Source organism: Streptomyces sp. ASQP_92 (genome assembly GCF_025399895.1).
Lineage (GTDB): Bacteria > Actinomycetota > Actinomycetes > Streptomycetales > Streptomycetaceae > Streptomyces.
Genome location: NZ_JAODUA010000005.1, coordinates 110,675 through 165,804, shown reverse-complemented (window position 1 = coordinate 165,804; position 55,130 = coordinate 110,675). Strand labels below are relative to the sequence as shown.

Here is a 55,130-nt window from a genome sequence, read left to right as displayed (position 1 = left end):
CGGCCAGTACGACGAGCCCGACATCGCCTCGGTGCCGGGCCGCGCCAAGGCCTACGGTGCCGAGATCGCGCGTCTGGTCGACTGCCGGGCCGCGCTGGTCGAGGAGGGCCTGGCCGCGCTCGCCTGCGGCGCGTTCCACATCCGCTCGGGCGGCCGCGCCTACTTCAACACCACCCCGCTGGGCCGTGCCGTCACCGGCACCCTCCTGGTGCGGGCGATGCTGGAGGACAACGTCCAGATCTGGGGCGACGGCTCGACCTTCAAGGGCAATGACATCGAGCGGTTCTACCGGTACGGCCTGCTCGCCAACCCGCACCTGCGGATCTACAAGCCCTGGCTGGACGCGGACTTCGTGACGGAGCTCGGCGGCCGCAAGGAGATGTCGGAGTGGCTGCTCGCCCACGAGCTGCCCTACCGCGACAGCACGGAGAAGGCGTACTCGACGGACGCCAACATCTGGGGCGCCACCCACGAGGCCAAGACGCTCGAGCACCTGGACACGGGGGTCGAGACGGTCGAGCCGATCATGGGCGTGCGCTTTTGGGACCCGTCCGTGGAGATTCCCACCGAGGACGTCACGATCGGCTTCGCGCAGGGCCGTCCGGTCACGATCAACGGCAAGGAGTTCGCCTCGCCGGTCGACCTGGTCATGGAGGCGAACGCCGTCGGCGGCCGTCACGGCATGGGCATGTCCGACCAGATCGAGAACCGGATCATCGAGGCCAAGAGCCGCGGCATCTACGAGGCGCCCGGCATGGCGCTGCTGCACGCCGCGTACGAGCGTCTCGTGAACGCGATCCACAACGAGGACACCCTCGCCCAGTACTACAACGAGGGCCGGCGCCTTGGCCGGCTGATGTACGAGGGCCGCTGGCTGGACCCGCAGGCGCTGATGGTCCGCGAGTCGCTCCAGCGCTGGGTCGGCTCGGCCGTGACCGGCGAGGTCACCCTGCGGCTGCGGCGCGGCGAGGACTACTCGATCCTCAACACCGCGGGCCCCGCGTTCAGTTACCACCCCGACAAGCTGTCGATGGAGCGTACCGAGGACTCGGCGTTCGGCCCGGTGGACCGGATCGGTCAGCTCACGATGCGCAACCTCGACATCGCCGATTCGCGCGCCCGTCTCGAGCAGTACGCGGGCCTCGGCATCGTCGGCACCGCGCACCCCGAGCTCATCGGCGCCGCGCAGGCGGCGGCCACCAACCTCATCGGTGCGATGCCCGAGGGCGGTGCCGAGGTCATCGCCTCCCGGGGCCAGGCCTCCGGTGACGACGAGCTCCTGGACCGTGCGGCGATGGAGTTCGGCACGGACTAGTAAGCCCGTAGCGAGTCGGTCCGTGGCGAGTCGGCCCGCCCCCCTTCCGTGGGGGCGGGCCGTCGCGCGTTGCAGCCTAGGGAGACGGCGAGGACGAGGACGACGGCGCGGTGGACGGGCGGGGTTCCACCACGGGAATGTTGAACACGTGCCCCGGGCTCACGATCTTGGTGATCGCCTGGCCGAAGAGGGTGCTCGGCTCGCTCTTGTTGTGCAGGATGTCCGTGTTGAGCAGGACCACCAGGGTGGCCTTCGCCTCGGGCAGGTAGATCGTGAGGGACTCGTATCCCGGCAGCGAGCCGTTGTGGCCGATCCAGCCCTGGATGTTGAAGATGCCGAGGCCGTAGCCCGCGCCGGGGATCGTCGACGGGATGGTCTTCAGCCGCTCCGCCTGTGTCCTGGGGGACAGCAGGGTGCCGGTCGCGACCGTGCGGGCCCAGCTCTTGAGGTCCTGGAGATCGGAGATCATCGCTCCGGCGGCCCAGCCCCAGGAGGGATTCCAGTCCGTGGTCACCTCGACCTTCCCGGACAGGGTCTGGTTGGTGTAGCCCTGCGCGTGGGGGCTCGGGAACGCGGCGTCGGTCGGGAAGCTGGTGTGGGTCAGCCCGGCCGGCTTCAGGACCTTCTGGGCGATGTACTCGTTGAGCGGCGTTCCGCTCGCCTTCTCGACGACCAGTCCGAGCAGGACCAGGTTGGTGTTGCAGTACAGGAACTTCTCCCCCGGCTGGAACAGGACCGGGTGCTTGAAGGAGTAGTCGAGCAGTTGCTGCGGTGTGAACGGCTTGCGCGGGTCGGAGAGCATCGCCGTGGCGAAGGCGCTGTCCTCGGAGTAGTTGAACAACCCGCTGCGCATCTCGGCCAGTTGACGCAGGGTGATCCTGTCGCCGTTGGGGACGCCCGAGATGTACTTGCCGATCGGGTCGTCCAGGCCGAGCTTGCCCTGGTCGACCAGTTCGAGCAGCGCGGTGACGGTGAAGGTCTTGGTCTCGCTGCCGATCCGCATGTAGAGGTTCGGCGTCATGGGGGCGCCGGTCGCCTTGTCGGCCACGCCGAAGGACCGGACGTAGCTCCCCTTGCCGGGCGCCGAGAGGCTCACCATCACGCCGGGCACGTTCGCCTCGCGCATGACCTGTTTGACGGCGGTGTCCAGACGCGCGGCCATGGCCGGGTCGAGCTGGGCGAAGCCGGAGTCGCCGGCCACGGACGGCGAGGCGGACGGGGAACTGGACGCCGTGGCGGAGGCGGACGGCGCGGGCGGTGTCGTGACGGCGTACGCGCTCCCGACGGCCGGCGGAAGGCTCAGCAGCGCGGCCGCCGCGATCCCCCCGCACGCTCTGCGCCAGTGAATCTGTGAATGCCTCATGGGCAGGCCTCCTGCCGGACGAGGGCGCCCGGACGAACGACGAGGCCCAGGCGAGGACATCACTCCTTTCTCCACGCTAGGCCCGCCGGTCCGCTCTCGCATGGCGGCACCGGGGTTGCGGGCCCGCCCCTGTTGTGCCGCCCCTCGGAGCGGGGTTCGAGTTCCGGGCGGTCCCGGTTAGGCTCGCCGGCATGAGCACCCCGTGGGACGCGTCCGCCGAAGGTGTTCTGCGCCTGCCGTCGGGGCTCTTGGTACGTGGTCGCGGTCTGCGCAACCCCCTTCCCCCGGGCGCGGTACCCGAGTTCGCGCTCCATCTGCGGGGACGCCGGCCCGCGCCGGTGGCGTGGGAGAGCCAGTGGCTGCGCTGGCCGGACTTCTGGCTGCCGACCGACCGGCCCGGCTTCGGGACGGCGCTGCGCGCCCTGTTGGCCCGGGCCGGCGAGCAGCGCGTGGAGGTGGCCTGCGGGGGCGGCTTCGGACGCACCGGTACGGCCCTGGCCTGTCTCGCCGTCCTGGACGGCATCCCCAACGCCGAGGCGGTCGCCTACGTACGGGCGCACTACGCCCGGCGCGCGGTCGAAACCCCGTGGCAGCGGCGGTTCGTGGCCCACTTCCCCCGGACCTGACCCGAGGCATACCGAAGTCGATACGCACCTGGCGCCCGGCACAAGGCAGTTGGGGCCCGCCGCCGTGCCTACCGGGGCGGCGTACGTCGTCGGCGGCGGCCCGCTCACGCCCGGACCTTGCCCTCACGCGTAATACACATCAAGCTGGTCCAGCCCTTACACCCACTCAGGGAACGGACCTCGCCATGGCCCACCTGCTGCCGGCCCCCGGGCCTCAACGCACGCTCGCGGCATCGAACTTCGTCTACACCGTGGGCAGCGGCCTCTACCTCACCGCCGGAGTCCTGTACTTCTCGCAGGATCGCCGGATACCGGCGGATCAGGTGGGGCTCGGGCTCGGGATCGCCGGGGTCCTCGCCCTCGCGATGGGAATCGGGGTGGGTCACCTCGCGGACCGGCGCGGGGCGCGGGGGGTGTACGGGGTCGCTCTCCTGATGCAGGCGCTGGCGACCGCCGCGTTCCTGATCGCGGACGGGTTCTGGCCGTTCGTGCTCGCAGTGTCCGTGGCGATGGGGGCGAAGGGTGCCGGAAACGCCGCGCGGGGTCCGCTCATCCGGCACCACGGCGGGGATCGGCCGCAGGCCTTTCGCGCCTACCTGCGTGCCGTGACCAATGTCGGCATCTCCCTGGGGGCGGTGCTGGCGGGGTGGGCCGTACAGGTGGGTACGCACAGCGCGTACCAGGTTCTCGTCGCCGGCAACGCGCTCGCGTTCGCGGCGTCCGCGGCCGTCCTGTTCCTGCTCCCCCCGATCGCGCCGGAGCCCGCCGGGACCGGTCCTCGGTGGTCTGCGCGACCTGCTCGACGGGGTCATGGCGATCCAGTTCAAGGTGCTCACCGTCGCGGTCCCGCTCTGGCTGGTCATCGCCACCACCGCCCCGCACTGGCTCATCTCGGTCACGATGCTGCTCAACACCGTCATCGTCATCGCGTTCCAGGTCCGGGCGAGCCGGCACGTCGACACCCCGGCGTCGGGCGCTGTGGCCTACCGCCGCTCGGGGGTCGCCTTCCTCGTGGCGTGCGCGGTCATCTCGCTCTCCGCCGGCCTGCCCGGCTGGGCGGCCGCAACTCTGCTTCTGGCGGCGGTAGTTGTCCATACGGTCGGCGAACTGTGGCATGCCGCGGCCGGGTTCGAGCTGTCTTTCGCGCTCGCTCCCCGGCATGCCACGGGCCAGTACCTCGGCGTATTCGGGCTCGGCGCGGGCCTGGCCGACGCCGCCGGGCCGGCCCTGCTCATCTCCCTGTGCATCACCTGGGGGCGGCCGGGCTGGTATGTCGTCGGGGCCCTGTTCGCCCTGGCGGGACTCGCGGCGCCCGCCATCGTCCGCCGGGCCCTGCGCCGGGGATCTCCGCTCGGGGACGGCGCCATACCGACCACTCGGGACAAAGCGGCACCGATCCCGTCCGAGGTGTGAACCAGGTGACCAACCACCGAGTTACTTAGGTTAGCCTCACCTTTCATGACCCTCGTTCATCTGGCCGCCTCGGCCGGCTACACCACACCCCCGCTCTGGCGAGTCCTCACCAAAACGGGCTATTTCACAGGCTTGTCCGGGGCCATCGGCGCCACCGTCACCTACGCGACGACCGTTCGCCCGGCCCTGCGTACGCCGGGGAACGAGCGCGGCGACGTCGACGTACTGCGTCGCCGGACCGCGCTGTACCTCGCCTGGTCCGGGGTCGCCCTGCTGGTGTCGGGCTACTTCCAGCTCGCCGGGCGCGTGGCGCGGGCCGGAAAGGGCATGCCGTTCGGCGAGGCCCTACTGCCGGGCCGGATCGGGGACGTTCTGACGGCCCCCGCGGCGAAGGGCACATGGGTGGCCCAGGGCGCGATCTACACGGTGCAGAACATCCTCGTCATCCTGGCCTCCGCCACGCTGATCGCGCTCTTCGTTCCCCGGGCGCGCAGACACCTCGACGCGCTCGCCCGCACCGCGCTGCCGCTCGCCCTCGCCGTGACGCTCGTCGGCGCGGTGCCGGCCACCGCGCCCAAGGACGCGGACAAGGTGTTCGACATCCTCTTCGCTCAGACGCACATCATCAGCGGCACGGTCTGGGTCGGCGGTCTGGCCGTCCTCGCCGCGCTCGCCACGAGCCGGGGCCGGCTGAGCGAGAGCGCGGGCGCGCTGTGGGCGGACCTGTGGCGGCGCTTCAGCCTGGTCGCCCTGGTCTGCGTCGGCGCCGTACTCACCTCAGGACTGTGGATGAGCTGGAAGCACGTCGGCGGCATCGGGCAACTGTGGACCACCACCTACGGATTCGTCCTGCTCATCAAGATCGCGCTGGTACTCGCCATGGTCGTGGCGGGCGGGGTCAACCAGTTCTGGCTGATGCCGCGCATCGCACAGGCGCGCCGCACCGACGCCACGGCCTCCCTCCTGCATCTGACGCTGCGTCACTTCCCTAAGGTGGTGTGGGCCGAAGTCGCCCTCGGATGCGCCGTCCTGGCCGTCATCCCCTTCCTGAGCGGCTCCGCCCGTACGGAGGCCGGGGACGCGCGGGCCGTGACGAACGGCGGCATCGTCGCCGTGGGCGCCGCCCTCGTCCTCACGCTCGCGGCGTCCCTCTACATCACGGCACGCGCCTCGGACGCGCTGGGTCGGCGGGGGGACACAAGTGCGGGTGCGGACGTAGAGGCGGATGCGGACGCGGTCACCTTCACGGCCGGGGCCGGGGCCGGGGCCGGAGCTGGGGCCCGAGCCGGGGCCTGACGACCGCGCAGGGGGGCGCCGGCCCGGGATCGTCCCCGTACGACACCTCCTACGCGGCCCCCCTCAAGCTGGCGGCCGCCAAGCGGTCAGGCGTCACACGTTGGCCAGCAGGGCGTCGAGCGGGGCCGGTACGGCGGCGAGGTCGAGGGCCTCCGTCAGGAGACGGCCGTAACGGATCTTGCGGCCCTTCTTCGTGCCGAGGAACCGACGCAGTTGCCGCGAGCGGGGGCGGCCGTGCTGGGCGGGCTGGCGCAGGAAGGTCTGCCAGGCGCGCAGATCGCCCTCGGCCGCCACGATCGCCTCGACCGCGGCCGGGCCCGGCGCACGGATGAGCTCGTCCTCCAGGTCCGCCGCGCACACGAAGAACCCCGGGCGTGGTGCCCGAGCCCGCCGCAGAGCGCGGTCGTAGTAGCTCTGTTCCCGCTCGTCACACAGCCCTGTCAGACGCAGGCCCAGACCGGGCGGGCCGAGGAGGCCGGCGTAGCGGCCCACGCTCATCGCCCCGCCCATCGGCAGGACACACACGCCCTCGGCGCCGAGGTCCCGGCCGCGCCGGGCGGCCAGCGTCTCGACGGCCGCGAGGTCGCTCGGCCCCTCCAGCAACACCGCCGTCCGCAGGCCGAGTTCGGCCGCCAGCTCCGTCGCCCGCCCGCCGGGGCCCCCGGCCGCCCAGCGACCGACCGCCTCCCGGAACGCCCCCATGTCCGCCATGGGACGAGTCTGCGCTCGTGTCGGCCGATACGGCACCGAATATCGCGATGGACCCGGCCGGGCCCGGGCGCCCGCCCACACGGCACCGAGTCGCCCCGGCCGCCGGTCCGGGAGGTGGATGTGGTGGGCGAGACCTCAGAGCAGGCCCAGGTCCCGGAGTTCCTTGTGCAGCTCGGCGCGGCCCGGGTCCGGCGAGGCGGGGGGCGTGCCGCGCCGGTCCAGCGCGGTGGGGGGCGTGGCGCCCGCCACGGGGGCGGAGCCGCGGCCGTCGCGCAGCAGGTAGGCGCCGATCATTCCGCCGACCAGTCCGCCGAGGTGCGCCAGCCAGCTCACCCCGGGGGTGCCGGGGACGGCGACCGTCACCAGGTAGGCGAAGGACGCCGCCATCACCACACCGATGAGCGCGTCGACCAGCCGCCGGTCGAACAGGCCGCGCAGCACCACGTATCCGAAGTAGCCGAAGATCACGCCGCTCGCGCCCACGCTCATGGTGTCCGCGCCCTGGAAGAGCCAGACGGCGAGGCCGCTGGTCATCGCGACGAGGAGGGTGAGCCACACGAACCGCACCACACCCCGGTACGCGGCCAGGAATCCGAAGATGAACAGGGGGCCGGAGTTGGCCTCGATGTGGCTCCAGCCGAAGTGCAGGAACGGCGAGACCAGGATGCCCGGCAGTCGGTCCATGTCACGCGGGATGACGCCGAAGTCCATGTCCAGACGGTAGTCGGACAGCCAGTTGACGACTTGCAGGGCCCAAATGGCCGCCATGAAGCCGAACATGACGAAGAGCGCCTTGCGCGCCTCCGCGATCATTTCGTCGGCGGTCCGCCGGTCCGCCCGTTCCCACCCCTGCGACAACCCGCCCACCGATCCCCCTGCGCACCTGCGGCTGAAATCCTTCGAACGCAATCGTATGGCCGAGGCAGTGCGGCGGGAAACGGACACCGGAGCGCGCCGCGCGGCCACCTCCTCCGCCGCCGCTCTCCGGGCGCGCCCGCCTCCCGCACGCGCGCGCCCCGCGCCCTCAGGGGGCGAGCCTGGCGAGCGCGTTCTTGGTGAGCGGGGTGAAGAAGTTGACGAGATGGCCGTCGGGGTCGCGGAGCAGGAGCGAGCGGTTGCCCCAGGGCATTGTGGTGGGCTGCTGTACGACGTCTTGGACGAGGCCGGAGTCGAGCAGGTCGCGGTATACGCCGTCCACGTCCGCGACATGGAATTCGAGGATGACGCTGCGGTTGTCGGCGGGGTGGGCGGCCCCCGGCGCGAACATCGGGACGGTGCGCGTGCTGCCGATCGCCAGGGTCGCCGAACCGACCCTGAGCTCCGCGAAGTCCTCGGTGGACCAGGTGGCCCGCACCCCCGTGGCCCGCTCGTAGAAGGTGACCAGGCGGGTGATGTCGCCGGTGATGACGCGGATCGAGACGAAGTCCATGAGTTCTCTCCACAGTGGATGGCGTGACGGATGGGAGGGGCTTTGAACCCCCTCCGCTCGCACGCTACGACCGATACCGGACAGAACCCGTCCTATATGCGCGAGAGATCCCCGGCATGGTCCGGCCCCTCGCCCGTGTGCTGACCCTGCTGGAACTCCTGCGGTCCGGCGCGGCCCACCCGCCCGGACTCGGCGGCGGCGGTGGGGGCGACGCCTGATCAGCCGCCCGACCAGCGGAGCCGCCCATGAGCGCGGTGGACGGCACCGGGGCCGCGCCGGCCATCAGGCCTGGCCGGCTTCATCCGCGCGGAAAGCGGATGCGTGCCGCCGAGCGCCCCTGCGAGGCTCCTGCCGACGTCTCCATGCCCGCGCTGGATCACGCCCGGGAGGCGGCGCGAGCCCGTGGCGTCCACGAGCGCCTCACCCTCCACCACGATCAGGCGGAACACTTCGCCGCCGCCCGGGACTTCGACCTGGTCATCAGCGTCGGGGCCGCGCACGCCTTCGGCGGCCTCCTCCCCACCCTCGCGGCGGCCCGCACCCACCTGGCCCCCGGCGGGCGCGTCCTGATCGGCGACGGATTCTGGGCGGACCGCCCCTCGAACGAGGCCGTCGAGATGCTGGGCGACCTCGGCGATCTGCCGGCCGTCCTCGACCTCGTCGCCGCCGACGGCTGGACACCGGTCCAGGCTCACATCAGCACGCGGGAGGAACTGGACGCCTACGAGTGGTCGTGGACCGGTTCCCTCGCGTCCTGGGCCCTGGACCACCCGGGCGATCCGGACGCCGCGCAGGCCCTGGACGCGGCGGACAGGCACCGCACGGAATGGCTGCGCGGATACCGGGACGCCTTCGGCTTCGTCTGTCTGGTTCTGCGCCCGACACCCCACTGAGCCGAACCCCCGCCGCCCCCAACTCCCACTCATTGCCTCCGATTTACCCGCGCGCCCTTCCCAAGCCATGTGACATATGCAATTTTACAGAGCGCACGAGCGAGCCGCGTTCATGCCAATCGATCAGTTCGACCCGTGGGTCATCGGGTCCGCTCCGCCACGCCCCGGACCAGGGACGGCCGCCCTTGGACCGGGGGTGCACCCCGACACCGGGACACACCCCGGGCCGGGGTACGCCCCCCATGCCAGGGGCTCGCCCCCAGGCCGAGGGCGCGCCCCAGCCGGGGCGGTGGCGGAGCGGCCGGATCCCGCGGTACCCCCACCGCCGCGCCCCGGGCGCGGCCTTCACACCGCTGGGAGGCGGCACGTGAACACCACCCGACCAGAGAGACTGAGACGAAGTCTCACCGGCTTCCTGATACTCGCCCTCGCACTCTGCCTGGGCCTCGCCATGCCGGCGCAGGCGAGCCGAGCAGCCGCCGCGAGCCGTACGCCCATCCCCAACTCGCCCGCCGCACCGGCCGGTTCGGGTCACTCGGCGGACAAATCCGTTCCTCAGCCGCTCGGTTCGAAAGCGGACGTGTCCGACCGGTCCGACGCCCGGCACACCCCGCTCAAAGCCACGCAGCTCCCGCCGCAGCAGCCGGTGACCTCACCCGCGCCGCAGAAGGCCGACGGCAAGGCGCCGAACGGCGCCGCCGCGGCGTCCTGCACCCCGGGCGACTTCGGCAGCCGGACGGGATCCGCGCTGGTCACCTTCATCCAGTCGTCGACCACGACCTGCGTGAACACGCTGTTCTCCCTCACCGGAACCGACGCCTACAACGCGTTCCGCGAGGCGCAGATGGTCACCGTCGCCAACGCCCTGCGGGACACCGCGCGCGGCTACCCCGGTGACAACTCGACCAACGTGTGGCAGCTCGTGCTGTTCCTGCGCGCCGGTTACTACGTCCAGTCCAACTACACCTCGGACGTGGGTCCTTACGGCGCGACGCTGGCCGCCGCGAGTGAGGCCGCCCTGGACACGTTCACCGCCTCCCCGCACTTCATGGACGTCAGCGCGGCCAACGGCGACATCATGGGCGAGGTGCTGATCCTGACGGACAGCGCCAACGAGCAGCACCGCTACCTGAACACGTACAAGCAGGTGCTGAACGCCTACAACAGCTCCTACGACGCGTACTGGAGCATGGACAGGGCCGTCAACGACGTGTTCACGCCGCTCTTCCGCGGCCACTGGAACCCGGCGTACATCGCGGCGGTGACCGCCGACCCGAGCATCATCGACACGCTGAGCACGTTCGCCCAGAGCCACCTCGCCAAGCTCAACGACGCGTGGTTCTACCTGGACGCCAACGCGGGCAGCGAGATGGCCCGCTTCCTCGACACGCCCGCGCTCCAGGCCAAGGTGCGGCCGCTCGTCAAGAGCCTGCTGGGTGTCTCCGCCATCACCGGCACGACGGCGCCCCTGTGGGTCGCGGTGGGCGCGATGACGGACGCGTACGACAAGGCCCAGTGCTCCTACTACGGCACCTGCGACTTCATCGGCCAGCTCACCGCCGCCGCACTGCCGATCACCTACAACTGCGACGCCGACCACACCTTCCGCGCGCAGTCGCTGACGGACGCCGCACTCAGCGCGGCCTGCACCAGCGTCAAGGGCCAGGACGCGTACTTCCACAGCATCGTCAAGGACAACGGGCCGGTGGCCGACGACCACAACACCAACATCCAGATCGTGACGTTCGCGAGCCCGAAGGACTACCAGACGTACTCCGGCTGGATCTTCGGCAACAGCACCAACAACGGCGGCGAATACCTGGAGGGCAACCCGTCCGACCCGGCCAACCAGGCCCGCTTCCTGTCGTACGTCAAGAGCGTGGGCGACGGTTTCCCCGGAGACATCTGGAACCTCAACCACGAGTACACGCACTACCTCGACGGCCGTTACGACATGGCCGGCGACTTCAACGCCGGACAGGACGTCCCGGACATCTGGTGGATCGAGGGCTTCGCCGAGTACGTCTCGTACAGCTACCGCGGCATGGCCGACACCGAGGCGATCGCCGACGCCGCCCAGCACACCTACGCGCTGAGCACGCTGTGGCAGAGCTCGTACGCCAACTCCGACCTGAGCCGCACCTACCCGTGGGGCTACCTGGCCACCCGCTACATGGTGGAGAAGCACCCCGCCGACGTCCAGAACATGCTGGCCAAGTTCCGCGCCGGTGACTACAAGGGTGCGTACGCCGTCTACAGCACCGGCATCGGCACCCGCTACGACGCCGACTTCACCACCTGGCTCGACGCGTGCGCGGCCGGCGCCTGCGGCGGTACGAGCAGCGGTCCGACGGCGGCGTTCGACGCTGCCGTCTCGGGTCTGAAGGTGACCCTGACCGACAAGTCCACGGACACCGGCAGCACCATCACCTCGCGCTCCTGGAACTTCGGCGACGGCACCACGTCCACGGCCGCCAGCCCGTCGAAGACCTACAAGGCCGCCGGTACGTACACGATCTCCCTGACCGTCACCGACGCCAAGGGCCTGAGCAACACCACCACCCGGTCCGTCGCGGTGACCGGCGCCCTGCCCGCCTGCACGGACCCGGACGCGCGCCTCATGGGCCAGAACTGCTCCCGCACCGGCCGCACGGCCAAGACGGGCGACCTGGACTACCTGTACCTCTACCTGCCGGCCGGAACGGTGACCCTGAAGGTGACCACGACCGGCGGCACCGGCAACGCCAACCTCTACTACAACACCAAGACGTGGGCGACCAACAAGGCCTACACCGCCCGCTCGACCAAGGCCGGCAACACCGAGAGCATCACCGTCACCAACCGCACGGCCGGATACCGCTTCATCAGCCTGTACGCCCAGAGCGCGTTCAGCGGCGTCACCATCACGACGGCCTACTGACCCCCCACCCGTCCCACCCCCACCACCCCGCCCGGTGCCAACCCGCTCCCCCGAGCCGGCACCGGGCGGCACGCCGTGGGGGTGGGTACGGGGTCCAGAAACGCAGAAAACCCCAGATCAACTGGGGTTTTCGCTGGTGTCCGAGGGGGGACTTGAACCCCCACGCCCGATAAAGGGCACTAGCACCTCAAGCTAGCGCGTCTGCCATTCCGCCACCCGGACAAGGTGTTGTCTTCGCGTCGTGTTCCCCGCGGCGACATAGAGAACTCTACCAGGGGTTCGAGGCGCTGTTCACCCGCATATTGCGTGGTCAGGCGAGCGTCAGGCCCTGTTCGCGGCGATCCAGTCGTCGTTCGCCTGCCAAGCGTACAGAGTGTTTCCCTCCATGTACGCGTAGTGCAGACCGCAGCGCGCCGAAGTGCGCCGTTCGGCGTTCCTGGGGAACCAGGAGGCCTTGATGGCCGGGGGGTTCGGGGTCGCGGCCGCTTGATGCGGCTTGCAGTCGGCGGGCAGGGCCGACGAGGGCAGGGCGGCCTTCAGGAGGCGGTCGCCTCCGGTGGTCTTCATCGCGTACTCGACGCGCTTCGCACCGTCGGGAAGCCAGCGCGGCACCGAGGCGCGGTCGGCCTTCGCCTCCTTGCCCGAGCTGTAGGAGGCGGCCTGGTCGTGGCGGTTCTGGAACCAGTCCTTCGCCGCCGGCACGGCCACCACGGCGGCGAAGCCGAGAGCCACGGCGACCGAGACGACGGTGATCACGACGTTTCGGGTACGGGTCCGGGCGCGGGCGCCGGTATCCGTACCGGTGGGGTGCTGGGAGGTCCGGTCAGTGCTAACGGACATGGCTGGCGCTCCTGGGGGTCGGTCGGCTCGGGCGGGATCTCGGCGGGCGGTGCCGGGCGGCGCGGGCCTCCCTTCCATTGTTCGGGCGCGGATGTACGGCCGCGTACTCCGTGAGGACCAATGTGTGTACGACTGTGGGACCACCCGGTGGCGTGGCGGCATCAGCACTGCGATGCACGCCTAGCCTCGCCGGGTGACCAAGGGCAACGGATATCGGCGGCCGCGTGCGCTCTCGCCGCTGCGGGAGCATCTGCGCGACACCTTCTGGTTCGCGCCGACCGCGGCCATGGTGCTGGTCTTCGCGCTGTGGGCCGGCGCGGCCGAACTGGACGCGGCGCTCGTCGGGGCGCTCCAGGACCACCGGCAGTACGAGGAGGTCACGGAGCTGATCCGTATCGCCGACGACGCCAAGCCCGTGGTCAGCACGGTCAGCTCCGCGATGATGACCTTCATCGGTGTCGTGTTCAGCATTTCCCTGGTCGCGGTCCAGATGGCGAGCGGCCAGTTCACCCCCCGGGTGGTGCGGATCTTCATGCGGTCCCGCATCACCAAGCTGACGTTCGCGGTCTTCCTCGCCACGTTCACGCTGTCGCTGCTCGTCCTCACCTCGTTCGAGAGCGACGCCGACGCGCGCCTGGTGACCACCGTTCCGTTCCTCCAGAGCGTGCTGACCCTGCTCATGGTCGCGCTGAGCCTGTTCCTCTTCATCGCGTACGTGAACTCCACGCTGCGGCTCATGCGGGTCGGGCACGTCATCGACCGGATCACCGGCGAGTCCCTGCGGGTGGTCGACACGATGCCGCGGGGCGACGTCGACCCCCGGGACCTGGGGCCGGAGATCGGGCGGATCGGGTACATCGGGCCGGCCGGGGTGCTGCGGGACGTGAACATCGCCCGGCTGGTGCGCGCCGCCCGGCGTCAGGGCGTGGTGCTGCGGCTGCTCCCCCGCCTCGGGGACTTCGTGGTGCCGGGCACCGAGCTGCTTTCGGTGCACGGTGGCGGGGAGGGCAGGGCGCCGTCGCGGGGCGCGCTGCGCTACACCGTCTCGGTGGGGGTGGAGCGTACGTTCCACCAGGATCTCGGGTTCGGGCTGCGGCAGCTCTGCGACATCGCGCTGCGGGCGCTCTCCGCCGCGATCAACGACCCGACCACCGCCGTGCAGTGTCTCGACCGGATCGTCCAGTTGCTGTCGGCGCTGGCGCACCGGCCGCTCGGCGCGGTTGCCCACCCGGACGGCGACGGGGTGGTCCGGCTCGTGCAGGACGTGCCGGACTGGTCCGATGTCGTCGATCTCGCCTTCTGTGAGATCCGGCTGTGCGCGGTGGGGAGCCCTCAGGTCACCCGCCGCATGATGGCGGGCCTGGACGATCTGCTGCGGCTCGCGCCCGCCTCTCGTCATGAACCGCTTGTGCGGCAAAGGGAGTTGCTCGCGCGGGCGGTGTCGCTCGCTGTGCCGGAGGAGGCCGAGCGGGCCTTCGCGCTGGAACCGGACCGGCAGGGCATCGGGTGACATCGCCGAGCCGGTCCCGGTCCCCATTCCGGTCCCGGTCCCCCGTCGGGCCCTCGGTCACGGCGCGTACGAGGAGTTCGCCGCCCACGAACGCCCCGTGCCACGAGGCACCGAAGCCGCCGAACTGCACCAGTCCGGCCGCACCAGGATCCGCGACATCGAGGCCAACCCCCACCCCATCTGCCGGGAGGTGGTGTGGGCCCCCATCCGCGCGGAGCCGCCCCGGAACTGAGACGGTCCGGGGCGGCTCCGCGCTGCTCGGCTAGGGTGTCGGCCGCACATTCGCGCGACATGCCTGCTGGGGGAACGTATGTCAGTCGTCGATGCCACGACGGTGGAGGCCGAGAGCGCCACCGGGCGCCGGGTCTCCACCCTGGAGCTCTTCTTCGACCTCGTCTTCGTCTTCACGATCACACAGTTGACCGTGCTGCTCACCCATGACCTGTCCTTCACCCAGGCCGGCCGGGTCCTGCTGATCTTCGCCGTCCTGTTCTGGATGTACGGGGCCTACGCCTACCTCACCAACCAGGTCCCGCCCGAGACCAACGCCCGCCGGTTCTCCCTGATCCTCGGCATGTGCGGCTTCCTCACCTGCGCACTGGCGATACCCGGGGTGTTCCGCACCAGTGGCGTCGCGTTCGGCCTCGGCTTCCTCCTGGTCACCGTGGTCCACAGCGCGCTGTACGCCCTGGCGCACGGCCGATACGTGCTGAGCTTCGCGCTCACCAATGTGCTCTCGGCGCTGTGTGTGACGGCGGCCGGCACCGTGCACGGGCGGGCCGGGGAAGGGCTGTGGCTGGCCGCGCTGGCGCTTCAGGCGATCACGCCGGTCCTGTCCAGCCGGGTCACCGCCGACGTGGGCGGCGAGCGGGTGGCGGTGACGGGCCGCGTCGGCACCCTCGACCCGGCACATTTCGTGGAGCGGCACGGGCTGCTGCTCATCATCGCTTTCGGCGAATCGGTCATCGCGATCGGCATCGGCGCGGGTGAACTCGCCCTGACCTGGGGCCTGTTCGGGGGCGCGGCCCTGGCCCTGGCTCTGGCGGCGGCCCTGTGGTGGACGTACTTCATCCGGGACGAGGAGGCCGCCGAGCACGCCCTGCGGGCGGTGTCGGGGCGCGAGCGGTTCCGGGTGACGATGCTCGCGTACTACTACAGCTTCGTGCCGATGCTGCTCGGGGTCGCGGTGCTGGCGGCCGGGGTGAAGAAGTCCATCGGGCATCTGCCGCAGCAGCTCCCCACCGCGCCCGCCGTCGCCCTCGCGGGCGGGGTGGCCCTGTTCCTCGCCGGGAACGTCGCGTTCCGCGCGGCCCTGCGCATCACACCGCTCGGCTACCGGGCGGCCGGCGCACTCGGCGCGCTCGCCGCGGTACCGCTGGGCACTCATGTCTCCTCCCTCACCGAGCTGTTCGCCCTGGTGCTCGTGCTGATCGCGATGCTGCTCGCCGAGGCGCGGTGGGCCCCCTGTGCGCATGAGGAGCGGGCGGGCGCCTGATCCGGGGTGGGTGCGCGCGGGGGCCCGGGGTGCGCACGGGGGCCGGGGCGCGTGCGCGGGCCGGGGCGCGTGCGGGGGCCGCGGCCTGGCGGCGGTCAGGTCCGCTCGGACCGCTCGTGGTAGGTGGTGCGGGTGTGCTCGGTGTGGGCGCGCATGACCTCGGTGGCCCTGCGCTCGTCGCGCGCCGAGATCGCGGCGATGAGATCGCGGTGCTCGATCCAGGACTGCTTGCCGCGTCGGCGCGCCACCGGCGTGTAGTACCAGCGCACCCGCCGGTCGACCTGGGCCGCGAGCTCGGCGAGCACCACGTTTCCGGCGAGCTCCATGACCTTGGCGTGGAAGGCGGCGTTGGTCGCCACCGCCAGGTCCACGTCGTCGTCCGCGACGGCCCGCTCGCCTTCGGCGCACAGGGCCTCCAGCGCGGTGATCCCGGCGGATCCCGAGTTGGCCGCGGCGAGCCGGGCCGCCTCGGCCTCCAGGAGCGTACGTACCGAGAGGAGTTGGTCGGCCTCCTCCTCGGTGGGCTCGTGGACGAAGGCTCCCTGTGCGGGCCTGAGGTCGACCCAGCCCTCGGTGTTGAGCCGCTGGAGCGCCTCGCGCACCGGCTGCCGGGACACCCCGAGCTGCCCGGCGAGTTCGCTCTCCACCAGGTGCTGGCCGGGGCGCAGGGCCCTGGTGGTGATCAGATCCAGGAGGGCCTCGTAGACGCGCTCACGCAGCGGCCCGGGCCGCTCCAGCTTGGGCACGGTTCCCTGCGGCAGTCCTGCGGACACCATTGGTTTCCCCTCCAGCACCACGGGCGACTCCAGCACTACGGGCGACGAGCCGGTTCACGGAAATTGGCTATCGTCTACAGTCTACGAGCGCAATCCCCCTCATCTCCTGTCGTCCGGATTCCGTAGGGCGGCGGCCGGGGTTTGGCCTGGATCCGGCGCGCCCCGGCCGCACCAGGGGGCTCGGCCCGGCCGGCCGGGTTGTCAGTGGCGCGTGCGACAGTGAGCGACATGCTTGCGATCGCAGTGGATACGGAGAGCGGCCGGCGGCACACCCGGGTCACCGCCGGGCAACTGGCCGAGCTGATCCGGCGGATCGGTGACGAGGACGACAGGTTCCTGGTGGTCCAGCGCATCCCCGATCTGCCGGATGTCTTCATCCAGGTGTGGCACGAGGCCGGGGAGGGCTACACGCTGGAGTACCGCGACGGCGGGCCCGAACGGCACTTCCGGGCGCTGCCCGACGAGCCCGGCCCGGTGGTCGCGGCCATGACCGGGTGGGCGCGCGCCGGCGAGGGGTGGGAGGCGGGCCTCGACTGGCAGCGGCTGGAGTTCGAACCCGCCCCGCCGGTACCGGAGTTGGAGCTGTCGCGGGAGGATCTGGGGCTCCTGGAGACCCGGGTGCGCGAGGTGACCGTGGGCGGTTACGCGACCCGCAGGGAGTTGGCGGAGCTGGCCGAGGACTATCTCGTGTCGGGCGATGTCCACCCCGTATCGCCCGCGCAGGCACAGCGGTTGGCGGACCGCATATGGCTGGAGCGCGTGGCGGAACAGGCCGCCTGGGAGGGCGAGACGGACCCCGAGCGGATCACTCGGGCGTTCGCAGCCCTGGAGGCGGCCGGTCTCACCGCCCGGGAGAACTTCACCTGCTGCCGTTCCTGCGGCCAGTCGGAGATCGGCGGGGCCGGCTCGCCGGATGCCCGCGGCTTCGTCTACTTCCACTCCCAGGCGACCGACGCGGCCGCCTCGGGCCACGGGCTCACGCTGATGTACGGCGGGTTCGACGGGTCGCCCGGCACCACGGCGGCCGTGGGCCGGGAGGTGGTGGCCGCGCTGGAGCGGTCTGGTCTGGCGGTGGAGTGGGACGGCGACCCGGGCTCGGCCATCGACATAACCCCGCTCGACTGGCGGCGACGCCTGGTCGGCTGAGCCCCTCCGGGCGGCGTGTCGCGGCTGGGCCACCGGGCGGCGTGTGGCGGCCGGGGCCCAGGGCGGTGTGTCGCGGCCGGGGCCACCGGGCGGCGTGTGGCGCCTGGGGCGGGGAGTGGGCCGCGCTCGCCCTCACGGGCAGCGTACGACCTGGCCCGCGTACGACAGGTTGCCGCCGAAGCCGAAGAGCAGCACCGGGTCGCCGGTGGTGATCTGGCCGCGCTCCACCAGTTTGGACAGGGCCATCGGGATGCTGGCGGCCGAGGTGTTGCCGGATTCGACGACGTCGCGGGCGATGACGGCGTTGACGGCGCCGATCTTGCGCGCGACGGGCTCGATGATCCGCAGATTGGCCTGGTGCAGCACGACCGCGGCGAGGTCCTCGGGGGTGAGCCCGGCGCGCTCGCACACCTGGCGGGCGATGGGCGGTAGCTGGGTGGTGGCCCAGCGGTAGACGGACTGGCCCTCCTGTGCGAACACCGGAGGGGTGCCCTCGATGCGTACCGCGTGCCCCATCTCGGGCACCGAACCCCACAACACCGGGCCGATCAGCGCCTCTTCGCTCGCTTCGACGACGGCAGCTCCGGCGCCGTCGCCGACCAGGACGCAGGTGCTGCGGTCGGTCCAGTCGGTGACCGCCGTCATCTTGTCCGCGCCGATGACCAGCGCCCGCCGGGCGGTGCCGGTGCGCACCAGGCTGTCGGCGGTGGCGAGCGCGTGGGTGAACCCGGCGCAGACCACATTGAGGTCGAGCACCGCGGGCGATGCCATGCCGAGCCGGGCGGCGACGCGGGCCGCCGTGTTGGGCGAGCGGTCGATGGCCGTGGAGGTGGCGACCAGGACCAGGTCGATGTCGGCGGGGGCGAGTCCGGCGGCGGCCAGCGCCTTCGCGCCCGCGTGGGCGGCGAGTTCGTCCACGGGCTCGTCGGCTCCGGCGACATGGCGGGTGCGGATGCCGACGCGGCTGCTGATCCATTCGTCGCTGGTGTCGACCAGCTCGGCGAGGTCGGCGTTGGTGAGCACCTTGGCGGGCTGATAGTGCCCGACTGCGACAAGACGCGAGCCTCGCATGCCGGTCATGGCGGGTCCCCTCGGTACGTGCATTGACTGCTGACATCCGGAGCCATCCAGTCTTCGTGGCTACCGATGGGTACGCGGGCGCGACATCCCACAGGATTCACTGCCGCACCTTTGGAGCCTTGTGTCAGCGTTTCGCCCTCGCGGACCGTGCCGGGCGTCTCGACCGCCCAAAAAGTCATACTGTAGTCAATATTCTGTCGACGAATCTGGGCGGCACGTCCTTTTCCCAGCGGGGACCAGGCGTACGCGGAGCTCGTCGAGCCCTGGACCCTGTCGGCGGCCGAGCGGCCTGACGTGCAGAAAACTGGCGGGCAGCTCGTGCGCCGACGGGCACGGCCACGGGAGGCCCTGGTGCTCCTCCAGGCGGTCGTACGTCATGCCGTAGTGGTCGGGTGAGAGCGCTCTCAGCTCGTTCCAGACTTGCTGCGCGTCGGTGAACTTCCGTTCATGGCCGAGCAGTTGGGCCAGGGCGCACATAATGTCGATGTCCTCGCGGGCCTCGCCCGGCGGCCTCAGCGCGGCCCGCACCCGCTGCACTCGACGTTCTCTGTTGGTCGTCGTGCCTTCGGTCTCGGCCCACTCGGCCGCCGTGGGCAGCACCACGTCCGCCATCTGCGCGGTCCTGGTGAGGTCCACTGCGCCTGACACGCGGGCGGCCGGCGCCTGGGAGGAGGCGGCGCAGTCGGAGACGACCGCGGTGTGCGCCTATTGCGGCGTCGGCTGCAACGTCACGCTCCCTGTGCAGGACAATGAGATCGTCGAGGTCACCTCGCCGCACGACAACCCGGTGACCCACGGCAACCTGTGCATCAAGGGACGCTTCGGCTTCCAGCACGTACAGACACGAGACCGACCGGACCGGCGACATCGATCGAGGGACTGAGGACATGGGACGGGTCACCGAACGGCGCCGCGTCATCCGCATCCGGGACGGGGCGGTCTCGGTGCGCCCGGACACCCTGGTGGCCGAGGAGCCGCTGGAGATCCGGCTCAACGGAAAGCCGCTGGCGATCACGATGCGGACCCCGGGCGACGACTTCGCGCTCGCGGCCGGATTCCTGGTCAGTGAGGGGGTCCTGGGCGCCGCGGCCGAGCTGCGGTCGATCGTGTACTGCGCGGGCGCGACGGCGGAGGGCCAGAACACCTACAACGTGGTCGACGTGAAACTGGCGCCGGACGTCGAGGTGCCCGACATCACCCTTGAACGCAATGTGTACACGACCTCGTCGTGCGGGCTGTGCGGCAAGGCGAGCCTGGACGCCGTGCGTACGCAGGCCCGTTTCCCGATCGCCGACACTCCCCCGGTCCGGGTCGAGCCCGAACTGCTCGCGAGCCTCCCCGACCGGCTGCGCGCGGCGCAGCGGGTCTTCGACCGGACCGGGGGGCTGCACGCGGCGGCCCTGTTCACGCCGGAGGGCGAACTGCTCGACATACGGGAGGACGTGGGCCGCCACAACGCGGTCGACAAGCTGGTGGGCCGCGCTCTCCAGGACGACCGGCTGCCCCTGTCGCGCTGCATCCTGCTGGTGTCGGGCCGGGCCTCCTTCGAACTCGCCCAGAAGGCGGTCATGGCGGGCATCCCGGTCCTCGCGGCGGTCTCCGCCCCGTCCTCGCTCGCCGTCGACCTGGCCGCCGAGACGGGGCTGACCCTGGTCGGGTTCCTGCGCGGCAACTCCATGAACGTGTACGCGGGGGACGAGCGCATCGCCCTGCGCTCGGGCGTCTGACCCCGCCCCGCCCGAGCGTCCCGGCCGGCGAGGCGCGCCCCCTGCCTCGGCGGGCCCTTCCCGTAGGGGCGCTCAGGGCATGAGGGATCGCGTGACCAGCCACCCAGGGCCCGCGCTAGAAGACGGGCTTGAGGGGCGCGAGAAACCGCGCGACCAGCCCCGCACGGCCCTACCGTGCGCGCCTGCGCGCTTCCGACGGGGCCGGGATCATCTGGAGGGCGAGGGTCGCCGGGGGTTCGGCGACGCCGGGGCCGCCCTGTTCGGCCCAGTTGAGGATGTCGTCGGTGGCGTCGTCGTCGAGGACCCAGCCGATCCAGGCCGCGCGGGCGCCGCGCCCCCGGGCCTGGCCGGAGGGCTGGACCACGACCACATTGGCCTGGCCGCAGGGCCCGAGGCAGTCGGTGGTGCGCACGGCGAGGCGGCCGCCGGACTCGGCCGCCGCGGTACGCAGCCGCTCCAGCTGGCGGGCATGGTCGGTGCCGGGGGTCTTGCGGGCGTCCCCGCAGCAGCAGCCGCGGCAGACGACGAGGGTGCAGGGGCGTGAACCGGCCGCCGATATCGAGAACTTGGGCACGCGATCAGCCGAACCGGAGAGCGGAGGCGGTGACGACCCGGCCAAAACGGGGGAAGTTCAGAGCGACCGCTGCACGGTGCTCGTCCTCGGTGAGCGCCGCCATCGCGTCCTCCACGAAGAGCAGCTCATACCCGTGGTCGGCGCCGGCGCGGGCGGTCGACTCGACGCCGAGGTTGGTGGCGATGCCGCCGAACACGAGGGTGGTGATGCCCCGTTCGGCGAGCAGCTCGTGCAGGCCGGTCCGGTGGAAGCCGCCGATGGTGCGCTTGACGACGATCGGATCGCCGTCGGCAGCGAGCCCGGCGACGAGGTCGCTGCCCGGTGGCTGGGCGGCCACGCCGGGTCGTTCGACCCGTACCAGCACGACGGTGGCGCCCGCCGATCGGAAGGACTCCGCCAACTCCCTTGCCGTGGCGAGCACTTCCTCGCCGGAGCGCGGGGCGAGGGGCAGCGCCGTGATGCGGTCCATCAGGTCGACGAGGACGAGCGCGGTGTGCGCGGGGTCGAGAAGGGCGGGCTCGCCTTCGAGTGCGGTCATGGCGGCACGGTACCGGCCCGGATGATCTAGACCGGAAGCAGGGGACGCCTTCAGGCCATGGACCGGCCCGACAGGGCTCGTCGGCGTGTGCGGACCGGCCCGAAGGTGGGGCGCTCTCACGTGGGCCGCTTCCGAGGCCACGGACGATGCGGCTATGCCTCGTGCAGCCGTCCCAGGAGGGCCATGAGGCGGCGCGCTTCGGCGGGGGTCAGGGGTGCGAGGAGCTCGGCGTTGGCCGCTTCGGCAACGGTCGCGCAGCGTTCGAGGAGGTCGCGGCCCGCCGGGGTGGCGGTGACCGCGTTCTTGCGACGGTCGCGCGGGTCGGGTTCGCGCACGGCCAAGCCGTCGGCCTGGAGGTCGTTGAGGACACCGACGAGATCCTTGGGGTCGATGGCGAGTCTGCGACCGAGGTCGGCCTGCGCGATCGGGCCGAGCTCGGACACCGCCGCGAGCACCGCGTGGTGCAGCATTTTCACGCCCTGCCCCGCGAGCGCCTCGGCGACCAGACTCCGCCCGCGCGCGGCGACCCGTCCGAGCAGCCAGCTGGGCAGCGACTGGATGTGCTGGAGGGCGGGCGGCGCGTCGGGGGCGGCGAGCACGGCCGCCTCCGCCGGGCCGGGTGCAGGGGCGGCCAGATCCTGCCTGAGAGCGCTCTCTGCCCTGTGAAGCTCGCGAGTCATGGCATGAATCCTACTCCAAAATCATGGGGCTTCCCAACGACCTGACCCTATGCATATCGTTGGGGCTCCCCATGAATGCCGAGGGGACACCGAGCAACCCTTTGGAGGGTCCATGCGTCGCGTTCGATATGAGGCCAACGGCGGTCCGGACGTGCTGTTCGCCGAGGACGTGCCCGCGCCCGTGCCCGGGCCGGGCGAGTTGTTGATCGACGTTGCGGCGATCGGCGTGACCCTGCCGATGGTCCGCAAGGTCCGTGAGGGCAGCGAGCCGGTGGCCCTCGGCGGCGAGGTGGCCGGCACGGTGATCGCGCTCGGGGACGGCGTCACACAATTCGCGCTGGGCGAGCGGGTGACGGGGCTGTGCTTCTGCCACGGGTATGCCGAACAGGCCGTCCTCCTCCCGGCGATGACCTCCCGCATTCCCGCTCACGCCGACTTCGTCGACGCCATCGCGCTGGTGCGCAGCGGCATGGTGGCGCGCGGCGCGTATGCGGCGGGGCGGCCGGAACCCGGCGAATCGGTCCTGGTGACGGCCGCCGCGAGCGCGATCGGCATGCTGGCCCTGCAGTTCGCGAAGGCAGGAGGCGCACGACGTGTCGTGGCGGCGGTCGGCTCGGCGGACAAGGCGGACTTCGTCAGGGAGGCAGGCGCCGACGAGGTCGTCGTGTACGGGGACAAGTCCTGGGGCGAACCCGTGGACGTGATCGTCGACGCAGTCGGCGGCGAGTTGCTCGGTCCGGCCCTGAGAGCGCTCGCACCGGGCGGGCGCCTTGTCGCGTTCAGCTCGGGTGGCGGCACCATCGAGGCGTACGACCTGCTCGTGGGTGGCAAGTCCGTCATCGGCTTTCAGATGGCGGTCCTCGCCCGCAACAAGCCGGCACTGTACGCGCGTTGGCTCGACGAACTGTGGGAACTGCATGCGGCGGGCAGGCTCCGGACCGCCGTCGCGGCGGCCCTGCCCCTCGAAGCCGCGGCCGAGGCACACACGCTGATCGAGTCCCGCAGCAACCTGGGCAAGGTGGTGCTCGTCACCGGACGAGGATGATCCGGCGGGGTCTCCCGGTCCCGCCGTGCCCGTGCCCGCTCGCCGGATCAAACCGTTTGCCCCGGGCCCTCGCTCCGTATGATCCTCGCCGCATGGATCTCCCGCCGCGGGTCATGGAAGTGGACGACACCCTCACGCTGCGCGCGTTCGCCGGTGAGGCGGACCTGCCGGAGCTGTTCCGGGTCATCGAGGAGTCGCTGGAGCACCTGCGTCCCTGGCTGCCGTGGGCCGGTGAGCACAGCCTGGCCAGGACCACCCGCTTCCTGGCCCGCCGGGCCGAACTCTGGGCGAGCGGCGAGGAGTACACGTACGCGATCGTCGTCGACGGAGCCATCGTCGGCGCGTGCGGACTGTTCCGGCGGGACGAGAACCGGGACGAGGCGCGCGAGATCGGCTACTGGCTGCACCCTTCCGCGACCGGTCGGGGCGTGGCCACCCGGACCGCGCGGGCCCTCGCCGAGCAGGCGTTCCGGCTCCCCGGGGTCGACCTCGTGGAGATCGTGCACGACGCGGCCAACCTGGCCAGCGGCGCCGTCCCGGCACGCCTCGGCTTCATCGCGTACGAACGCCGCGCCTTCGAGCCCGTGGCCCCCATGGAGACCGGCGAGGACCAGGTGTGGCGACTGACCCGCGACCGGAGTACCGCCGATCCCGCCGCCCGAGCGGGCCGCCCCGGACTCGCGGTCGGGAACTAGCGCCCGGCCCTTACGCCGCTGTCCCCTACGCCCTCCCCCTCGACGGGAACCGGCACCGCGCCCGCCCCCGCCCCCTCGACCAGCGGGTCGCGGGCGCGGCGCTTGGCGATGACGGCGCACACCATGAGCTGCATCTGGTGGAACAGCATCAGCGGCAGCACCGCGAGTGAGGCCTGCGCGCCGAACAGGACGCTGGCCATGGGGAGCCCGGCCGCCAGGCTCTTCTTCGACCCCGCGAACTGGATCGCGATCCGGTCGCCCCGACCGAAGCCGAGCCGCCCTGCCCCGTACCAGGTCAGCGCCAGCATCGCGGCCAGCAGTACGGCCTCCACGGCGAGCAGCACGCCGAGCCGGGCCACGCTCACCTGGTGCCAGATGCCGCGCACCATTCCTTCGCTGAACGCGCTGTAGACCACGAGCAGGATCGAGCCCCGGTCCACGTATCCGAGCACCTTCTTGTGACGCACCAGGAACCCGCCGACCCAGCGCCGCAGGAGCTGCCCGGCCAGGAACGGCACAAGGAGTTGCAGCACGATCTTCAGGAGCGAGTCGGCGGAGAAGCCACCCCCGCTGTTGCCGAGGAGGGCCGCCGCGAGCAGCGGGGTGAACACGATTCCGGCGATGCTGGAGAAGGAGCCGGCGCAGATCGCGGCGGGCACATTGCCTCGGGCGATCGAGGTGAACGCGATCGACGACTGGATGGTCGACGGCACCAGGCACAGAAAGAGCAGACCGTGGTAGAGGTCCGGCGTCAGTACGAAAGGAACGAGGCCCCGGGCCGCCAGGCCGAGCAGCGGGAACGCCACGAACGTGCAGGCCAGGACGGTGACATGGAGTCGCCAGTGGCGCACCCCGTCCATCGCCTCACGGGTGGAGAGCCGGGCCCCGTACAGGAAGAAGAGGAGCGCCACGGCCGCGGTCGAGGCTCCGCTCGCGACGGGAGCGGCGGACCCGGACGCGGGAAGCAGCGCCGCGAGGCCCACGGTGCCGAGCAGCGCCAGGATGTACGGGTCGACCGGCAGCCAGGACGGCGGCTTCGGGATGCGGCTCATGTGCTCCACTCACGTGCTCGGGGTGCTGCTTACCTGGTCGGGGGTGCTGCTACCTGGTCTGGTCGGTGTGCGCCGCGTGCCTGCTCGGCGCTGCTGCGCACCTGTGGGGGGTGCTGTGCTCCTGACGACATGCGGCGCCGGGGGCGTCCGACCGTGTCCCGACCGGGCCGGAGTCCGACCGCGAAGCGCGGCCCGCCCGCACCCCGACCGCGGCGCCCGGAACGTGCCACAGCCCCGGAAACCGGAACGCGCTCTCGCCCGCATCAGGAACGGGTCACCGCCGGCGGGCCCGGAACGCGCTCTCTCGATGATCCTCCCCTCCCCCTTGATCGGGAATCCCGCACACCACTCTCACTGTCATCACAATCCGCGATGGGCGGCGGGACCGGCGCTAGCGTGGCAGGCATGTACGACGCGAACCAGCTGCGGACGTTCCTCGCCGTGGCCCAGACCCTGAACTTCACGCAGGCCGCACGGCGTCTCGGGCTGCGGCAGTCAACGGTGAGCCAGCATGTTCGGCGTCTGGAGGACGCGGCCGGGCGCGCCCTGTTCAGCCGGGACACGCACAGCGTGCGCCTGACGGAGGACGGCGAGGCGATGCTCGGTTTCGCGCGGACGATCCTGGCCGCGCACGAACGGGCCGCCCACTACTTCGCCGGGACGCGGCTGCGCGGCCGGCTGCGGTTCGGTGCCTCGGAGGACTTCGTCCTGACCCGGCTCCCGGAGATCCTCCAGTCCTTCCGCCGGGACCACCCGGAGGTCGACCTGGAGCTGACGGTCGAGCTGTCCGGGACCCTGCACCGCAGACTGGAGGCGGGCCGGCTCGATCTGGTTCTCGCCAAGCGGCGTCCCGGCGACAGCCACGGCGAGTTGGTGTGGACCGACGAACTGAGCTGGATCGGGGCGCCCGGGCTGCGGCTCGACGCCGAGCGGCCAATCCCGCTGATCCTGTTCCCGCCGCCCGGCATCACCCGGGCCCGGGCGCTCGAAGTCCTGGAGGAGCACGGGCGTTCCTGGCGCATCGCCTGTACGAGCGGCAGCCTGAGCGGTCTGATCGCGGCCGCCCGGGCCGGGCTCGGCGTGATGGCCCATACCCGGGGTCTGATCCCGCCCGGCCTGGAAGCGCTCTCGGCCCGGGCCGGCCTTCCCGACCTCGGCGGCGTCGACTTCGTCCTGCTGCACAACCGGCGGGGCTCGGCCGCACAGGAGGCGGCCGGCGCCCTGGCGTCGGCGATCCTGGCGAGCGGTGACCGTTTGCATCCGGGACACGGGGCCGGCTGACCGGCGGCGGCCGCGGAACAGGCGCCCCGGCGCGCCCGGGCGCGGCCCCGCCCAAACCCGGCACAGCCGTGAGCCGGGGGTGACTGGAGCGTACAGATTCCGTGGAGATTGCCTTCCGCAGAACTTACCTTAGAGTCAGCAAGCTGCCCGAGCGATCCCCATGTGGGCATGTTTTCGGCCCTGACCTGTGAAGACGTCCCCGGTCTCGACTTACCGAAGACCCATGCCGGGGGAACTGTGTGTGGGGTACGGTCACCGCGCTGTGCGGAGCGCCACCGGGGGTGGCCCCCGGAGGGAGGCAGGTCATTGCGCGAGTTCACGGTCCCACCCATGGCGACGGCGCCTCAGGTCGGCGGGCTGGCGGACGCCGTCTTCGACCATGCCCTGGACGACCCGCGCCGCGTCGCCCTGTGCCGCAAGGACGCGTCGGGCCACTGGCGGGACGTGACCTCTGCCGAGTTCCGGGATCAGGTGCTCGCGCTGGCCAAGGGGCTCATCGCGGACGGGGTGCGGTTCGGCGACCGGGTCGCCATCATGGCGCGCACCCGCTACGAGTGGACGCTGTTCGACTTCGCCCTGTGGACGATCGGCGCGCAGCCGGTACCGATCTACCCGACGTCCTCCGCCGAGCAGGTCTTCTGGATGCTGCACGACTCCGAGGTCACCGCGTGCGTGGTGGAGCACGAGGACCACTCCATGACGATCGGCTCGGTCGTCGACCGCCTCCCCCACCTCAAAAGGCTGTGGCAGTTGGACACCGGGGCGCTGGAAGCGCTCCTGACGCTGGGCGCGACCATCGACGACGAGGTGGTCCACCGCCATCGGCGGGCCGTGACACCGGAGTCGGTGGCGACCGTCATCTACACCTCGGGCACCACCGGCCGTCCCAAAGGGTGTGTGATCACCCACGCCAACTTCATGTTCGAGACGGACATGCTGATCTCCCGCTGGGAGCCGGTGTTCCACTCGCGGCCGGGCGACGAGGCGTCCACGCTGCTGTTCCTGCCGCTGGCCCATGTCTTCGGACGGATGGTGGAGATCGCGGCCATCCGCGGCCGGGTGAAACTGGGCCACCAGCCCGCGCTCTCGGCCTCCGCGCTGCTGCCCGACCTCCAGTCGTTCCGGCCGACCTTCATCCTCGCGGTGCCGTACATCTTCGAGAAGGTGTTCAACGCCGCCCGGCGCAGAGCCGAGGCCGAGGGAAAGACCGGACCGTTCGACAAGGCCGTGGACATCGCTGTCAAGTACGCGGAGGCGGTCGAGCAGAAGGCCTTCGACCAGGGCCCCGGCCCCTCGGCCGCGCTGCGGATGCAGCACCAGTTCTTCGAGAAGACGGTGTACGGGAAGGTCCGCGACGCGATGGGCGGCCGGGTGCGGCACGCCATGTCGGGGGGCTCCAGCATGGGCCGCCGGCTCGGCCTGTTCTTCGAGGGCGCCGGTGTCACGGTCTACGAGGGGTACGGCCTGACCGAGTCGACGGCCGCCGCGACCGCCAATCCGCCCGAGCGCACCCGGTACGGCACGGTCGGGCAGCCCATCCCCGGGACCACGGTGCACATCGCCGACGACGGCGAGGTGTGGGTCCACGGAGGGCAGATCTTCTCGGGCTACCTCAACGAGCCCAAGGCCACCGAGGCCGTTCTCCGGGAGGGCTGGCTGGCGACCGGGGACATCGGGGCCCTCGACGAGGACGGCTATCTCACCATCACCGGGCGCAAGAAGGAGATCCTGGTGACGTCGGGCGGCAAGAGCGTGTCGCCGGTCGCCCTGGAGGAACGCGTACGGGCCCATCCCCTGGTCGCCCAGTGCATCGTCGTCGGCAATGACCGCCCGTACATCGCGGCCCTGGTCACCCTCGACCAGGAGGGCGTGGACCACTGGCTGGCCATGCGCGGCAAGGCTCCGCTCACCCCGTCCGAGCTGGTGCGCGACCCCGATCTGGAGACCGAGGTGCGCCGCGCGGTGGTGGCCGCCAACACCCTGGTCTCCCAGGCGGAGTCGATCCGCACGTTCCGCATACTGGCCCACCAGTTCACCGAGGAACACGGCCTGCTCACCCCGTCCCTGAAGCTCAAGAGGCGGGCGATCGAGGAGGCGTACGAGGTCGAGGTGGACGCGCTCTACCGGTGAGGCGGGGACGCCGTCACGAGTGACGGGGTGTCACAACCCCGTCACCCATGGCGGCTTGATTTCAGCGCGCCCGTTCATTCCGCCAACTCCCTTACGGTACCCAGTAGTTGCCGGACACGACGATCATCGACTGGAGTTGCACACTCGCGCCGTAGTAGATCTTCGGTTCCACCGGGGTGGTGGTCAGCCTGCCCCAGAGTGCGTCGAGCCAGGCCTGCGAGCCGGGGTCGGTGAGCGCGGCCACCGCGAACGGCGCGGTGAAGGCCATGTCCTTGCCGCTGTCGAACGCCGACCCGTTGAGGTGGTATCCGGTGGCGATCTTCGAAGGGTCGCCGCCTGTCTTGCTCTTGATCCAGGCGTTGAGTTTGCGCGCCGAGTCGCGTGACACCGAGTCGCCGCCGGTCACGGCGTCCGCGCCGATCCGCCAGGCGTCACGGCAGGCATTCCAGCCGTAGTCACCGTCATGGGTGGATTCGAGCACCTTGCCCGACGCGGGTTTGGGCGTGCTGTTGGTGGTGACGACGAAGTCGGCCAACAGGCCGGTGCTGGACGCGTACTTGGACTGCTGACTGGCGATCAGCTTCTGATGCACCGTCCGGACGGTGTCCCAACTGGCGTCGCCCGTAGCCGACTTGAACGCCCTGAAGTGGTCGGCCATCCAGTCCGAGGAGCGCGAGATCCAGTAGTGCGACTCACCCGGCGTCGACCAGTCGCCGAGCAGCATCAGATGCGTGGTGGGGTTCACCTCGCTCTTTTTGATGGCATTGATGTGCTTGACGGCCAGGTTCTTGTAGTCGTACGTACCCGAGCTGCCCCACTGCCGGTCGGCGAGCAGCAGCCCGTAGGCGACGTCCAGGTCACCGTCGGTGGCCGAGTCCGAGCCGTCGACGCTCTTGCACGAACTGTCCTGCTCGGCGGCGAGCAGACCCGGATTGTTCGACGAGGGGTGCGCCAGAACGTACTTGACCATGCCGTCGAAGATCTTCTTCGCGTCGGTGTCCGCGCCGGCCATCAGCGCGGTGATCACCATGCCGTAGCCCTGCCCCTCCCCGACATAGGGATGGTCGGCGTCCGGCGAGATCGTTTCGTACCAGCCGTTGCCGCAGTTCTGCCGCACGAACGCGGCCTTCCACTCCCGGTACTTCCCGATCACCTGCTGGTCGATCGCCGACTGGCTGCCGGACGGCCTCAACGTGCCGTCCGCGTAGGGGATTTGGTGGCTGCCGAAGGGCAGAGCGGGAGCCGCCGACGCGGTGAGGGCCTGTGGCTCGGCGGCCGCGTGCGGCGCTACCGCCAGAGCTCCCGCGACGAGACCCGCCGCCGCGACGAGGGCGCCGATCGCTCTTCTGCGCTGCTGAAGCATCATGTCCGCTCCCCCTCAGCCCGCGTACTGCGCGACGAGTTTGGTGAAGGCGTACGGCGACTGGCCGACCCCGCTGCACGAACTTCCGGCATCCCCGCCCGAGCCGCACTGTCGGTCCCGGTTGACCGCCCAGAAGGTGAAGCGCGCGATGTGGTGCTGCTTGGCGTAGCCGAGCATCGTCTGGAAGTCACCGGTGGTGACGGTCTCGTCGGCCTCATCGGTCTTGCCGTTCATGGACGAGACACCAATGTGCCGGTAGGCGGCGTCGTCGCTGTAGCCGTAGGCACTCTTGACCGACGCCTTGAGGCCTTCGAGAGCGCTCACCGTGGCGGAACCCATGGTGCCGCTGTGCCCCTCGAAGTCGAACGGCATGATGGTCCAGCCGTCGTTGGCGAGACCAGCGGCGGCTCCCCGCTTGATGAGGTCCTTGCCGTTGGAGTCGGGCCCGCTCGGCGTGGTCCCCATGGTCACGTAGGTGACGATCCCCGGATTGTTCGTCTTGACGGTCTTGAGAGCGCTCACCACCCGCTGCCGCACGGTGGCGTTGGAGAACTCGGTGTCCTCGATGTCGATGTCGAGCGCCTTGAGGTGGTACGCGTCGATCAGCTTCTGGTACGCCCCGGCGAGCGCGGACGCGCTGGAACACTTCTCGCCGAGCTTGTTGCCGCTCCAGCCGCCGACGGAGATGACCACGTCACCGCCTGCGGCACGGATGGATTTGATCGCGCTCTCATCGGATCCGCCGGTCAGGGGGCGTGGGCCGTCCCACTTCGGGTTGCAGCCGCCGTCGGACAGGACGAAAGCCAGGGTGAACCATTTGACGCCGGTAGCCGCCAACACATCGGTCGGCTTCTGCGGACTGCCCCAGCCGAGGTACTCGTACGGGGCGACCGCCATCGCACCAGAGGCGGCGGCGCCGGACACGGCACCCGGCTGCGGGGCGCCTGACTGCGAGGCGCCGACCGCATGGGCGGCCTGGGGTGCCGCGGCGATCAGGGGCAGAACCAGACAGCCGAGACCGGCGAGGGTCGCGATGAAACGGCGTGGGGGTACGGCAGTGTGCACGGGGGGTCCTTCCGTGGGGGGGGCGGGGAGGTGCCGGGGGGTGCGGGGGTGTGGGGGGTGTGGGGTCCTTGGCAGGGTGGGCGGCCGGCAGAGGTGGGTGCCTGAAAGGTCGCTCGTCGGGCCGCAGAAGGAACGACGTTAGGAAAGCTTCCTAACCACCCCTGCATCGCAGTGCCTGGAGCGGCTGGTGTCAATGCCTCTCGCGAGACCAAATCCCTTGGACAGCACGGGAGTTGCCGCTTGGAGCGCAGGCCGCATCGGGGTGACGGCACGGCCGCCACCCGATCGCCCTTCCGGCGGGGGTGGGCTCGCCGGCCGGTCAGGTCAGTCAGGTCGGGTCAGTCAGGTTTGGTCGGACAGATCAGGTCCGGTCCGGCCAGGGCGTCAACTCCTCGTGGGGGCGGGTCCGTAGGGCGGCAATGAGGCGAGAGCGCTCTCGGCGGTTTCGGGGGGCGTCGCTCCCGCCAGGCCCAGTGACACGTACGCGCTCCCGAGCCAGGTTTCGTCGATTCGTAGCCGCTTGTAGCGGGTGGCGTCCGTGGCTGCGGCGTATGTGCTGGTCACCTCCAGACGGACATGGCCGGCGGAGATGGCCGGGATGTCGATGAAGGCGACCCCTCTGGTGCTCGGCAGGGTGCCGGACGTGAGCGCGTGCAGCTTGCGGGCCTCGTTGACCCAGTAGTCGGCCGTCCAGCCGCCGGCCGTGACGTCGGACTCCCAGGCGGAGCACCTGGTGTGGGCCGGAGCGGTTCGCTCCCCCCAGTGCAGGAAGAGGCCCGAGGTGGAGGCGCGCAGGAAGTCCTGGCGCGGGTTCTGAAGATCTGCGCGGGCGGGAGCCTGGAGCGACAACGCACCCAGCACCAGCGCCACGACGAGCAGGAGCCGCGCGGATCGGCGGGGGCGCCTTCGAGAGAGCGCTCTCACCCGAGTCCGCGTCGGGAGCGCTCTCACGTCGGTCCCTGCCGAGAGCGCTCTCGCGCCCGTGCGCAGGGAGAGCGCTCTTGAGCCAATCCATCCCAGGAGCGCTCTCCCGCCCATCCGCGCCGCAAGCGGTCTCCTCAGGGACACGACACACTCCCAACTCCTCGCCGTGAGCGTGCTGCGCCGCGTCGAGGGCGGGGGGGCGAGGGTAGGCACAGGTGCCTAACACCCCGCGTCCCGGACCGCGACCGAGGCCGTGTCCTCCGATGTTTCCCGTGCGTCCGCCCGTCGGGTCCTTCATGGACGTACCTGCCTTCCTGAGAGGTGGGGTTCAGGAGTGAAGGGTGAATCGAAGGTGGGCGGCACCTTCGTCTGTGATGGCCGAAGAGGGCCGGAAGAAGGCGCCCTGCCAGTGTTCACATGAGTGACCGTCGTTCAGTCATCTGCTATAGCGTCGCGCCTTGTCGGGGCACGGTCAATGGTTCGGACCGAGAAGGTCGGAGCTGTAGGGGCGGCCCGCGCGAGCTTGCGCGGACGCGCTCGCGAAGCCCACGTCGGCACCGCCGTGGAGTCGCAGGTCAGACGCGACCCGAGGGGGCACAGTGGGAATGTGAGACTCCGCTCGTTCGTTGACGGGAGGAGTACCAACCGACGACGTAAGGATCGACCGCTCGTGAGCAAGGTCCCCTCCATCACCCTCAACAACGGCGTCGAGATGCCCCAGCTCGGTTTCGGTGTCTGGCAGGTGCCGGACGACGAGGCCGCGAAGGCGGTGGCCACGGCCATCGAGTCCGGGTACCGGAGCATCGACACCGCCGCGATCTACGAGAACGAGACGGGCACCGGCAAGGCCGTCGCCGCCTCGGGGGTCGCCCGCGAAGAGCTGTTCATCACGACCAAGCTCTGGAACTCGGAACAGGGTTACGACTCGACCCTGCGCGCCTTCGACGCCTCACTCGACAAGCTGGGCCTCGACTACGTGGACCTGTATCTGATCCACTGGCCGGTGCCGGCCAAGGACGCGTACGTCGACACCTACCGCGCGTTCGAGAAGATCTACGCGGACGGCCGCGCCAAGGCGATCGGCGTCTCCAACTTCCAGCCGGAGCACCTGGAGCGGCTGCTCGGTGAGACCTCCGTGGTGCCGGCCGTCAACCAGATCGAGCTGCACCCGCAGCTCGCTCAGGCCGAGTCGCGCGCCCTGCACGCCAAGCACTCCATCGCGACGGAGGCATGGTCGCCGCTGGGCCAGGGCCGCGGGCTGCTGGAGGTTCCGACCGTCGTCGCGATCGCGCGCAAGCACGACCGCACCCCGGCGCAGGTCGTACTGCGGTGGCACCTTCAGCTCGGCAATGTGGTGATCCCGAAGTCCGTTACGCCGTCACGGATCCAGGAGAACATCGACGTGTTCGGGTTCGAGCTCGACGGCGACGACCTGGCCGCGCTCGCGGCGCTCGACGAGGGCAAGCGACTGGGTCCGAACCCGGCGGAGTTCAACCTCGGCGCCTGACCGGCGGCCGAGCACATGGCTCTCCCGGCAGCCCGCAGCCACGTGGGCATCGGCCCAGGGGGCTGACCAGCGCATCCACGAGGGGCGCCGTCCGATTGACTCGGACGGCGCCCCTTTTGTCGTTTTTCGATTTTGGTTGGTCAGCTACCCGCCAAAAATGTTCATTCAAGTGCGTCACTCAGGCAAAGCGTTCGACATCATGCGCTAAACGCTCTTGTCCTGCGCATGACCCTCCGGATGGGATCACGAGGACCGCCCCGCGCGGCTTCACCCCACACAGGGAGCATTCATGCGCATAGCCCTCCCCCGGACCCGTACCGCGGCTGCGACAGTCGGGGCCACCGCCCTTGCCGCCGCCGCGGTGATGGCCACCCCGCTGTCCGGGTCCGCCACCGCCGCACCTGCCGCCCCGCAGGTAAAGCCCGTCCCGGCCGTAGCCGGGCACCAGCTCGCCCACTCGACGAGCGGCCCGCTCACCAGCGAGCAGTGCCAGGCCAAGTGGAAGATCGCCTGCTACGGCCCGCTCCAGTACCGCCAGGCGTACAACCTGAACCCGCTCTACAAGGCGGGCATCACCGGCAAGGGCCGCACGATCGTGATCGTGGACTCCTTCGGCTCGCCGACGATCCAGCACGACCTGGACGTGTACAGCAAGCAGTACGGGATCCCCAGCAGCAAGGTCGACGTGGTCAAGTGGGGCAACGTTCCCGCCTGGGACCCGAAGAACAAGGACATGACCGGCTGGGCCGGCGAGTCCACGCTGGACGTCGAGATGGCGCACGCCGTGGCCCCGGACGCGAAGATCGTCCTGGTGGAGACCGCGGTCGCCGAGACGGAGGGCGTCACCGGTCTGCCCGAGATGATGGACGCGGAGAAGCACCTCATCGACAGCGGCATCGGTGATGTCATCAGCCAGAGCTTCGGCGCCACGGAGAACACGTTCCCCGGCTTCGACAAGGGCGACTTCTCCAGCATCAAGAACCTGCGGTACGCGTTCAAGGACGCGGCCGCGCACGGCGTGACCGTGCTCGCCTCCTCCGGCGACGGCGGTGCCACCGACAACACGGCGGACGGCAGCGGTTACTACAACGAGCGCGTCAACTCCTGGCCCTCGTCCGACCCGCTGGTCACCTCCATCGGCGGCACCCAGCTCCACCTGGACGACAAGGGCAACCGCCTCAGCCCTGAGAGCGTTTACAACGACAACGGGTCGGGTGGCGGCGGTCAGTCTCACGTCTTCGAGCGCCCCTCCTACCAGGACGGCGTGCGCGGTGCTGTCGGCAACCGGCGCGGCACCCCCGACATCTCGATGGCTGCCGCGGTCAACGGCGGTGCGTGGGTGTACTCCAGCTACGACCCGACCGCCGTCGGCTGGGACGTGTCCGGCGGTACGAGCGAGGCGGCCCCGCTGTTCTCCGGCATCGTCGCCCTGGCCGACCAGGCCGCGGGGCACCGCCTGGGCAACATCAACGACGCGCTGTACTCGCTCTACAAGCACCAGGGCTACAAGCCCGGCTCCGGCCTCGTGGACGTCAATGACGGCACGAACAACAGCTACGCGGGCGTCACCGGCTACACCGCGGTGAAGGGGTACGACATGGCGACGGGCGTCGGCACCATCGACGCGGCCCACTTCGTGACCGCACTGGCCCGCGAGAACCGCCGCCACCACTGACGGCTCGACGCCCTCACAGCCGTGAGAGCGCTCCATTCGGCGATAGCTGCCGACGTCCACTCGCGCTCCGGCACCCTCTCAGGTGGGTGAGCACGCGCCGGTCGCGAGACCCGCCGGTCCCGTCGGTGGTCCTCGCACCCCCGCGTGACGACGCCGTCGCCCGACAGTTTCGGGCGGCGGCGTCCTCGTGTCCGGGCATGGGTGACCATCGATCCTTGCGACTGGCCAACTGCGTTGCCCGGCACGGGAGTTCCTGATGCCGGGCACGTTCGCGGCAGCCGGGCCGGCTCGCGAGAAAGCCCCTGCGTCAGTCCTCCCCCATGTTTCGGTAGCCCGCCAGGATGAAGTCGACGGTGCGGTCGAAGCGGGCCTCGAAGTCCAGGCCGACGCGTGTCGCGGTGACCTCGGCAAGAAGCGGGAAGCGCTTCGGGTCGGGCGCCGCGTCGTCCAGGTCGGGGGCGTCCGTACGCTCACCCGGGGCGCGGCCGGCCTCGGCGAGGGTGTGGCCGACCACGAACGTGGCGAGCGCGTTGATGACATCCATCGCCCGGCCGAGTCCGAGGCCCGCGTCCGTCAGGGCGGCCAGCCACTCCTCCAGCAGGTCGAGATCGTCGGCGGAGCTCAGCGGACGCGTGGCGATGAGCGGCAACACGCCTGGGTGCCGCAGGAGTTCGGCCCGTAGCCCGCAGGCGAAGGCGCGGGCCCAGCGGGTCCAGTCGCCCGCGCCCAGGTTCGCGCCGACGGGCTCAATACGGGTGGCGGAGGCGGCGCCTTCGGAGGCATCGGCAGGGCTCGCGGCCTCAGCATCGGCATCGGCATCGGACGACGGCGCGGGCCCGCCCGGCAGTCCCAGGGCGGCCCGGCGCACGACGCGGCCGACCAGCGCGTCAAGCAACTGCCCTTTGTTTCCTACGTGGTGATAAAGCGTCATGGCCTCCACACCGAGCTCCGCGCCGAGCTTGCGCATGGTGAGGGAGGCGACGCCTTCACGGTCGACGAGGTCCAGCGCCGCGTCCAGCACCCGCTCGCGACTGAGCCCCGCCTTGGGCCGTGCCCGCCGGTCCGCCATCCGTCTCTCCTCGCATCGATCCCTCTGCGTTGCAGAAGCCTCTTGACGATTCTTACATCGTAAGGGCACTCTATCCGCAGCCGGGAACCTTACAAAGTAAGAATTCTCTCGGCGTATGCCCGCACCCGGCACCACGGGTGGGGCAGGCCACGACTGGAGGTACCACCATGCTGATCGGCACTTCGCTGCGCCGCCTCAACGACGGAGTCGACTACGCCACCTTCCGCAGGGCGTGGCTGCCCGACGAGGCCATCCCCGGTGACCCGCGCCGGGTGTTGAGCGCTCTCAGCCTCGACGACCCACAGGAGATCCTGACCTGTGCGCTGATCGACGCCGAACCCGCCGACATCCCCGTGTGGATGGAGCGCATCGCGGCCGGTGAACAGCGCCGTATGGAGCGTCTGGCCGGTCTGGTCGGCCCCTCGCTCGGCGGCGGCGTGTTCCGTGTGGTCGGCGACGACGACCTGTCCCGGCTCATCCGTGCCTGAGACGTGCTCGGGCTGGGGGCAGGGCGAGAGCGCTCTCGGACTGCGCCGGCCCTCAACTCCCGCTTCCCGTAACACCGGCCGCCCCTGAGCCGTCGCCGCGCAGCGTCCGGTGTTCCTGCGGGCTGATGCCCCGGACCCGTTTGAAGGCGGCGCTCAGCGCGAACGCGCTGCTGTATCCGACCTGGCGGGCGATGGCTTCGACGGTGGCGTCGCTCTCCCGCAGTCGGTCGGCGGCGAGCGCCAGGCGCCAGCCGGTCAGATACGCCATCGGCGGCTCCCCCACCAACTCGGTGAAGCGGCGCGCGAATCCGGCCCGTGACACCCCGCACTTCGCGGCGAGCGAGGCCACCGTCCAGGGATGAGCCGGACTGTTCTGCACCAGCCGCAGCGCGGGGCCGACCACCGGGTCTCCCATCGCCCGGTACCAGGCGGGCGCGTCGGCGCCCGGTCGCGAGAACCAGGAGCGCAGTACCGCGATGAGCAGCAGATCGAGCAGTCGGTCCAGGACGACGCTCTGGCCGGGTTCGTCGCGCGAGATCTCGTCGTCGAGCAGCGGCATCAGGGAGCGGTTCCACTCCCGCGCGGTCAGGCGCACCACCGGAGGCAGCGCGTCGAGGAGCCGCCCGCTGATCTCCCCCTCCATCAGGTAGGTGCCGACCAGCATCGTCGCCGAGCCGTTCGGGGCGTTGCCCCAGGTGCGTACGCCCAGGTCCATGGAGTCCGAGAGCGCTTCCCCGCGCAAGCTGGTGCAGACCCCGCCGGGGCCGATGCGTGCGAACGGGGCGAGGTCCGGGGCGTGCGCCACGGTGTACGGGTCGGGGCCGCGCACGATGACGATGTCGCCGGGGCCGATGTGCACGGCATCGCCCTCGTCGCCGCCACCGCTGTCCCCGTCACGCACGATCCAGGCCTCGCCCGCCGTCATCGACATCAGGCAGATGGGCGCGCGGTCCTCGATCCTTACGGACCACGGCGGCTCCATGACCATGCGCATCAGAAAGGCCCCCCTGGCCCGCGGTCCGTCGAGCAGTCCGGCGAGTGCGTCCATGGGGTCAGCGTAAGGGAGCCCGGTGAGCCGGTTGCTGGACGTACGCGTATGGGGACTGGCCTCTGACGCATGGAGAGTCCAGGGCCCGGCGGCGACGCTGGAGCCATGACGAACACGACGCAGGACCGCAAGCCGACGGACGAGTTGAGGGGAGCGGACGCGATGGCGCCGCGCACGGTGCTGGTGACGGGCGCCACGGGGAAGACGGGGCATCGGGTGTTCGAGCGCCTCGTCGCGCGGGGGGTGCGGGTCCGGCCGGGTTCCCGGTCGGGTGGGGTTGTCTTCGACTGGGCGGATGCCAACACGTGGGGCCCGGCCCTGTACGGCGCGGATGCCGCCTATGTCGCCTACTACCCCGACCTCGCGGCGCCCGGCTCGGAGGATGCGATGCGCCTGTTCGGAAGCGTCGCGGCGGCCAACGGGGTGCGCCGGATCGTGCTGCTGTCCGGCCGGGGCGAACCGGAGGCGGCCCGTGCCGAGAGCGCTCTCAGGGAGACCTGCCCGGACCTCACGGTGGTGCGGTCCGCGTTCTTCGCGCAGAACTTCAGCGAGGGCGCGATGGTCGAGGGCGTCCTCGCGGGGACGGTGGCGTTCCCGGGCGCAGACACCGCCGAACCCTGGCTCGATGTGGACGACTTGGCCGATGTCGTGGTCCACGCCCTCACCGAGGACGGTCACGCGGGGCAGACCTATGAATTGACGGGGCCTCGGCTGCTCACGTTCGGCGAGGTCACGGCCGAGCTCTCCCGCGCGACGGGCCGCGAGATCCACTATGCGCCGGTGTCGGGGGCCCAGTACGCGCAGACGCTCACCCAGTACGGCATGCCCACGCCGGAGGCGGAGTGGCTGGCCGGGCTCTTCACGACGCTCCTCGACGGCCACAACGCGTCCACCACGGACGGCGTGAAGCGGGTCCTGGGCCGAGAGCCCCGTGACTTCGCCGAGTTCGCCCGGGACGCGGCGGCGGCCGGCGACTGGCACGTCTGAGCCGTCGCCCGGCCGGTGCGCCGCGGCCAAAGGAGCGGGCCGTACAGGGGTCGGCCCGCTCCTCCGGCCGGGCGGGCGTTCGCGCGTAACGGCACGCCCGGCGAGGTCACCCCGCGCCGTGCAGGGGAGCGATCTCCTCGACGCGGTGGGCGAGTTGGAAGTCGAGCTCGGTGACGGCACCGCCCGCGTCATGGGTGTTCACGGACAGGGTGAGGGTGTTGTAGCCGAGGGTGAGGTCGGAGTGGTGGCCCAGTTCCTCCTGGATCTGGGCGACATGGACGACCATGGCGGTCGCGGCGAAGTGGCCGCCCAGACGGTAGCTGCGGAAGATCCGGTCGTGGTCGTCCGAGAGCGCCCAGCCGGGCAGTTCACGCAGCCGGTCCTCGATGTCCTTCTGCGACAGCGGCTCAACAGGCATGTCCGGGTACTCCTTACGGGGTGGTGACATGGCGGGGTGGAACGGTGACGGAGAGGCTTCTGTTCCGTAGCGTCTCCTCCATGCGTGTACTTGTCACGGGAGGCGCGGGCTTCATCGGCTCGCACATTGTCACAGCCCTGGCCACCCACGGCCATGAGCCCTTCGTTCTGGACCGGGCGGTCCGGCCGGGCGACGACGTCCGCGACCCGGATGTCGTCGCCCGGGCGCTGCGCGGCGTGGACGCGGTGTGCCACCAAGCGGCGATGGTCGGCCTCGGCACCGGTTTCGGCGACGCCGCCGACTATGTGGGCTGCAACGACCTCGGCACCGCGGTGCTCCTGACGGCCATGGCCGACGCGGGGGTGCGCGACCTGGTGCTCGCGGGGTCGATGGTGGTCTACGGGGAGGGCCGCTACGAGTGCCCCGAGCACGGGGTGGTGCGGCCCGGGCCTCGGCCGGTCGAGTGGCTGGAAGCGGGCCGGTTCGAGCCCCCATGCCCGCACTGCGAGGCAGAGTTGAGTCCGGGTCTGGTCGCGGAGGACGCGCCCGTCGACCCGCGCAATGTGTATGCCACGACCAAGCTGGCTCAGGAGCACCTGGCCGCCGCGTGGGCGCGGGCGACCGGCGGGCGGGCGGTGTCGCTGCGCTACCACAACGTGTACGGGCCGGGGATGCCGCGGGACACGCCCTATGCGGGGGTGGCCTCGTTCTTCCGTTCGTCGCTGGCGCGTGGAGAGGCGCCGCGAGTCTTCGAGGACGGCCGTCAGCGTCGGGACTTCGTGCACGTTCGCGATGTGGCCGGGGCGAACGTGGTGGCGCTGGAAGCGCTCTCAGGACGACCGCCGGGTGTGCTCACCTCGTACAACACGGGCAGCGGAAACCCGCACACCGTGGGCGAGATGGCCCGGGCGCTGGCCTCGGCGCACGGGGGTCCCGACCCGGTGGTGACGGGTGAGTACCGGCTCGGCGACGTACGGCACATCACCGCGGACTCGGCGCGGCTGCGGCGCGAGCTGGGCTGGAAGCCTGCGGTCGGTTTCGCTGAGGGAATGACGGAGTTCGCGACGGCGGAGGGATAGCCCCTCCCGGTCGGCCCTCGGCGGTTGGCCCTCGGCGGTTGGCCCTCGGACGGTTGGGCTACTGGGCCACCCCCGGGGGCACAGCCCCTACGCGCGCGCTGTCGGCAGGGTGAGTTCGAAGCGGCAGCCGCCCGCCACGTTGCGGACCTCGGCGCGGCCGGAGTGGGCCTCCACTATGCCGCGGACGATCGCGAGGCCGAGGCCGGCCCCGCCGGGCGGGGTGCGGGCCTCGGTGCCGCGCCAGCCGGTGTCGAAGACGCGGGGCAGATCGTCGTCGGGGATGCCGCCGCAGCCATCGGTGACGGAGAGCGTGACCGCACCGTCACGGCCCTGCGCGCCGACCGCGACGGTGCCGTCGGCCGGAGTGTGCCGGATGGCGTTGACCAGGAGGTTGGCGAGGACCCTGGTCATCTCCTTGCCGTCCACCTCGACCGGTACGGCGTCGACGCGCTCTCCGACGAGGCGTACTCCGTGCTCACGTGCCAGCGGGTCCGCGCCGGCCAGCGCGTCACCGATCAGGTCGTGGACGGACATCCGGGCAGGGTTGAGTGAGAGCGCTCCCGCGTGGATCCGGGAGAGCTCGAAGAGGTCGCCCACCATGGAGTTGAGCCGTTCGACCTCGGTCCTGATCTGCCGGAAGTAGCGGTCCGGGTCCTTGGCCATGCCGTCTTCGAGGGCCTCGGCCATCGCGCGGAGCCCGGCCAGGGGGGTGCGCAGGTCGTGCGAGATCCATGCGACGAGTTCGCGCCGTGAGGTCTCCAGCGCCCGCTCCCGTTCTCGTGACTCGGTCAGTTTCGCGCTGGTGGCCGCCAACTCCCGGCTCAGCGCGGCCAGTTCGGCGGTGGCGGGTCCCGCCGGCGCGTCGAAGCTGCCGCCGTCGCCGAACGAGCGGGTGGCCAGCGCCAGGCGGTGGCTGCTGGCGACGACGCTGCGGCCCAGGACCAGGGCGGTGACCAGTGAGGCGACCGCGGCCATGGCGACGACCACCGTCACCACCGTCAGGTCGTGGGAGTTCAGGAGCATCGCCCAGGCGACGGCGAGCGTGCCGGCCAGCATCGCGAGGACCGCCACCGCCGCCACGACGGCCACGGACGCGGTGAGCGAGCGATGGCGCAGGAGACGCAGGGCCAGCGCCCCGCCGAACCCGGCGACCGCGGCGCCGAGGAAGGCGTACAGCGCGATGAGCAGGATGTCACCCACGGCCGGCCCCCTGGCTCCCGCGCACCCCGGCCCCCGGTTCGGCACCGGCCGCGTCGAGCGGGGCCAGGTGGAGCCGAGCCATATGGGGCTCGGCCCCGTGGGGCCCACCCACCTCGGGCACGCCCACAGGGGGCTCAGCCACGCGGGTCTTGCCCCCATGGGGTTCGGCCACACGGAGCTCAGCCATGCGGGACCCACCCCCATAGGGCTCAGCCACCCGGGGCTCCGCCACATGTGGCTCACTCACAGGGGGCTCCCTCACGGCGAACTCGCCCACCCGGGGCTCGGTCACATGCGGCTCGCTCACGCGCGGCCCCCGCAGGTGGGGCTCACCCACCCGGGGTTCGGCCACATGGGGCTCGCCCACCCGGGGCTCCGCCACATGCGGCTCGCTCACGCGGGGCCCTCGCACGTGGGGCTCGGCCCCATGGGACTCCGCCCCATGGGGCTCGCCCACATGGGACTCGAAGCGGTAACCGACCCCCCACACCGTGCGGATCAGGGCCGGCTTCGCCGGGTCAGTTTCGATCTTGCCGCGCAGGCGTCGGACGTGGACGGTGACGGTGGACAGGTCGCCGAACTCCCACCCCCACACCTCGTGCATCAGCCGTTCGCGGGAGATGGCCTCGCCGGGGCGGGCCAGGAGGTAAGCGAGGAGGTCGAACTCCCGCAAGGTCAGGGCGAGTTCACGGCCGTCCTTGGCGGCGGTGCGGGCGGCCGGGTCGAGGGTGATGCCGGAGCGGGACACCGGCGGCCCCGGGCGCGCGGTGGTGGCGCGGGCCCGGCGCAGCACCGACTCGACGCGGAGGACGAGTTCGCGCGGGCTGAAGGGTTTGGTCACGTAGTCGTCGGCGCCTATCTCCAGGCCGAGGATGCGGTCGTCCTCGTCGCCGCGCGCGGTGAGCATGATCACGGGTACGGGGGCCGTGGCGCGCAGCCGTCGGCAGACCTCCAGGCCGTCCATGCCGGGCAGCATCAGATCGAGAACCACCAGGTCGGGGCGGCGTGCGGCGGCGGCGCGCAGGGCGGCGGGGCCGTCGGTGGCGAGGTCGACGGTGTGGCCCGCGCGTTCCAGGTAGCCGGTGACGACCTCGGCTACGGTCGGGTCGTCGTCGACGACCAGGATGCGGCTCTCGGTGCTGTGCATGGGAACCAGCGTCGCACCGCTTGGGGGCGTCCGTCTGCGCCAAGAGGGACACGGGCGGGCGATGTCCGCGTTTCGTAAGAACCCGAAATCCGTTTTGTCCGGTTTGGATTCGTACGGTGAGAGCGTGACTGAATCCCCCTCCGCAACCCCCGCGGTGCCACCTCCCGCAGCCCCTTCCGCACCGCGCGGGGTGTCCGTGGACGTCGTGCTGCCCTGTCTCGACGAGGCCGGGGCGCTGCCCTGGGTACTTGCCCGGATCCCGGACGGCTGGCGGGCCGTCGTGGTCGACAACGGTTCCTCGGACGGTTCGCCCGAGCTGGCGCGCTCGCTCGGCGCGACCGTCGTGCACGAGCCCCGCCGGGGCTTCGGCGCGGCCTGCCACGCCGGGCTGCTCGCCGCCGAGGCCGAGTACGTCTGCTTCTGTGACTGCGACGCCTCCCTCGATCCGGCCGAGCTCGTCCCCTATGTGAGCGAGGTGGCGTCCGGCGGCGCCGACCTGGTGCTCGGCCGTCGCCGGCCGCGAGATCCGGGGGCGTGGCCGCTGCACGCGCGGGCCGGGAATCTGGCGCTCGCGCGGATGCTGCGGCGGCGCACCGGGCTTCGCCTGCACGACCTGGGCCCGCTGCGGGCCGCGCGCCGTGAGGCGCTGCTCGGGCTCGGGCTCACCGACCGGCGCAGCGGCTATCCGCTCCAGATGGTGGTGCGTGCGGCGGACGCGGGGTGGCGGGTGAGCGAACACGACGTGCCCTATCTGGCGCGCACCGGGAAGTCGAAGGTCACCGGGACGTGGCGGGGTACCTGGCATGCGGTGCGCGACATGCGCAAGGTCCTGGCCGAACCGCCCGTCGCGCCGCGCGTGCCGGCGGTGGCCCGATGAGCGGGGCGGGGGCCGGGCCGGTCTCGGGTACGACGTTGATCGTGCTGGCGAAGGCGCCGGTGCCCGGCCGGGTCAAGACGCGGCTCACTCCCGCGTACACCCCGCAGGAGGCGGCCCGGATCGCGGAGGCGTCGCTCGCCGACACCCTCGACGTGGCGCTGGCCGTGCCGGCACGCAGGAGGGTGCTGGTGCTGGACGGAGCGCCGGGGCCGTGGCTGCCGCCCGGTATCGAGGTGCTGGCGCAGTGTGAGGGGGGTCTGGACGAACGGATCGCGGCGGCGTTCGCGGCGTGCACCGGGCCCGCATTGCTGATCGGTATGGACACCCCGCAGGTGAGCCCGGCGTTGCTCGCGCCGGCGCTGGCGGACCCGCGTCCCGGTGAGGCCTGGTTCGGGCCGGCCGAGGACGGGGGGTTCTGGGCGCTCGGTCTGACCGAGCCCGACCCCGCGCTCCTTCTCGGGGTTCCGATGTCGGTGCCCGAGACCGGGCGCGTTCAGCGGAAGCGGTTGCACGACGCCGGGCTCGTGGTGCGTGAACTGGCGTGGCTGCGGGACGTGGACACCGCGCAGGACGCCCTCCTGGTGGCGGCCGAAGCCCCGAACGGCCGGTTCGCCCGCGCGGTGGGCGCGGGCCGCCCCGCGCGCGCCGCCGTGCCGGCCGAGCGGCGGTCCGAGGAGTCCGGGACGCTCGCGCCCACCACCGGTGAGGCCTCGACGGCTGGGCCGCACCCGTGGTGAGAGCGCTCTCACCCGCGACGACCGCGACCCCCACCGCCTGGCACGCCGACCCCTACACCGACGCTCTGCGCGCCCGGCGCGGCCCGCTGTTCCTGCGCAGACCCGACGGCTGGCTGCTGCCGCTCGAGGTCGAACGCTGGTGTGCGGAGCCGGACTTGGCGGACCGTACGGTGCTGCGCCGCTGTCGCGGCACGGTGTTGGACATCGGCTGCGGGCCGGGCCGGCTGGTCGCCGCGCTCGCCGCCGACGGCGTGGCGGCGCTGGGGGTCGATGTGAGCCCCGAGGCGGTGCGTCACACGCGTGACTGGGGCGGCAGCGCGCTGTGCCGTTCGGTCTTCGACCGGCTCCCCGGCGAGGGCCGCTGGGACACCGCGCTGCTCGTCGACGGCAATGTGGGTATCGGTGGCGACCCGGCGAAGCTGCTGTCCCGGGTGGCTCAACTCGTCGTGCCCGGTGGTCTGTTGCTGGTGGAGACGGCACCGTACGAGATCGACGAGCGGCTCAGGGTGCGGGTGGCCGACGCGCGCGGTGCGGTGGGGAGCGATTTCCCGTGGGCGCGGCTCGGGACGAACGCGCTGCTGTCGTGTGCCCGGCCGCTCGGCTGGCGTCCGGCGGGCCGCTGGACCGCGGCGGGCCGTCCGTTCGTGGCCCTTCGCCGCGGGTGAGAGCGCGTCCATCCGTACGCGTCACGACGTACCCCGGAACGGCGAAGGGACGGGGCGGGGAGTGGTCCCCGCCCCGTCCGGAGCGCTCTCGGGTCAGCTCACGTTGACCGCGGTGTCGTCGATGACGAACGACGTGGCCAGGCTGCTGTCCTCCACCGCGTTGAACTTCAGGGTGACCGTCTGCCCCGCGTACGAGGAGAGGTCGAAGGACTTCTGGGCGAAGCCGGTGTTCTTGTTGAGGTTGGAGTAGCTCGCCAGGGTGGTGGAGCCGGCCGTCACCGTCAGCTTGTCGTAGGCGGTGGTGGTGGTCGTCTCCTTGGTGTCGATGTGCAGGTAGTAGGTGAGGGTGGCGTGGCAGTTGGCCGGGATCGACACGGTCTGCGCGAGCGAGTCGGTGTGGGTGGTGCCGTAGCCGTCGAGCCAGGCCTTCCACGACCCGGAGTGGGCCGCCTCGCCGCTGGAGTTGTCGATGACGCCCGAGGTCGCCGTCCACGGGGCCGCGGCGCCGGTCTCGAAGCCGGGGTTGCCGAGGATTTGGGCCGGGGTGCAGCCGCCGCCGGTGGTGGTGACGGTCCAGGTGAAGGACGTCGATCCGTTCGCGTTGGTGGTGTCCTTGACGCTCACCGTCACGTTGGACGTCCCGGCGGTGGTCGGGGTGCCGGAGATGAGTCCGGTCGAGGCGTTGATGGACAGGCCGGCCGGGAGGCCGGTGGCGCTGTAGGTCAGCGACTGGCCGCTGTCGGAGTCGGTGGCCTTGATCTGGAGCGATACCGCGGTGTTGACCTGCGTCGACTGGTTGCCGGGGTTGGTCACCGTGACGGTGTTGCCGGTGCTGGTGCCGCCGGTGAAGGCCGCGGTGCCGTTCGGGGTGCCGAGGCCGGTCGGGCCGTCGTAGCCGGCGGCCGCCTTGCACAGGTAGGCCGGGCTGCAGCTGCCGTTGGCGCCGGTGGTGACGTCGTTCAGCGAGCCGGTGTGGGCGTAGGGGTAGGACGCCGGGTTGGTGGTGGCGGCGGGGGTGCCGGCCAGGGCGTACACGCCGGCGATGATCGGCGAGGAGGCGCTGGTTCCGCCGTACACGTTCCAGCCGCTGGCCTGGTAGCTGTCGTACACCGCGAGTCCGGTGGCCGGGTCGGCGACCGCGGAGACATCGGCGACGGTGCGCTTGGCGCAGCCGGTGTCCTTCTGCCAGGACGGCTTCGGGTCGTAGGCGGAGCAGCCCGAGCCCGCGCCCTGGCCACCAGAGCTGGTGCCCCAGACCGACTCGGACCAGCCGCGGGTGGTGGAGGCGCGGCTGAGTGAGGTGCCGCCGACGGAGGTCACGTACTGGGAGGCGGCGGGGTATTCGACGCCGTAGCCGCTGTCGCCGGAGGAGACGGTGATGGCGACGCCCGGGTGGTTGAAGTAGGCGGCGTCGGAGCTCGGGTCGGTGGAGTCCTCGCTGCCGCCGTAGCTGTTGGAGACGTACTTGGCGCCCATGGTGACCGCGCGGTTCACGGACGCGCCGAGGTCTTCCATGGAGGCGGAGTTCGCTTCGACGAGCAGGATGTGGCACTGCGGGCACACGGCGCTGACCATGTCGACGTCGAGGGAGATCTCACCGGCCCAACCCGAGTCGGGGCTCGGGTAGTTGGTGCCGCCGTTCTGGTCGGCCTTCTTGAAGCAGCCGTTGGCGGTGGTGCAGGCAGGCAGGCCGTACTGGGAGCGGTAGGTGGCCAGGTCCGACTCGGCGTTGGGGTCGTCCTGCGCGTCCACGATGGCCACGGTCGTGCCGGCTCCGGCGTTCGAGGGCAGGGCGTAGGCGCTCTGGAGGTCGGTGGGCCCGTAGCCGGAGGGGGCGGCGTTCGGGGATATGCCCAGGTGGTGCTGGACGTCGGTGCGGGCCAGGGCCAGGCAGGACATCATGCCGGCCTTGGCGGGCTGGGCGCACAGCCGCTGGGTGTTGGCGGCCTGGGCGGCGGGGGCGGGGGCCGCCGCGGAGACGGCCGGGGCGACGGCGATGAGTCCGCCGGTGACCAGGGCCGCGGCGGACAGGGCGGCGGTGGTGGCTCGCCGGGTGAGTCCGGACGGGCCGAAGGGTCTCTTCGAGTACAAGGAACTGCCCTCCATGGGGGGTTGGTTCGCCGGATCGGGGCGAGCGGGGGTGCCCGGACCGGTTGGTCGGCGGGGCTGATCCGGCGGGTGCGGCGGTGGGTGCGGGGCGTCGTCGGCCGGTGGTGGACCGTGGGTGCGGCCGGCGGCGGCGACGCGGCACGTGCGCGTGGGTGGTGCGGCACGTGCGCGTGCGGTGGTGCGGTCGGCGGTGGTGCGGCACGTGCTCGTGGGGTGGCGCGGTGGGCGCCGGCGACGCGGCGCGTGGGGCTCGTGGGGTGCTATCGGCGGTACGTGGGCCGCGCGTTGGGCGGCGGCGACACCGGAGGTCGGGTGGTGGGTGTGCCGTGGTTCCGCGCGCTCGGCGGTACGTGGGTGCACGTGATCGAGGAGGGTGGCCGCGCGTGACCCGTGCGCGTCCGCACGCATCGGGGAGTGCGGCCGCGCGCGATCACTGTCCATGATCAGTGCATGACAATGGCATCTCGCGAAAACTGCCACCCGCTCAAGTGGTGGCAGGGATGAAGGTAGCGACGGCCGACGGGGGCGACAACAGGCTGAGGCAAGCGCGAGGCAAAGCCTTTCCCTGGAAAAGGGATGGATCACCGTGGGGCCCGCCCCGGGAATTCCCAGGGATCACCGGGCTGCTCGGCGCCGGGTGTACGCGTATACGGTGGCGTTCCAGCGAGCCGAGGAGGACGCACATGGAGCCGGTCGGGGACGCGCATGCAGCCGGATGAGGGGTCGGTCAACGACCTGGTCGAGCTCGGCCTGTCCCGCTACGAGGCGCGGGTCTATCTGGCCCTCGTCCGGCGCGACTCCTACACCGCGGCCCAGGTGGCGCGCGAGGCCGACGTGCCCCGGCAGCGCATCTACGACGTCCTGGACGCTCTGGTGCGCGCCCAGCTCGCGGTGGCCCACCGGGGGCGCGTCGCCACGTTCGCCGCGGTCGCTCCGGAGCTCGCGGTCACCCGCCTGATGAACCGTCAAAGAGAGTCCCTGGAACGGCTGGAGAAGGTGTCGACGGGACTGACGTCGATGCTGCTGCCGCTGTGGTCGGACGGCCGCGCGCACACCGACCCGCTGGACTACATCGAGGTGTTGCGCGACCCGCGGCAGATCGCCGAGCGGTTCGCGGACATCCAGGAGCAGGCCGACAGCGAACTCCTCACGTTCTGCATGCCGCCGTTCGTCGCGCCGGCCGCCAACACGACCGGGATCAAGGCGACTCGGCGGCTGCGCCGGGCCAAGGGCACGGTGCGGGCGGTGTACACGCGCGACGCGCTGGCCGACGACGAGGTGCTGGAGAACGTGCGGCGCTTCGCCGAGGCGGGTGAGGAGGCCCGTTTCACCCAGCGCCTCCCGCTCAAACTCGTCATCGCGGACGCCTCGTTGGTGCTGTGCGACATGCCGGACCCGGTCGCGGGCACGGGCTCCACGACCGCCCTGTACATCGAGCACCCGGCGCTGGCGGCCTGCCTCCGGCTGGCGTTCCAGAGCGTGTGGGAGACGGCCGAACCGATGGAGCCCGCCCGGGGCGCGCACTGAGGGCCGAGCGCGGGCGCGCCGGGGCTCAGCCCTCCGGTACGTCCCTGGCGCGCCCCCTCCCCCGCCACCTGCGCCCGACGCCGAGCAGCAGGGCGAGGACTGCCAGCACCGCGAGGGAGATCAGCAGGCCCTGTACGTAATCGAGCGGCAGGACCGAGGGGTTGTTGGTGGGCAGGGGGCGCAGCAGCAGTGGGAGCGCGATCAGGACGAGGCAGCCGGCGGTCAGCAGGGTGCCGCGCAGCAGGCCGCGGTTGTTCAGGCCGCCGGTCAGCAGCCCCACGGCGACGACCAGCGGCGCGATGATCCCGTCGTGCAGCACGACGGCTCCGGCGAGCCAGATCAGAACGTCCCAGTGAGTGGCCTGGTCCCAGACCAGCAGCCCGCCCAGGGCCATCAGCGCGAGCCCGGCCGCGCCCAGCACGGTACGCATCACAGCACCTCCAGGCGGGTGACCCACTTGGTCTGCAGGACGCCGGGGCGGTTGGGGGCGATGATGCGGGCGGGGTATCCGTGGTCCGCGGTGAGGGTCTGTCCGTTGAGTTTCAGGGCGAGCAGGGTCAGCGGGTCGCGGGCGTACTCGCGGCCCATCACCATCACCCGGTAGGCGCCGTACTGTTCCAGGGAGATCACCCGCACCCCCGCGTCCGGCGGGGCGCCGGCCCGGCGCAGCAGATCGGTGATGCGTACGCCCGTCCAGTGGGCGGACTTGCTCCAGCCCTCGACGCAGGCGATGGGCAGCTCGGATTCGTGCTGGGCGAGTGCGGTCAGCTCGGCGAGGGTGAGGGTGTACGGGCGCGGGCCCGCGACCGTCAACCGGTAGGCATCTGAGTCGACTTGGGTGGTTCCGGCCGCTCGGGCACTGCGGTTGACGGGGAGACCCTGGGCTCCGTGGTCGGGGTGGCGCGGCGCGAGGACGTCGAAGAACTTCAGCGGCGTGAAGGCCTGGCCGACGGTGGTCAGGGTGACCGCGCCGACCGCGGTGGCCACTCCGGTCAGCAGCGAGCGCCGGTCGGGTCCGTCGGCCGCCGACAAGGCCAGGGTGCCGGTCGACTCCTTGGCCCAATGCGCCTTGATCTCCGGGTACTTGACGGCCACGTGCAGCATCAGCGCGCCGGCGAGCAGCCAGGCCACGGCGAAGTGCACCGGCACAAAAGAGAACGGCCAGGGGTACCACTGCACCGTGTTGAGGAGGCCGGTGAACAGTTCGAAGACCGCGCCCGCCACCAGGACCGCGACCGAGAGCCGTTCCAGGGCGTGGCGTACGGAGCGCAGCGGCGGCCAGGCGAACAGCCTGGGGTAGACCGTCCACAACTTGGCGAGCAGCAGCGGGATCGCGGCGATGCCGGACGCCACGTGCAGGCCCTGGCTGAGCCGGTATCCCCAGACGGGCCTGCTGGGAAGCGCGTTCAGCAGCCAGCCGGGCTGGTGCTGGAGGTAGTGGCTGATCAGTCCGGTGCCGAAGCAGACCGCGATCGCGACGCCCAGCCAGCGGCCGATCGAGGTCGCCGTGCGGGCGTCGTGCAGTCTGCCCGTGAAGACGGGCGGCCGCACTGCGGGAAGTCGTGGCTTCATGGCTCCATCCCACCCCGGGCCACCCCCGCCGCGGGGGCTGCGACACCTTACGGTTCCCGAACGCCACGGCGTCGAGGGGGAATGCGATGACGCGAAAAAATACCGTGACACGGCTGCCGGAGCGCGGCTAGGATCTTCGGGCAGCATCGCGTGTCGGTCACCGGCCGGGTGAGACATGGAGGTGTCTGTGAGATGCCTGTTGGAGGCATTCCACCGTGTCAGTACAGTTGAATCACACCATTGTCGGATCCCGCGACAACCGGGTTTCCGCGGAATTCCTGGCGAATATGCTCGGCCTCGAGGTCGGCGCGGAATGGGGACCGTTCATCCCCGTAGTGACCAGCAACGGAGTCACCCTGGACTTCGCGACGGTGCCCGAGAATGTCGAGATCGCGCCCCAGCATTACGCGTTCCTGGTCTCCGAGGACGAGTTCGACGCGGCATTCCGGCGCATTACGGAATTGAAGCTTCCGTTCTTCGCGGATCCCTATCGCAAGCACCCGGACGAGATCAATCACAACGACGGCGGACGCGGCGTGTATTTCCCCGATCCGTCGGGGCACTGGCTTGAACTTCTGACCGTTCCGTACGGCGGCTGGAAGTAACGGCGACGGGTACGAGTCCGCCGCTCGGGCGCCCCCGTACATCCGGGTGAACCTTACGGTTCGCGGACGGCGGGGGCCGCCTGCGCCGCATCGGGGTTCCGAGCTGCGAGGCTCGGCGGGTGACCCATCGACGCACCGTATGCACCGCCGTCCTGCTCGCGGCCCTCACCACCGTGCTCGCCTTCACCGTCCTCAAGGACGGGTTCCGTGCCGACCCGGCCGGCCTGTCGTGGTGGTACGCGGCGGCCTGGCTGCTGTTCGCCCTCGCCGCCTGGTCGGTGAGCAAGGTGCCGGGGCGCCACCGTGCGGCGCTGATCGTGGCGGGCTCCATCGCCATCGCCTCGACCGGGCTGCTCGCTCCCCCGCGCACCAGCACGGACGCCTACCGGTACGCCTGGGACGGGCGGGTGCAGGCCGCGGGGATCTCCCCCTACGACCATGCTCCGGCCGACCGCGAGGTGGCCCCGCTGCGGGACACCTGGCTCTTCCCCACCAACCCCGCCCAGTGCGCGGGCCCCGAGCGGGCCCGGGTCGACGGCGGGTGCACCCGCCTCAACAGGCCGGCGGTGCACACCATTTACCCCCCGGTCGCCGAGGCGTACTACCTGCTGGTGGACGAGATCGCGCCCGGCGGGGCCCGGCTCAAGCCGCTCCAGATCGGCGGCGCCCTGTTCGCGGTGGGCACCACCCTCGTGCTGGTGCGCATCCTGCGGCGGCGCGGCCCGGACGGCACACCGGGGCAGGTGACGGGGGCCGCGTTCTGGGCGTGGTGTCCGGCCGTGCCGCTGGAGGCGGTCAACAACGCCCATATCGATGTCCTGGCCGTCCTGTTGACGGTCGCGGGCCTCGGTGCGCTGACAGGGGGAGGCGGGCCCGCGATCGGGAGGGTTCGCGCCGCCGCGGGCGGGATGCTGATCGGCGCGGGTGTCGCGGTCAAGATGCTGCCCGCGATGGTTCTGCCCGCGGTCCTCAGGCGCCGGCCGGTGATCGTGCTGCTCTCGACGGCCGGGATGGTCGCGCTCTCCTACCTGCCCTACGTCCTCGTCTCCCACTCGTCCGTGTTCGGCTACCTCGGCGGCTACACCGAGGAGGAGGGGTATGACGACCCGTCAGGACAGGGCCGGTTCGCGCTGCTGCGCATGGTGCTGCCCGACGCGTGGGCCTTGCCGGTGGCGCTCGCCGCACTGCTCGGGGTGACGGTGTACGTCCTGCGGCGCGGGCAGGCCGAACGCCCTTGGTCGGGCGCCCTGTTGCTCTTCGGCTGGGCGTTTCTGCTGCTGACCCCCGGCTACTCCTGGTACGCCCTGCTCGTCGTCGCCCTGGTGGCGCTCGACGGGAGGTGGGAGTGGCTCACCGTCGCCGTCGCGGGCGCCTGCGTCTATGTCGCGGCCAAGGCCCTCGGGGACTTCCCCATGGCGAGGACGGCGTACGCGGTCGCGGCGTGCGCGGCCTTGGCGGGCTGGGCGGTCCGGCGCCGGTGGCGCCCGGGGCAGGAAGCGGACCGCGAGGAGGTCCTGTCACAGGGGCGAGTTACTGTCTGAACTATGACAACCGCCGCACTGGAGACGAGAGTCGGGCCGATGCTGCGCGGCTGGCGCGAGCAGCGCCGGCTCAGCCAACTGGAGCTGGCGCTGCGCGCGGACTCCTCGGCGCGGCACATCAGCTTCATCGAGACCGGCAGGTCCCGCCCGAGCGAGGAGATGGTCCTGCGTCTCGCCGAGCACCTGGACGTGCCGGTCCGCGAACGCAACGCGCTGCTCCTGGCCGCCGGTTACGCACCGCACTACGCCCAGACCCCGCTCGACGACCCCGCCATGAACTCCCTGCGCGAGCAGATGGAGCGCCTGCTCACGGCGTACGAGCCGTACCCGGCGCTGATGGTGGACGCGACCTACACGGTGCTCGCCGCCAACCGCGGCATCGAGATGCTTCTGGACGGCGTGGCCGGGCATCTGCTGACGCCGCCGGTCAACGCCATGCGCCTGACCCTGCACCCCGAGGGCCTCGCTCCGCGCATCCGCAATCTGGCGCAGTGGCGCGGCCATCTCCTGGAGCAGATGGAGCGCCAGATCGCCCTGCTGCGCAACGAGGGCCTGCGCGCGTTGTACGAGGAGGTCGCCGCCCACCCCGTGCCGTCCGGCAGCCCGGCTCCACAAACCACGGGCGCCCCTCAGGCGTCTCCCCTGGCGCTGCCGCTGCGCATCGAGGTCGCGGGCACGGTCCTGTCGTTCATATCGACCATCGCCACGTTCAACACGCCGATGGATGTCACCGTCTCCGAGCTGGCCATCGAGACGTTCCTGCCGGCCGACACGGAGACGGCGACGTACCTTCAGTCGCTCATGCCGTAGGCGGTACGCGGTCCAGGAACCCGGCGACGGCGCGGATACGGCCGTCCTCGGCGAGGGTGATCACATCCGACCCGGCGACCGGGGCCGTACCGTCGGCCACCGACACCAGCTCCCATCCGAAGCGGGCGATGTCGTGGTGCCCGTCGACCGCGCCGAGCAACCGGAACGCGAACCCCGGGAACTGGGCCCGCGCTGCGCCGATCACGGCGGCGATGGCGTCGTGCCCGGCCGCCTCCGCGAGCGGGTCGGTGTAGGTGCCGTCCTCGGCCCAGGCGGCGGCGACGGCCTTGGCGATGCCTTCGGCTGAGTCGGCGTTCCAGGCCTCGAAGTAGCGGGCGACAGCGGTCCCATAGCGGTGCCCGGACATGTGAATCAGCCTCCGTGGCATACGTTCTTCCTGGTCAGAAACCCGGGGCCCGGCCGGAGTGCGCCGCCCGGGTCCCGATGTCCTCAACTCTGCCGGGCGGCGGCCCAGCGGTCGATTACCGCCGAGGTAATGCGGCGGCCGGGCCCGCTGATCCGGTGGACGCAGCGGAGGTGTCACGGTGGACAACGTCTCGCCCGCCCCTCGTTCGGACCGGCCCGACGGCCTGGTCTGGTACGCCTCGTACGGCTCCAACATGCATGCCGACCGGCTCGCCCACTACATCCGGGGCGGCCGGCCCCCGGGAGCGGCGCGCACCTACCCGGGGTGCCGTGACCCCCGACTCCCTGCCCGTTCCGTGCCGTTGGAGCTCCCGGGAGCGCTCTACTTCGCCACCCTCTCCCCCGTGTGGCGAGGTGGCCGTGCCTTCTACGACCCGGGTGCGCGGGGACGCGTCCTCGCCCGGGCCCACCTGATCTCGACGGGTCAGTTCGCCGACATCGCGGCGCAGGAGATGTACCGGGATCCCGGAGCGGACCTCGACCTCGGCGAGGTGCTGAGCACGGGCCGGTCCGCGCTGGGCGAGGGGCGGTACGAGACCCTCGTCCGCGCGGGGTGGCTGGAGGGACGGCCGGTGCTCACGTTCACCGCCCCCTGGCGCATGGACGAGGTCGACTGGACCGCCCCCTCGGCCTCCTATCTGCGGCATCTGGCGGAGGGGCTGCTGGAGGCGGGCGCCTGGGACGAGTCGGTGGTGACGGCCTATCTGGCGGCGTGCCCGGGCACGGCGGGCCTGTGGACCGAGCGGGCGGTCGCCCAGCTCCTCGCGGGCTGACCTCCCGCACGGCTCGCGAGCCGACCGAACACCTCAACTCCTTCTCGCCGCACACCTGTTGGGTAGGCCGACGCCCCCCGGGGAAGCAGCGCGGGCACGTCCGTACGCTTGGCTCGGTACGGGAGGCCTCGACGGGTCGGGCTCAAGCACGGGACACGTCGGGCTCGGGGTCGGGCTCGGGAGGCTCCGGCAGGGGCAGGGCTTGACGCCCGGCCATCGGGCCGGGTTCCGAGACGATGCCGACGAGGCCGGGCCCCCAGGAAGACGCGGACGAGGGAGACAACGGGGATGACGGACATGCTGGGCGCGACGGGGACGCTGCGGGTGCCCGCGGCCGGAGCGGCGGGAGGCCTGGTGCTGCGGGCCTGGCGGGCGGACGACGCCGAGACCGTGATCGAGGCTTACGGGGACGCGGACATAGCCCGCTGGACCACGCGCGCGATCGCGGGTCCCGAGGACGCTCAGTGGTGGCTCGACCTGCAGCGGCGCGGCCGCGAGGACGGGACCCGGCTCAGCTACGCCATCTGCGCGGACCAACTCGGGCCGGCGGAAGGCGCGGTGCTGGGAAACATCAGCCTGCGGTGGAGCGAGGACACCGGCCGCGAGGTCGCCGAGGTGGGCTACTGGACGATGGCGCACGCACGCGGTCAAGGGGTGGCCCCGCGCGCTCTGGAAGCGCTCTCGGCATGGGCGTTCGAGGCGTTCGCCCACGACGGGCTGCGCCGTGTCGAGCTGCTCCACCAGATCGACAACCTCGCCTCGTGCCGCGTCGCGGAGAAGGGCGGCTACCGCTTCGAGCGGATCCTGCCCGCCCATCCGCCCTATCCCAGGGACGGCCACCTCCACGTCCGCGAGGCGGGCTGAGCCGCCCGTCCCCGGGGGGCTCGCCCGATCCGAGGAGCCCCTGAGCTCGCGCGCCCCGGCCGTGTGAGCGCGGCCGTTTGCGCGTTCGGGCACGCTCGGCCGTACGGCCCTCCGCTGCG

At 71.4% G+C, this 55,130-nt stretch carries 51 protein-coding genes, 1 tRNA gene and 4 pseudogenes (1 of these 56 cut by a window edge); 31 read left to right on the top strand and 25 right to left on the bottom strand.

The features are described 5' to 3' along the window. Positions 1–1,315: the 3' portion of an argininosuccinate synthase gene (gene argG, locus N4G70_RS14765; RefSeq protein WP_261713073.1), read on the top strand. Its footprint begins 134 nt before the window's first position; 1,315 of the gene's 1,449 nt are visible here — the last part of the coding sequence; the start codon falls outside the window, past its left edge; the stop codon is at positions 1,313–1,315. A 76-nt stretch (positions 1,316–1,391) separates the two neighbouring features. Here argG and N4G70_RS14760 read toward each other — a convergent pair whose 3' ends face one another. Continuing rightward, entirely contained in the window at positions 1,392–2,678 is a 1,287-nt protein-coding gene (locus tag N4G70_RS14760) for a serine hydrolase (protein WP_261713072.1), read from the bottom strand. A gap of 191 nt (positions 2,679–2,869) precedes the next feature. Between N4G70_RS14760 and N4G70_RS14755 the strand changes: the two genes are divergently transcribed. The 4 genes and pseudogenes from N4G70_RS14755 (at position 2,870) to N4G70_RS14740 (ending at position 6,013) form a co-directional block, all read left to right on the top strand. Beyond that, positions 2,870–3,304 carry a protein-tyrosine phosphatase family protein gene (locus N4G70_RS14755; RefSeq protein WP_261713071.1) on the top strand — a complete coding sequence of 145 codons (435 nt, stop codon included), beginning with the start codon at positions 2,870–2,872 and terminating at the stop codon, positions 3,302–3,304. A gap of 185 nt (positions 3,305–3,489) precedes the next feature. Further along, positions 3,490–4,032, top strand: a pseudogene (locus N4G70_RS14750) (MFS transporter); the annotation flags it as partial. 82 nt (positions 4,033–4,114) lie between these two features. Further along, a complete protein-coding gene (locus N4G70_RS14745) occupies positions 4,115–4,717 on the top strand; it encodes a hypothetical protein (RefSeq protein ID WP_261713308.1) in 603 nt (200 codons plus the stop codon). A 45-nt stretch (positions 4,718–4,762) separates the two neighbouring features. Next, positions 4,763–6,013 (top strand): copper resistance D family protein, encoded by a 1,251-nt coding sequence (locus tag N4G70_RS14740; protein WP_261713070.1) that lies wholly within the window; start codon positions 4,763–4,765, stop codon positions 6,011–6,013. A gap of 93 nt (positions 6,014–6,106) precedes the next feature. Here the strand turns inward: N4G70_RS14740 and N4G70_RS14735 are convergent, their stop codons facing one another. From N4G70_RS14735 to N4G70_RS14725, 3 genes are all read right to left on the bottom strand, one after another. Continuing rightward, on the bottom strand, positions 6,107–6,724 hold the full coding sequence (locus N4G70_RS14735; RefSeq protein WP_261713069.1) for a TOPRIM nucleotidyl transferase/hydrolase domain-containing protein: 618 nt from the start codon (positions 6,722–6,724) through the stop codon (positions 6,107–6,109). 135 nt (positions 6,725–6,859) lie between these two features. Beyond that, positions 6,860–7,591, bottom strand: coding sequence for a rhomboid family intramembrane serine protease (locus N4G70_RS14730; protein WP_261713068.1), 732 nt, complete (start codon positions 7,589–7,591; stop codon positions 6,860–6,862). Between the two features lie 157 nt (positions 7,592–7,748). After that, on the bottom strand, positions 7,749–8,153 hold the full coding sequence (locus N4G70_RS14725; RefSeq protein ID WP_261713067.1) for a glyoxalase/bleomycin resistance/extradiol dioxygenase family protein: 405 nt from the start codon (positions 8,151–8,153) through the stop codon (positions 7,749–7,751). A 245-nt stretch (positions 8,154–8,398) separates the two neighbouring features. Here N4G70_RS14725 and N4G70_RS14720 point away from each other — a divergent pair, with 245 nt between their 5' ends. Both N4G70_RS14720 and N4G70_RS14715 read left to right on the top strand, forming a co-directional pair. Next, positions 8,399–9,046: a cyclopropane-fatty-acyl-phospholipid synthase family protein gene (locus tag N4G70_RS14720; protein WP_261713066.1), complete on the top strand. Its 648-nt coding sequence runs from the start codon at positions 8,399–8,401 to the stop codon at positions 9,044–9,046. Positions 9,047–9,626: 580 nt separating this feature from the next. Next, on the top strand, positions 9,627–11,966 hold the full coding sequence (locus N4G70_RS14715; RefSeq protein ID WP_261713065.1) for a collagenase: 2,340 nt from the start codon (positions 9,627–9,629) through the stop codon (positions 11,964–11,966). A gap of 134 nt (positions 11,967–12,100) precedes the next feature. Here the strand turns inward: N4G70_RS14715 and N4G70_RS14710 are convergent. After that, a tRNA-Leu gene (locus tag N4G70_RS14710) sits at positions 12,101–12,188 on the bottom strand. Positions 12,189–12,287: 99 nt separating this feature from the next. Continuing rightward, on the bottom strand, positions 12,288–12,806 hold the full coding sequence (locus tag N4G70_RS14705) for a hypothetical protein (RefSeq protein ID WP_261713064.1): 519 nt from the start codon (positions 12,804–12,806) through the stop codon (positions 12,288–12,290). Positions 12,807–12,999: 193 nt separating this feature from the next. On the opposite strand from N4G70_RS14705, the gene N4G70_RS14700 reads away from it, so the two are divergent. From N4G70_RS14700 to N4G70_RS14690, 3 genes are all read left to right on the top strand, one after another. Beyond that, positions 13,000–14,316: a DUF2254 domain-containing protein gene (locus tag N4G70_RS14700; protein ID WP_261713063.1), complete on the top strand. Its 1,317-nt coding sequence runs from the start codon at positions 13,000–13,002 to the stop codon at positions 14,314–14,316. Between the two features lie 97 nt (positions 14,317–14,413). Then, positions 14,414–14,548: a hypothetical protein gene (locus N4G70_RS14695; protein WP_261713307.1), complete on the top strand. Its 135-nt coding sequence runs from the start codon at positions 14,414–14,416 to the stop codon at positions 14,546–14,548. A gap of 78 nt (positions 14,549–14,626) precedes the next feature. Beyond that, positions 14,627–15,811, top strand: coding sequence for a low temperature requirement protein A (locus N4G70_RS14690; protein WP_261713062.1), 1,185 nt, complete (start codon positions 14,627–14,629; stop codon positions 15,809–15,811). Between the two features lie 95 nt (positions 15,812–15,906). Here the strand turns inward: N4G70_RS14690 and N4G70_RS14685 are convergent, their stop codons facing one another. Next, positions 15,907–16,587, bottom strand: a complete 681-nt coding sequence (locus N4G70_RS14685; RefSeq protein WP_261713061.1) for a GntR family transcriptional regulator — start codon at positions 16,585–16,587, stop codon at positions 15,907–15,909. A gap of 228 nt (positions 16,588–16,815) precedes the next feature. Here N4G70_RS14685 and N4G70_RS14680 point away from each other — a divergent pair, with 228 nt between their 5' ends. Further along, on the top strand, positions 16,816–17,733 hold the full coding sequence (locus N4G70_RS14680) for a DUF6891 domain-containing protein (protein ID WP_261713060.1): 918 nt from the start codon (positions 16,816–16,818) through the stop codon (positions 17,731–17,733). Between the two features lie 132 nt (positions 17,734–17,865). Here the strand turns inward: N4G70_RS14680 and N4G70_RS14675 are convergent, their stop codons facing one another. Both N4G70_RS14675 and N4G70_RS14670 read right to left on the bottom strand, forming a co-directional pair. Next, entirely contained in the window at positions 17,866–18,804 is a 939-nt protein-coding gene (locus N4G70_RS14675; protein ID WP_261713297.1) for a beta-ketoacyl-ACP synthase III, read from the bottom strand. Between the two features lie 297 nt (positions 18,805–19,101). Beyond that, positions 19,102–19,443: pseudogene (locus N4G70_RS14670) on the bottom strand (molybdopterin oxidoreductase family protein); the annotation flags it as partial. 13 nt (positions 19,444–19,456) lie between these two features. Here N4G70_RS14670 and N4G70_RS14665 point away from each other — a divergent pair. Further along, positions 19,457–19,696, top strand: a pseudogene (locus tag N4G70_RS14665) (hypothetical protein); the annotation flags it as partial. 4 nt (positions 19,697–19,700) lie between these two features. After that, positions 19,701–20,540 carry a formate dehydrogenase accessory sulfurtransferase FdhD gene (gene fdhD, locus N4G70_RS14660; protein WP_261713059.1) on the top strand — a complete coding sequence of 280 codons (840 nt, stop codon included), beginning with the start codon at positions 19,701–19,703 and terminating at the stop codon, positions 20,538–20,540. A gap of 169 nt (positions 20,541–20,709) precedes the next feature. Here the strand turns inward: fdhD and N4G70_RS14655 are convergent, their stop codons facing one another. The 3 genes from N4G70_RS14655 to N4G70_RS14645 all read right to left on the bottom strand — a co-directional run bounded on the left by N4G70_RS14655 (position 20,710) and on the right by N4G70_RS14645 (position 22,332). Further along, on the bottom strand, positions 20,710–21,114 hold the full coding sequence (locus N4G70_RS14655; RefSeq protein ID WP_261713058.1) for a (2Fe-2S) ferredoxin domain-containing protein: 405 nt from the start codon (positions 21,112–21,114) through the stop codon (positions 20,710–20,712). A 4-nt stretch (positions 21,115–21,118) separates the two neighbouring features. Next, the gene (locus N4G70_RS14650) at positions 21,119–21,652 is read right to left on the bottom strand and encodes an isochorismatase family protein (protein ID WP_261713057.1); all 534 of its coding nucleotides are present in this window, start codon (positions 21,650–21,652) and stop codon (positions 21,119–21,121) included. 152 nt (positions 21,653–21,804) lie between these two features. Beyond that, positions 21,805–22,332 (bottom strand): MarR family winged helix-turn-helix transcriptional regulator, encoded by a 528-nt coding sequence (locus N4G70_RS14645; RefSeq protein ID WP_261713056.1) that lies wholly within the window; start codon positions 22,330–22,332, stop codon positions 21,805–21,807. 112 nt (positions 22,333–22,444) lie between these two features. On the opposite strand from N4G70_RS14645, the gene N4G70_RS14640 reads away from it, so the two are divergent. Together N4G70_RS14640 and N4G70_RS14635 are read left to right on the top strand one after the other, a co-directional pair. Beyond that, a complete protein-coding gene (locus N4G70_RS14640; protein WP_261713055.1) occupies positions 22,445–23,377 on the top strand; it encodes a zinc-binding dehydrogenase in 933 nt (310 codons plus the stop codon). Between the two features lie 92 nt (positions 23,378–23,469). Continuing rightward, complete coding sequence (locus N4G70_RS14635) at positions 23,470–24,072, top strand: GNAT family N-acetyltransferase (protein ID WP_261713054.1); 603 nt, start codon at positions 23,470–23,472, stop codon at positions 24,070–24,072. On the opposite strand, the gene N4G70_RS14630 is transcribed toward N4G70_RS14635, so the two are convergent. Then, the gene (locus N4G70_RS14630; RefSeq protein WP_261713053.1) at positions 24,069–25,124 is read right to left on the bottom strand and encodes a bile acid:sodium symporter family protein; all 1,056 of its coding nucleotides are present in this window, start codon (positions 25,122–25,124) and stop codon (positions 24,069–24,071) included. The genes N4G70_RS14635 and N4G70_RS14630 overlap by 4 nt on opposite strands. 405 nt (positions 25,125–25,529) lie before the next feature. Here N4G70_RS14630 and N4G70_RS14625 point away from each other — a divergent pair, with 405 nt between their 5' ends. Together N4G70_RS14625 and N4G70_RS14620 are read left to right on the top strand one after the other, a co-directional pair. Continuing rightward, positions 25,530–26,405, top strand: coding sequence for a LysR family transcriptional regulator (locus N4G70_RS14625; RefSeq protein WP_261713052.1), 876 nt, complete (start codon positions 25,530–25,532; stop codon positions 26,403–26,405). A 330-nt stretch (positions 26,406–26,735) separates the two neighbouring features. Next, entirely contained in the window at positions 26,736–28,535 is a 1,800-nt protein-coding gene (locus N4G70_RS14620) for a long-chain fatty acid--CoA ligase (protein WP_261713051.1), read from the top strand. A 91-nt stretch (positions 28,536–28,626) separates the two neighbouring features. Here the strand turns inward: N4G70_RS14620 and N4G70_RS14615 are convergent, their stop codons facing one another. The 3 genes from N4G70_RS14615 to N4G70_RS37160 all read right to left on the bottom strand — a co-directional run bounded on the left by N4G70_RS14615 (position 28,627) and on the right by N4G70_RS37160 (position 31,833). Further along, entirely contained in the window at positions 28,627–29,901 is a 1,275-nt protein-coding gene (locus N4G70_RS14615; protein WP_261713050.1) for a glycosyl hydrolase family 8, read from the bottom strand. A 12-nt stretch (positions 29,902–29,913) separates the two neighbouring features. Next, on the bottom strand, positions 29,914–30,963 hold the full coding sequence (locus tag N4G70_RS14610) for a chitinase (RefSeq protein WP_261713049.1): 1,050 nt from the start codon (positions 30,961–30,963) through the stop codon (positions 29,914–29,916). Positions 30,964–31,347: 384 nt separating this feature from the next. Then, positions 31,348–31,833, bottom strand: coding sequence for a hypothetical protein (locus tag N4G70_RS37160; protein ID WP_399035452.1), 486 nt, complete (start codon positions 31,831–31,833; stop codon positions 31,348–31,350). 724 nt (positions 31,834–32,557) lie between these two features. Between N4G70_RS37160 and N4G70_RS14600 the strand changes: the two genes are divergently transcribed. Both N4G70_RS14600 and N4G70_RS14595 read left to right on the top strand, forming a co-directional pair. Beyond that, a complete protein-coding gene (locus N4G70_RS14600; protein ID WP_261713048.1) occupies positions 32,558–33,394 on the top strand; it encodes an aldo/keto reductase in 837 nt (278 codons plus the stop codon). Positions 33,395–33,683: 289 nt separating this feature from the next. Further along, positions 33,684–35,069: a S8 family serine peptidase gene (locus N4G70_RS14595; protein WP_261713047.1), complete on the top strand. Its 1,386-nt coding sequence runs from the start codon at positions 33,684–33,686 to the stop codon at positions 35,067–35,069. A 307-nt stretch (positions 35,070–35,376) separates the two neighbouring features. Here N4G70_RS14595 and N4G70_RS14590 read toward each other — a convergent pair whose 3' ends face one another. Next, the gene (locus tag N4G70_RS14590) at positions 35,377–36,138 is read right to left on the bottom strand and encodes a TetR/AcrR family transcriptional regulator C-terminal domain-containing protein (RefSeq protein ID WP_261713046.1); all 762 of its coding nucleotides are present in this window, start codon (positions 36,136–36,138) and stop codon (positions 35,377–35,379) included. 167 nt (positions 36,139–36,305) lie between these two features. Here N4G70_RS14590 and N4G70_RS14585 point away from each other — a divergent pair, with 167 nt between their 5' ends. Further along, entirely contained in the window at positions 36,306–36,626 is a 321-nt protein-coding gene (locus tag N4G70_RS14585) for a hypothetical protein (protein WP_261713045.1), read from the top strand. A 52-nt stretch (positions 36,627–36,678) separates the two neighbouring features. On the opposite strand, the gene N4G70_RS14580 is transcribed toward N4G70_RS14585, so the two are convergent. Next, entirely contained in the window at positions 36,679–37,674 is a 996-nt protein-coding gene (locus N4G70_RS14580) for an AraC family transcriptional regulator (protein ID WP_261713044.1), read from the bottom strand. Between the two features lie 105 nt (positions 37,675–37,779). Between N4G70_RS14580 and N4G70_RS14575 the strand changes: the two genes are divergently transcribed. Continuing rightward, positions 37,780–38,661 (top strand): NmrA family transcriptional regulator, encoded by an 882-nt coding sequence (locus N4G70_RS14575; protein WP_399035446.1) that lies wholly within the window; start codon positions 37,780–37,782, stop codon positions 38,659–38,661. A 106-nt stretch (positions 38,662–38,767) separates the two neighbouring features. Here N4G70_RS14575 and N4G70_RS14570 read toward each other — a convergent pair whose 3' ends face one another. After that, positions 38,768–39,079: a 4a-hydroxytetrahydrobiopterin dehydratase gene (locus N4G70_RS14570; RefSeq protein ID WP_261713043.1), complete on the bottom strand. Its 312-nt coding sequence runs from the start codon at positions 39,077–39,079 to the stop codon at positions 38,768–38,770. 80 nt (positions 39,080–39,159) lie between these two features. Here N4G70_RS14570 and N4G70_RS14565 point away from each other — a divergent pair, with 80 nt between their 5' ends. Next, positions 39,160–40,158, top strand: coding sequence for an NAD(P)-dependent oxidoreductase (locus N4G70_RS14565; protein ID WP_261713042.1), 999 nt, complete (start codon positions 39,160–39,162; stop codon positions 40,156–40,158). A gap of 87 nt (positions 40,159–40,245) precedes the next feature. On the opposite strand, the gene N4G70_RS14560 is transcribed toward N4G70_RS14565, so the two are convergent. After that, positions 40,246–41,358 carry a sensor histidine kinase KdpD gene (locus N4G70_RS14560; protein WP_261713041.1) on the bottom strand — a complete coding sequence of 371 codons (1,113 nt, stop codon included), beginning with the start codon at positions 41,356–41,358 and terminating at the stop codon, positions 40,246–40,248. A gap of 415 nt (positions 41,359–41,773) precedes the next feature. Beyond that, positions 41,774–42,484: pseudogene (locus N4G70_RS14555) on the bottom strand (response regulator transcription factor); the annotation flags it as partial. 145 nt (positions 42,485–42,629) lie between these two features. Between N4G70_RS14555 and N4G70_RS14550 the strand changes: the two are divergent. From N4G70_RS14550 to N4G70_RS14540, 3 genes are read left to right on the top strand one after another with little or no spacing between them, the layout of a single operon-like run. Then, positions 42,630–43,382 (top strand): glycosyltransferase family 2 protein, encoded by a 753-nt coding sequence (locus N4G70_RS14550; protein WP_399035442.1) that lies wholly within the window; start codon positions 42,630–42,632, stop codon positions 43,380–43,382. Next, positions 43,379–44,119 carry a DUF2064 domain-containing protein gene (locus N4G70_RS14545; RefSeq protein WP_261713040.1) on the top strand — a complete coding sequence of 247 codons (741 nt, stop codon included), beginning with the start codon at positions 43,379–43,381 and terminating at the stop codon, positions 44,117–44,119. The genes N4G70_RS14550 and N4G70_RS14545 overlap by 4 nt, the downstream gene beginning before the upstream one ends. Then, positions 44,113–44,784 (top strand): class I SAM-dependent methyltransferase, encoded by a 672-nt coding sequence (locus N4G70_RS14540; protein WP_399035439.1) that lies wholly within the window; start codon positions 44,113–44,115, stop codon positions 44,782–44,784. Before N4G70_RS14545 ends, N4G70_RS14540 begins: the two co-directional genes overlap by 7 nt. 93 nt (positions 44,785–44,877) lie before the next feature. Here the strand turns inward: N4G70_RS14540 and N4G70_RS14535 are convergent, their stop codons facing one another. Continuing rightward, a complete protein-coding gene (locus N4G70_RS14535; RefSeq protein WP_399035436.1) occupies positions 44,878–46,890 on the bottom strand; it encodes a putative Ig domain-containing protein in 2,013 nt (670 codons plus the stop codon). Between the two features lie 708 nt (positions 46,891–47,598). On the opposite strand from N4G70_RS14535, the gene N4G70_RS14530 reads away from it, so the two are divergent. Beyond that, complete coding sequence (locus N4G70_RS14530) at positions 47,599–48,420, top strand: TrmB family transcriptional regulator (protein WP_261713037.1); 822 nt, start codon at positions 47,599–47,601, stop codon at positions 48,418–48,420. 25 nt (positions 48,421–48,445) lie between these two features. On the opposite strand, the gene N4G70_RS14525 is transcribed toward N4G70_RS14530, so the two are convergent. Then, positions 48,446–48,850 (bottom strand): hypothetical protein, encoded by a 405-nt coding sequence (locus tag N4G70_RS14525; protein ID WP_261713036.1) that lies wholly within the window; start codon positions 48,848–48,850, stop codon positions 48,446–48,448. After that, a complete protein-coding gene (locus N4G70_RS14520; RefSeq protein ID WP_261713035.1) occupies positions 48,850–49,992 on the bottom strand; it encodes a molybdopterin-dependent oxidoreductase in 1,143 nt (380 codons plus the stop codon). Before N4G70_RS14520 ends, N4G70_RS14525 begins: the two co-directional genes overlap by 1 nt. 215 nt (positions 49,993–50,207) lie before the next feature. Between N4G70_RS14520 and N4G70_RS14515 the strand changes: the two genes are divergently transcribed. From N4G70_RS14515 to N4G70_RS14505, 3 genes are all read left to right on the top strand, one after another. After that, complete coding sequence (locus N4G70_RS14515) at positions 50,208–50,597, top strand: VOC family protein (RefSeq protein ID WP_261713034.1); 390 nt, start codon at positions 50,208–50,210, stop codon at positions 50,595–50,597. 119 nt (positions 50,598–50,716) lie between these two features. Beyond that, positions 50,717–52,138 (top strand): glycosyltransferase family 87 protein, encoded by a 1,422-nt coding sequence (locus N4G70_RS14510; RefSeq protein WP_261713033.1) that lies wholly within the window; start codon positions 50,717–50,719, stop codon positions 52,136–52,138. Positions 52,139–52,141: 3 nt separating this feature from the next. Beyond that, on the top strand, positions 52,142–52,948 hold the full coding sequence (locus N4G70_RS14505) for a helix-turn-helix domain-containing protein (RefSeq protein ID WP_261713032.1): 807 nt from the start codon (positions 52,142–52,144) through the stop codon (positions 52,946–52,948). Here N4G70_RS14505 and N4G70_RS14500 read toward each other — a convergent pair. Next, the gene (locus N4G70_RS14500) at positions 52,938–53,336 is read right to left on the bottom strand and encodes a nuclear transport factor 2 family protein (RefSeq protein WP_261713031.1); all 399 of its coding nucleotides are present in this window, start codon (positions 53,334–53,336) and stop codon (positions 52,938–52,940) included. The genes N4G70_RS14505 and N4G70_RS14500 overlap by 11 nt on opposite strands. 232 nt (positions 53,337–53,568) lie before the next feature. Here N4G70_RS14500 and N4G70_RS14495 point away from each other — a divergent pair, with 232 nt between their 5' ends. Continuing rightward, entirely contained in the window at positions 53,569–54,147 is a 579-nt protein-coding gene (locus N4G70_RS14495) for a histone deacetylase (protein WP_261713294.1), read from the top strand. 288 nt (positions 54,148–54,435) lie between these two features. Next, positions 54,436–55,011: a GNAT family N-acetyltransferase gene (locus tag N4G70_RS14490; RefSeq protein ID WP_315904254.1), complete on the top strand. Its 576-nt coding sequence runs from the start codon at positions 54,436–54,438 to the stop codon at positions 55,009–55,011. Positions 55,012–55,130 lie beyond the last annotated feature (119 nt).

What these genes read in the sequence shown, in the direction of transcription:
- N4G70_RS14760 (WP_261713072.1), bottom strand. Translation starts at nt 2,678, where the DNA reads ATGAGGCATTCACAGATTCACTGGCGCAGAGCGTGCGGGGGGATCGCG.
- N4G70_RS14755 (WP_261713071.1), top strand. Translation starts at nt 2,870, where the DNA reads ATGAGCACCCCGTGGGACGCGTCCGCCGAAGGTGTTCTGCGCCTGCCG.
- N4G70_RS14745 (WP_261713308.1), top strand. Translation starts at nt 4,115, where the DNA reads ATGGCGATCCAGTTCAAGGTGCTCACCGTCGCGGTCCCGCTCTGGCTG.
- N4G70_RS14740 (WP_261713070.1), top strand. Translation starts at nt 4,763, where the DNA reads ATGACCCTCGTTCATCTGGCCGCCTCGGCCGGCTACACCACACCCCCG.
- N4G70_RS14735 (WP_261713069.1), bottom strand. Translation starts at nt 6,724, where the DNA reads ATGGCGGACATGGGGGCGTTCCGGGAGGCGGTCGGTCGCTGGGCGGCC.
- N4G70_RS14725 (WP_261713067.1), bottom strand. Translation starts at nt 8,153, where the DNA reads ATGGACTTCGTCTCGATCCGCGTCATCACCGGCGACATCACCCGCCTG.
- N4G70_RS14720 (WP_261713066.1), top strand. Translation starts at nt 8,399, where the DNA reads ATGAGCGCGGTGGACGGCACCGGGGCCGCGCCGGCCATCAGGCCTGGC.
- N4G70_RS14705 (WP_261713064.1), bottom strand. Translation starts at nt 12,806, where the DNA reads ATGTCCGTTAGCACTGACCGGACCTCCCAGCACCCCACCGGTACGGAT.
- N4G70_RS14690 (WP_261713062.1), top strand. Translation starts at nt 14,627, where the DNA reads ATGTCAGTCGTCGATGCCACGACGGTGGAGGCCGAGAGCGCCACCGGG.
- N4G70_RS14685 (WP_261713061.1), bottom strand. Translation starts at nt 16,587, where the DNA reads ATGGTGTCCGCAGGACTGCCGCAGGGAACCGTGCCCAAGCTGGAGCGG.
- N4G70_RS14680 (WP_261713060.1), top strand. Translation starts at nt 16,816, where the DNA reads ATGCTTGCGATCGCAGTGGATACGGAGAGCGGCCGGCGGCACACCCGG.
- N4G70_RS14675 (WP_261713297.1), bottom strand. Translation starts at nt 18,804, where the DNA reads ATGCGAGGCTCGCGTCTTGTCGCAGTCGGGCACTATCAGCCCGCCAAG.
- fdhD (WP_261713059.1), top strand. Translation starts at nt 19,701, where the DNA reads ATGGGACGGGTCACCGAACGGCGCCGCGTCATCCGCATCCGGGACGGG.
- N4G70_RS14650 (WP_261713057.1), bottom strand. Translation starts at nt 21,652, where the DNA reads ATGACCGCACTCGAAGGCGAGCCCGCCCTTCTCGACCCCGCGCACACC.
- N4G70_RS14645 (WP_261713056.1), bottom strand. Translation starts at nt 22,332, where the DNA reads ATGACTCGCGAGCTTCACAGGGCAGAGAGCGCTCTCAGGCAGGATCTG.
- N4G70_RS14640 (WP_261713055.1), top strand. Translation starts at nt 22,445, where the DNA reads ATGCGTCGCGTTCGATATGAGGCCAACGGCGGTCCGGACGTGCTGTTC.
- N4G70_RS14635 (WP_261713054.1), top strand. Translation starts at nt 23,470, where the DNA reads ATGGATCTCCCGCCGCGGGTCATGGAAGTGGACGACACCCTCACGCTG.
- N4G70_RS14630 (WP_261713053.1), bottom strand. Translation starts at nt 25,124, where the DNA reads ATGAGCCGCATCCCGAAGCCGCCGTCCTGGCTGCCGGTCGACCCGTAC.
- N4G70_RS14625 (WP_261713052.1), top strand. Translation starts at nt 25,530, where the DNA reads ATGTACGACGCGAACCAGCTGCGGACGTTCCTCGCCGTGGCCCAGACC.
- N4G70_RS14620 (WP_261713051.1), top strand. Translation starts at nt 26,736, where the DNA reads ATGGCGACGGCGCCTCAGGTCGGCGGGCTGGCGGACGCCGTCTTCGAC.
- N4G70_RS14615 (WP_261713050.1), bottom strand. Translation starts at nt 29,901, where the DNA reads ATGATGCTTCAGCAGCGCAGAAGAGCGATCGGCGCCCTCGTCGCGGCG.
- N4G70_RS14595 (WP_261713047.1), top strand. Translation starts at nt 33,684, where the DNA reads ATGCGCATAGCCCTCCCCCGGACCCGTACCGCGGCTGCGACAGTCGGG.
- N4G70_RS14590 (WP_261713046.1), bottom strand. Translation starts at nt 36,138, where the DNA reads ATGGCGGACCGGCGGGCACGGCCCAAGGCGGGGCTCAGTCGCGAGCGG.
- N4G70_RS14585 (WP_261713045.1), top strand. Translation starts at nt 36,306, where the DNA reads ATGCTGATCGGCACTTCGCTGCGCCGCCTCAACGACGGAGTCGACTAC.
- N4G70_RS14580 (WP_261713044.1), bottom strand. Translation starts at nt 37,674, where the DNA reads ATGGACGCACTCGCCGGACTGCTCGACGGACCGCGGGCCAGGGGGGCC.
- N4G70_RS14575 (WP_399035446.1), top strand. Translation starts at nt 37,780, where the DNA reads ATGACGAACACGACGCAGGACCGCAAGCCGACGGACGAGTTGAGGGGA.
- N4G70_RS14570 (WP_261713043.1), bottom strand. Translation starts at nt 39,079, where the DNA reads ATGCCTGTTGAGCCGCTGTCGCAGAAGGACATCGAGGACCGGCTGCGT.
- N4G70_RS14565 (WP_261713042.1), top strand. Translation starts at nt 39,160, where the DNA reads ATGCGTGTACTTGTCACGGGAGGCGCGGGCTTCATCGGCTCGCACATT.
- N4G70_RS14545 (WP_261713040.1), top strand. Translation starts at nt 43,379, where the DNA reads ATGAGCGGGGCGGGGGCCGGGCCGGTCTCGGGTACGACGTTGATCGTG.
- N4G70_RS14535 (WP_399035436.1), bottom strand. Translation starts at nt 46,890, where the DNA reads ATGGAGGGCAGTTCCTTGTACTCGAAGAGACCCTTCGGCCCGTCCGGA.
- N4G70_RS14530 (WP_261713037.1), top strand. Translation starts at nt 47,599, where the DNA reads ATGCAGCCGGATGAGGGGTCGGTCAACGACCTGGTCGAGCTCGGCCTG.
- N4G70_RS14525 (WP_261713036.1), bottom strand. Translation starts at nt 48,850, where the DNA reads ATGCGTACCGTGCTGGGCGCGGCCGGGCTCGCGCTGATGGCCCTGGGC.
- N4G70_RS14520 (WP_261713035.1), bottom strand. Translation starts at nt 49,992, where the DNA reads ATGAAGCCACGACTTCCCGCAGTGCGGCCGCCCGTCTTCACGGGCAGA.
- N4G70_RS14505 (WP_261713032.1), top strand. Translation starts at nt 52,142, where the DNA reads ATGACAACCGCCGCACTGGAGACGAGAGTCGGGCCGATGCTGCGCGGC.
- N4G70_RS14500 (WP_261713031.1), bottom strand. Translation starts at nt 53,336, where the DNA reads ATGCCACGGAGGCTGATTCACATGTCCGGGCACCGCTATGGGACCGCT.
- N4G70_RS14495 (WP_261713294.1), top strand. Translation starts at nt 53,569, where the DNA reads ATGCATGCCGACCGGCTCGCCCACTACATCCGGGGCGGCCGGCCCCCG.
- N4G70_RS14490 (WP_315904254.1), top strand. Translation starts at nt 54,436, where the DNA reads ATGACGGACATGCTGGGCGCGACGGGGACGCTGCGGGTGCCCGCGGCC.